At 41.4% G+C, this 57,671-nt stretch carries 48 protein-coding genes and 1 pseudogene (2 of these 49 running past the window's edge); 11 read left to right on the top strand and 38 right to left on the bottom strand.

Annotated elements, in window-relative coordinates; genetic code table 11:
- From D6V41_RS11520 to wecA, 19 genes are all read right to left on the bottom strand, one after another.
- Nucleotides 1–602, bottom strand: partial view of a class I SAM-dependent methyltransferase gene (locus tag D6V41_RS11520; protein ID WP_136251676.1) — the 5' portion only. It extends 220 nt beyond the left edge of the window; 602 of the gene's 822 nt are visible here — the first part of the coding sequence; it begins with the start codon at nucleotides 600–602; its stop codon lies off the left edge, out of view.
- A gap of 159 nt (nucleotides 603–761) precedes the next feature.
- Nucleotides 762–2,366 (bottom strand): heparinase II/III family protein, encoded by a 1,605-nt coding sequence (locus D6V41_RS11525; RefSeq protein WP_136251677.1) that lies wholly within the window; start codon nucleotides 2,364–2,366, stop codon nucleotides 762–764.
- Nucleotides 2,366–4,450, bottom strand: a complete 2,085-nt coding sequence (locus tag D6V41_RS11530) for a glycosyltransferase family 4 protein (RefSeq protein WP_136251678.1) — start codon at nucleotides 4,448–4,450, stop codon at nucleotides 2,366–2,368. The genes D6V41_RS11525 and D6V41_RS11530 overlap by 1 nt, the downstream gene beginning before the upstream one ends.
- A 5-nt stretch (nucleotides 4,451–4,455) precedes the next feature.
- A complete protein-coding gene (locus tag D6V41_RS11535) occupies nucleotides 4,456–7,395 on the bottom strand; it encodes a CgeB family protein (protein ID WP_136251679.1) in 2,940 nt (979 codons plus the stop codon).
- A gap of 71 nt (nucleotides 7,396–7,466) precedes the next feature.
- Nucleotides 7,467–8,693, bottom strand: coding sequence for a UDP-N-acetyl-D-mannosamine dehydrogenase (gene wecC / locus D6V41_RS11540; RefSeq protein ID WP_179952555.1), 1,227 nt, complete (start codon nucleotides 8,691–8,693; stop codon nucleotides 7,467–7,469).
- Nucleotides 8,680–9,813 carry a non-hydrolyzing UDP-N-acetylglucosamine 2-epimerase gene (gene wecB / locus D6V41_RS11545; protein ID WP_136251680.1) on the bottom strand — a complete coding sequence of 378 codons (1,134 nt, stop codon included), beginning with the start codon at nucleotides 9,811–9,813 and terminating at the stop codon, nucleotides 8,680–8,682. Before wecB ends, wecC begins: the two co-directional genes overlap by 14 nt.
- Nucleotides 9,810–10,160: a tetratricopeptide repeat protein gene (locus D6V41_RS11550; RefSeq protein ID WP_136251681.1), complete on the bottom strand. Its 351-nt coding sequence runs from the start codon at nucleotides 10,158–10,160 to the stop codon at nucleotides 9,810–9,812. The genes wecB and D6V41_RS11550 overlap by 4 nt, the downstream gene beginning before the upstream one ends.
- 83 nt (nucleotides 10,161–10,243) lie before the next feature.
- Nucleotides 10,244–12,304 carry a coiled-coil domain-containing protein gene (locus D6V41_RS11555; protein ID WP_136251682.1) on the bottom strand — a complete coding sequence of 687 codons (2,061 nt, stop codon included), beginning with the start codon at nucleotides 12,302–12,304 and terminating at the stop codon, nucleotides 10,244–10,246.
- Between the two features lie 8 nt (nucleotides 12,305–12,312).
- Nucleotides 12,313–13,749: a coiled-coil domain-containing protein gene (locus D6V41_RS11560; RefSeq protein WP_136251683.1), complete on the bottom strand. Its 1,437-nt coding sequence runs from the start codon at nucleotides 13,747–13,749 to the stop codon at nucleotides 12,313–12,315.
- A gap of 282 nt (nucleotides 13,750–14,031) precedes the next feature.
- Nucleotides 14,032–14,925 carry a UTP--glucose-1-phosphate uridylyltransferase GalU gene (gene galU / locus D6V41_RS11565; protein WP_136251684.1) on the bottom strand — a complete coding sequence of 298 codons (894 nt, stop codon included), beginning with the start codon at nucleotides 14,923–14,925 and terminating at the stop codon, nucleotides 14,032–14,034.
- Between the two features lie 2 nt (nucleotides 14,926–14,927).
- Nucleotides 14,928–16,271 carry a UDP-glucose dehydrogenase family protein gene (locus D6V41_RS11570; protein ID WP_136251685.1) on the bottom strand — a complete coding sequence of 448 codons (1,344 nt, stop codon included), beginning with the start codon at nucleotides 16,269–16,271 and terminating at the stop codon, nucleotides 14,928–14,930.
- A 69-nt stretch (nucleotides 16,272–16,340) separates the two neighbouring features.
- Nucleotides 16,341–17,180, bottom strand: coding sequence for a glycosyltransferase family 2 protein (locus D6V41_RS11575; protein WP_241664526.1), 840 nt, complete (start codon nucleotides 17,178–17,180; stop codon nucleotides 16,341–16,343).
- Nucleotides 17,181–17,207: 27 nt separating this feature from the next.
- Nucleotides 17,208–18,095 carry a glycosyltransferase gene (locus D6V41_RS11580; protein ID WP_136251687.1) on the bottom strand — a complete coding sequence of 296 codons (888 nt, stop codon included), beginning with the start codon at nucleotides 18,093–18,095 and terminating at the stop codon, nucleotides 17,208–17,210.
- A gap of 131 nt (nucleotides 18,096–18,226) precedes the next feature.
- Nucleotides 18,227–19,465 (bottom strand): KpsE/RkpR family capsule polysaccharide export protein, encoded by a 1,239-nt coding sequence (locus D6V41_RS11585; RefSeq protein WP_241664527.1) that lies wholly within the window; start codon nucleotides 19,463–19,465, stop codon nucleotides 18,227–18,229.
- Nucleotides 19,462–20,112, bottom strand: coding sequence for an ABC transporter ATP-binding protein (locus D6V41_RS11590; protein WP_136251688.1), 651 nt, complete (start codon nucleotides 20,110–20,112; stop codon nucleotides 19,462–19,464). Before D6V41_RS11590 ends, D6V41_RS11585 begins: the two co-directional genes overlap by 4 nt.
- Nucleotides 20,109–20,900 carry an ABC transporter permease gene (locus tag D6V41_RS11595; RefSeq protein WP_136251689.1) on the bottom strand — a complete coding sequence of 264 codons (792 nt, stop codon included), beginning with the start codon at nucleotides 20,898–20,900 and terminating at the stop codon, nucleotides 20,109–20,111. The genes D6V41_RS11590 and D6V41_RS11595 overlap by 4 nt, the downstream gene beginning before the upstream one ends.
- Nucleotides 20,901–20,920: 20 nt before the next feature.
- Nucleotides 20,921–22,693, bottom strand: a complete 1,773-nt coding sequence (locus tag D6V41_RS11600) for a polysaccharide biosynthesis/export family protein (protein ID WP_241664528.1) — start codon at nucleotides 22,691–22,693, stop codon at nucleotides 20,921–20,923.
- Nucleotides 22,686–23,093: a hypothetical protein gene (locus tag D6V41_RS11605; RefSeq protein WP_136251691.1), complete on the bottom strand. Its 408-nt coding sequence runs from the start codon at nucleotides 23,091–23,093 to the stop codon at nucleotides 22,686–22,688. The genes D6V41_RS11600 and D6V41_RS11605 overlap by 8 nt, the downstream gene beginning before the upstream one ends.
- 20 nt (nucleotides 23,094–23,113) lie before the next feature.
- Nucleotides 23,114–24,178, bottom strand: a complete 1,065-nt coding sequence (gene wecA, locus D6V41_RS11610; protein ID WP_136251692.1) for a UDP-N-acetylglucosamine--undecaprenyl-phosphate N-acetylglucosaminephosphotransferase — start codon at nucleotides 24,176–24,178, stop codon at nucleotides 23,114–23,116.
- Nucleotides 24,179–24,699: 521 nt separating this feature from the next.
- Here wecA and D6V41_RS11615 point away from each other — a divergent pair.
- From D6V41_RS11615 to galE, 3 genes are all read left to right on the top strand, one after another.
- A complete protein-coding gene (locus tag D6V41_RS11615) occupies nucleotides 24,700–26,286 on the top strand; it encodes a peptide MFS transporter (RefSeq protein WP_179952556.1) in 1,587 nt (528 codons plus the stop codon).
- A 225-nt stretch (nucleotides 26,287–26,511) separates the two neighbouring features.
- Complete coding sequence (locus D6V41_RS11620) at nucleotides 26,512–26,859, top strand: DUF6170 family protein (protein ID WP_136251693.1); 348 nt, start codon at nucleotides 26,512–26,514, stop codon at nucleotides 26,857–26,859.
- Entirely contained in the window at nucleotides 26,856–27,887 is a 1,032-nt protein-coding gene (gene galE, locus D6V41_RS11625; protein WP_136251694.1) for a UDP-glucose 4-epimerase GalE, read from the top strand. Before D6V41_RS11620 ends, galE begins: the two co-directional genes overlap by 4 nt.
- Before the next feature lie 30 nt (nucleotides 27,888–27,917).
- Here the strand turns inward: galE and D6V41_RS11630 are convergent, their stop codons facing one another.
- From D6V41_RS11630 to ccmA, 10 genes and pseudogenes are all read right to left on the bottom strand, one after another.
- The gene (locus D6V41_RS11630; protein WP_136251695.1) at nucleotides 27,918–28,724 is read right to left on the bottom strand and encodes an MlaA family lipoprotein; all 807 of its coding nucleotides are present in this window, start codon (nucleotides 28,722–28,724) and stop codon (nucleotides 27,918–27,920) included.
- A 6-nt stretch (nucleotides 28,725–28,730) separates the two neighbouring features.
- Nucleotides 28,731–30,167 (bottom strand): c-type cytochrome biogenesis protein CcmI, encoded by a 1,437-nt coding sequence (gene ccmI / locus D6V41_RS11635; RefSeq protein WP_136251696.1) that lies wholly within the window; start codon nucleotides 30,165–30,167, stop codon nucleotides 28,731–28,733.
- Nucleotides 30,168–30,764 (bottom strand): cytochrome c-type biogenesis protein, encoded by a 597-nt coding sequence (locus tag D6V41_RS11640; RefSeq protein ID WP_241664529.1) that lies wholly within the window; start codon nucleotides 30,762–30,764, stop codon nucleotides 30,168–30,170.
- Complete coding sequence (locus tag D6V41_RS11645) at nucleotides 30,761–31,345, bottom strand: redoxin family protein (RefSeq protein WP_136251697.1); 585 nt, start codon at nucleotides 31,343–31,345, stop codon at nucleotides 30,761–30,763. The genes D6V41_RS11640 and D6V41_RS11645 overlap by 4 nt, the downstream gene beginning before the upstream one ends.
- Nucleotides 31,342–33,414, bottom strand: a complete 2,073-nt coding sequence (locus D6V41_RS11650) for a heme lyase CcmF/NrfE family subunit (RefSeq protein ID WP_136251698.1) — start codon at nucleotides 33,412–33,414, stop codon at nucleotides 31,342–31,344. Before D6V41_RS11650 ends, D6V41_RS11645 begins: the two co-directional genes overlap by 4 nt.
- Nucleotides 33,414–33,920: a cytochrome c maturation protein CcmE gene (gene ccmE, locus D6V41_RS11655; protein ID WP_136251699.1), complete on the bottom strand. Its 507-nt coding sequence runs from the start codon at nucleotides 33,918–33,920 to the stop codon at nucleotides 33,414–33,416. The genes D6V41_RS11650 and ccmE overlap by 1 nt, the downstream gene beginning before the upstream one ends.
- Before the next feature lie 10 nt (nucleotides 33,921–33,930).
- Complete coding sequence (ccmD, locus tag D6V41_RS18375; RefSeq protein ID WP_168711029.1) at nucleotides 33,931–34,185, bottom strand: heme exporter protein CcmD; 255 nt, start codon at nucleotides 34,183–34,185, stop codon at nucleotides 33,931–33,933.
- Between the two features lie 87 nt (nucleotides 34,186–34,272).
- Nucleotides 34,273–35,001: pseudogene (locus D6V41_RS11660) on the bottom strand (heme ABC transporter permease); the annotation flags it as partial.
- The gene (ccmB, locus tag D6V41_RS11665) at nucleotides 35,001–35,669 is read right to left on the bottom strand and encodes a heme exporter protein CcmB (protein ID WP_136251890.1); all 669 of its coding nucleotides are present in this window, start codon (nucleotides 35,667–35,669) and stop codon (nucleotides 35,001–35,003) included. The pseudogene D6V41_RS11660 and the gene ccmB, both read right to left, overlap by 1 nt.
- Nucleotides 35,670–35,671: 2 nt before the next feature.
- Complete coding sequence (gene ccmA / locus D6V41_RS11670) at nucleotides 35,672–36,310, bottom strand: cytochrome c biogenesis heme-transporting ATPase CcmA (protein ID WP_136251701.1); 639 nt, start codon at nucleotides 36,308–36,310, stop codon at nucleotides 35,672–35,674.
- Between the two features lie 219 nt (nucleotides 36,311–36,529).
- On the opposite strand from ccmA, the gene D6V41_RS11675 reads away from it, so the two are divergent.
- Nucleotides 36,530–39,049, top strand: coding sequence for a hypothetical protein (locus D6V41_RS11675; RefSeq protein ID WP_136251702.1), 2,520 nt, complete (start codon nucleotides 36,530–36,532; stop codon nucleotides 39,047–39,049).
- A 12-nt stretch (nucleotides 39,050–39,061) separates the two neighbouring features.
- On the top strand, nucleotides 39,062–39,409 hold the full coding sequence (locus tag D6V41_RS11680) for an EscU/YscU/HrcU family type III secretion system export apparatus switch protein (protein WP_136251703.1): 348 nt from the start codon (nucleotides 39,062–39,064) through the stop codon (nucleotides 39,407–39,409).
- A 70-nt stretch (nucleotides 39,410–39,479) separates the two neighbouring features.
- On the opposite strand, the gene recA is transcribed toward D6V41_RS11680, so the two are convergent.
- Both recA and D6V41_RS11690 read right to left on the bottom strand, forming a co-directional pair.
- A complete protein-coding gene (gene recA, locus D6V41_RS11685; protein WP_136251704.1) occupies nucleotides 39,480–40,511 on the bottom strand; it encodes a recombinase RecA in 1,032 nt (343 codons plus the stop codon).
- Nucleotides 40,512–40,827: 316 nt separating this feature from the next.
- Entirely contained in the window at nucleotides 40,828–41,331 is a 504-nt protein-coding gene (locus tag D6V41_RS11690; protein WP_136251705.1) for a CinA family protein, read from the bottom strand.
- Nucleotides 41,332–41,398: 67 nt separating this feature from the next.
- Here D6V41_RS11690 and mutS point away from each other — a divergent pair, with 67 nt between their 5' ends.
- On the top strand, nucleotides 41,399–44,089 hold the full coding sequence (gene mutS, locus D6V41_RS11695) for a DNA mismatch repair protein MutS (RefSeq protein ID WP_136251891.1): 2,691 nt from the start codon (nucleotides 41,399–41,401) through the stop codon (nucleotides 44,087–44,089).
- 7 nt (nucleotides 44,090–44,096) lie between these two features.
- On the opposite strand, the gene D6V41_RS11700 is transcribed toward mutS, so the two are convergent.
- On the bottom strand, nucleotides 44,097–45,665 hold the full coding sequence (locus tag D6V41_RS11700) for an alpha/beta hydrolase-fold protein (protein WP_136251892.1): 1,569 nt from the start codon (nucleotides 45,663–45,665) through the stop codon (nucleotides 44,097–44,099).
- 288 nt (nucleotides 45,666–45,953) lie between these two features.
- On the opposite strand from D6V41_RS11700, the gene D6V41_RS11705 reads away from it, so the two are divergent.
- The 4 genes from D6V41_RS11705 to D6V41_RS11720 all read left to right on the top strand — a co-directional run bounded on the left by D6V41_RS11705 (nucleotide 45,954) and on the right by D6V41_RS11720 (nucleotide 51,914).
- On the top strand, nucleotides 45,954–47,582 hold the full coding sequence (locus D6V41_RS11705; RefSeq protein WP_136251706.1) for a CTP synthase: 1,629 nt from the start codon (nucleotides 45,954–45,956) through the stop codon (nucleotides 47,580–47,582).
- A 134-nt stretch (nucleotides 47,583–47,716) separates the two neighbouring features.
- On the top strand, nucleotides 47,717–49,009 hold the full coding sequence (gene eno, locus D6V41_RS11710) for a phosphopyruvate hydratase (protein ID WP_136251707.1): 1,293 nt from the start codon (nucleotides 47,717–47,719) through the stop codon (nucleotides 49,007–49,009).
- A 167-nt stretch (nucleotides 49,010–49,176) separates the two neighbouring features.
- Nucleotides 49,177–49,806 carry a hypothetical protein gene (locus tag D6V41_RS11715; RefSeq protein ID WP_136251708.1) on the top strand — a complete coding sequence of 210 codons (630 nt, stop codon included), beginning with the start codon at nucleotides 49,177–49,179 and terminating at the stop codon, nucleotides 49,804–49,806.
- Between the two features lie 362 nt (nucleotides 49,807–50,168).
- On the top strand, nucleotides 50,169–51,914 hold the full coding sequence (locus tag D6V41_RS11720; RefSeq protein ID WP_136251709.1) for an ABC transporter transmembrane domain-containing protein: 1,746 nt from the start codon (nucleotides 50,169–50,171) through the stop codon (nucleotides 51,912–51,914).
- Nucleotides 51,915–52,133: 219 nt separating this feature from the next.
- Here the strand turns inward: D6V41_RS11720 and D6V41_RS11725 are convergent, their stop codons facing one another.
- The 6 genes from D6V41_RS11725 to D6V41_RS11750 all read right to left on the bottom strand — a co-directional run bounded on the left by D6V41_RS11725 (nucleotide 52,134) and on the right by D6V41_RS11750 (nucleotide 57,019).
- Nucleotides 52,134–53,153, bottom strand: coding sequence for an NAD-dependent epimerase (locus D6V41_RS11725; RefSeq protein ID WP_136251710.1), 1,020 nt, complete (start codon nucleotides 53,151–53,153; stop codon nucleotides 52,134–52,136).
- A gap of 40 nt (nucleotides 53,154–53,193) precedes the next feature.
- Entirely contained in the window at nucleotides 53,194–54,354 is a 1,161-nt protein-coding gene (locus D6V41_RS11730; RefSeq protein WP_136251711.1) for a nucleotidyltransferase family protein, read from the bottom strand.
- Nucleotides 54,338–55,219, bottom strand: coding sequence for an HprK-related kinase A (locus tag D6V41_RS11735; RefSeq protein ID WP_136251712.1), 882 nt, complete (start codon nucleotides 55,217–55,219; stop codon nucleotides 54,338–54,340). Before D6V41_RS11735 ends, D6V41_RS11730 begins: the two co-directional genes overlap by 17 nt.
- 5 nt (nucleotides 55,220–55,224) lie before the next feature.
- Entirely contained in the window at nucleotides 55,225–55,464 is a 240-nt protein-coding gene (locus D6V41_RS11740) for a hypothetical protein (RefSeq protein WP_136251713.1), read from the bottom strand.
- 26 nt (nucleotides 55,465–55,490) lie between these two features.
- Nucleotides 55,491–56,114, bottom strand: coding sequence for a hypothetical protein (locus D6V41_RS11745; RefSeq protein WP_421907807.1), 624 nt, complete (start codon nucleotides 56,112–56,114; stop codon nucleotides 55,491–55,493).
- A gap of 113 nt (nucleotides 56,115–56,227) precedes the next feature.
- Nucleotides 56,228–57,019, bottom strand: coding sequence for a S1 family peptidase (locus D6V41_RS11750; protein ID WP_136251715.1), 792 nt, complete (start codon nucleotides 57,017–57,019; stop codon nucleotides 56,228–56,230).
- 633 nt (nucleotides 57,020–57,652) lie between these two features.
- Here D6V41_RS11750 and D6V41_RS11755 point away from each other — a divergent pair.
- Nucleotides 57,653–57,671, top strand: the 5' portion of a protein-coding gene (locus tag D6V41_RS11755; RefSeq protein ID WP_136251716.1) for a PEP-CTERM/exosortase system-associated acyltransferase. The gene runs 908 nt beyond the window's last position; the window shows 19 of its 927 coding nt (coding positions 1–19); the start codon lies at nucleotides 57,653–57,655; its stop codon lies beyond the right edge, outside the window.

Genomic DNA, 57,671 nt, shown 5'->3' on the forward strand with positions numbered 1-57,671 from the left:
GTATGCAATTTATTAATAACAGCAGGTACCGCTGGAAATCGACTGAATTTGCACGTTTTGCCCGGAGGACCATCCACCCAAACTAAATCAACAGAGTCCACTTTTTCTAGGGTTTTTGCATCATACCAGAAAGGAGTTTCGCTTTCGGTGGTGAGGTGATTACCCAACCAAGGCACTAAAGGGGCTATTGTTAGATTTACAAAGCTCTCCAGTTCTTCCTTCTCGAGATTGCTTTGTGTTATTCTGCCAAATTCGTCACTATCATCAAACGAATAAAGTTTGCCACTTCCATTTTGCTTTAAAGCGTCAGCGATCACTACAGTCGATGCACCGCTACCGAACTCAACTATACACTTGGGCTTTGTCTCAATAATATAAGAGTGCAGTCTTAGAAGAACATCGGGAGATGTTGTCCACCCCCTAAGTGGAGGGAGTTGATTCTTTAATGATATTTTTTTTTCTAACCAGAACAGGCTTTCCAATTGCGTATAAATTTGGTTCACCAAATTACGATTTGTTCGTTCCTGCTGTTCAATTCGTTTCAAAAGAGCTTTCTGTAAAGAACCAATATATACTTCTATCGTATCAAAGTGATTAGACATGAAGAAATAGCCTTGTAATTGGATGAGATTATCCATTTAAATATTAGCCAGTTACGCCCATTAAATCCACTCAAATTATGCTTCCGTCGCCAACACTCGTGTTTATCGAGTTCTTTTCCGGTAGATATTATGATAACTGTAAAGAATAGTTGAAAACTTTTACTGTGTCTTAATAAGCCGAACTTCAAAACTAAAATGACTACCTTCACTTGCATCAATTTCCAACGCAGGAGCATTTTCATAAACTCCATATTGCTTGGAAAAGGGCCGCTCCTTTGTTTCAACCTTGATGTTTTCACTGCCAAATGAAATAGCCATTCGCTTTTGACCACCAACACTGATAGTTGCGTTACTATTTTTTAATGAGACATCCGCAAACTGATGAAAGAAGAGGTTTTCCATTAACCCTTTTTCTTTTCCGTCAACAACATCAGTTATCGCAATCGCCCCAGTCTCCAACTGACTTATATCAATTGTGCGTTTTATTTTTCGGCCGTACAAAAAACTTTCCGCAACAATTATATCTTCAGTTACGCTCAATGTCGGAGCGCTTGCTAGTGACTTTCTATTTCTAAGCGCTTTTTCACCAGCGATGTATGGCACATTGTGACATTCGTTGCTTCGAAGCGATATGCGCAACGGATCTCTCTCATTGTGTGAACCAAGGCCACCATCTGACAACAAATCAATATTGTCAAAGCTTAAATAGATATGAAGATCGTCATCGTGTCGGTGATACACTGAGTCAAAACAATTCTTGACCATTAAGTACAAAGGCTTATCTAAAACGTGACCTTTTATAATAACGTAGCCAGACTTTGAATAGTCATAAATAGTTAGTTCGCGAGGAAAGTCATATTTCTCAACAAAATGGCCACCACGAGTATCACCCACTAAAGGCAGTGTTCCGTCTGGAAGAGTCAGTGCTTCTTTAAAAAGTTTAGCTCTCTCTTCCAGTATTATCGCTTTTTCAGATACCTTGTTAGCATACAGCTCACCCAGTTTGTTGAATCGATTTAATCTTCTAAGCATAAAAATGTGATAACCAGGACTATTTTCCTTGTGTACACCTTCTTCTGTGTATGCAAACTCAATTTCTTCGATTAGGCGATTTTCAGATAGTTCGAAAAAAGGCTTCCAAACAGGGTAGCTCGTGTAAAGCCCTATAATGAAAACAGCAGTGGCCTGATCAAATCCATGATTGGTATACTTTGAATAATTCTCATCTTCAGACAACCAAGCAATATGTTTCTTTAGGATATCTTCCATTCGATATGGTAGGTCTATATCTTGAATGAAATCATTAAGCTCATCATCTAGCCACAGACTAAACGTCCAATTAAAAAAATTGGTTAATCGGTAGGAAGTTGCATGGTCATGCCACCTCAACGTCTTGTCATCATCCTCTGGAGTGATTTCAATCCAGTTGACTAAACTGTCTTTGCAAAACTTCGCCGCAAGACGTCGCTCTTCTAGGGAAAGTAGTTTTCTACTTGAAACAAACCAAGTCAAAAACGGCAGTGCTTGTATTTGCCACCACCAATTTCGGTCCTGACCGGTTGTTTTCCAGTCAAAAGTTCGAAAGTCAATGTGTGCATTATCAAAGCTCTTTATTTCAACTATGTTTTCATTCATCGCTAGAAGTAGGCAGTCTTTAGCTTCTTTGTTTCTACCCGAGTTTTCTTTAACAAAAAAGGCAACCTGATCGGTATTAACGTTTTCAAAAACGTTCTTAAGCGAATTATTTTGTTTAGTTCCAGCCATTATCCAATAAGTTCCCTTAACTGACTTACAATGTGCTCGGTAGAAAAGTGTTGCTTTGCGTAGTCCATAACAGCTTTTGACTGCTGAATATCGAATGACGGCGCTTCGAAATCTTTAAGCTTATTCTCTAAGACATATTTCTTAGGATAGACAGTTTCAGCCCCGGCCCATGGTAGAATTATTGGAATGGCACCAGACGCCATGCCTTCCGCCACGGCCTGATGACTGCCTTCGAAATCACTTGTAGATAGAATGTAGCCTATACCTTGAAACCACTCTGGCATATCATCACCATGCCCATCAAATATAACATTGTTTTTCCAAGGGGCTTCTTCTATTCTTTTTTCTTGCTCTTCGTACTTGGTAAATTCATTAACAAAATTTGGCTGTTTCATCCATGGGTAGTCGTGGGGAGTTTTTCCTTTCACACGAAGCCGAAAACGTTTGTCAATCTTCCATAAGCTTTCAAAAATATCTAATGCACGATCGAATCTTTTACGCCATGGAACCATTCCTATAAAACCGAGAGTAAATTCCGCTTCATCATGTTTAAGCCGTGAAAACCGTTTACAATCTACTGTATTAAAAACGAGCTTGCACTTCTCTCTGGGTAGATTGTGCAGTTCAACAAACTCCTCGTATCTATAAGGCGCTATAAATATAAGCTTATCAATATTATCTAAATTTGCTTCTTTCAAATATTGAGGAACTTGATTTTCTTGAAGATGAATGCGAACTACCAGTTTCTGACCGGGACGCTTATTTTGGGAGTACCAACGTACATTTCCCAAACCCCATTCACAAAAAATTATGTCCGCTTGTGAAAGCATCTGTCTACTTTGAGTAGCATCATGTTTTGTATGGCCTTGCCAATGATCTTTTAAAACGAGATAATTATGATCCTTTTCATAAGCACCTATAACATCGCGAAGAAACTTAAAGTCATGTCCTGCAAACAATATTGTTTTTTGCTGATGAGAAAGTAGTTTCTCAAGAATATCGCCATGATTTATTGAATCTGCAAATCGTTCATAAGCCTCATAAGACATCTTTGCAGCGAGTTGATATGTTTCAACATTAGTAAGAGCATCAATTATCTTATCCGTAGCTTCATTGTTATCAGACGCAAACAAAGGATAATCATAGCCAAGTAATTCCTTGTGAACTCGTGTTGGTCTTAATACTACGGGTTTGCCACTACTCATATACTCGAATAGTTTAGTTGAAAGCTCTTGAGATTCATCATTGTCAATTTCAGATGATCTTAGCGCAAAGCCTATATCACTGCGGCGTGACAGCGCGATACTCTCCTGCCTAGAAACAACTCCAAGCCAGTTTATACTAGGATCATTTTCGAAAAAGTCGTGAATTTCTTCCCTTCTTCCTCCTAATTCACCGTGAAATTTGTTACCAGCGATATTTAGTTTGATATACGGTACTTTTTCTTTTAGCCGTTTAAATACATCTACTAAGTCTGGAGTACCCCACTCCTCAGAAAATTTTCCAGTATAACAAATACTATTTGTGTGATTTCTAAATGAAGGGGCTGTCATTATTGGAGGAATGAGAGGCGGAAGGATATAGCACTTTTCCTCTTTTAATCCGAATTGTTCACAATAACTCACACGCATCCTTTCACTTTGTACGATAATAAATGCGCATCGCCTCATAAATTGACCAATACTCTCTTTTTGATTTGCAGTCAATTCATGTCTTTTTTGAAAGGGCTCTAATGTATAGTATACGAGACGTTCATCTAAAGACGTAGAAAGAATGTTTCCCATCTCAATGTTGCCCCTTATAAGTATTCGGTCATATTCATTCTCCTTATCCAATGCTATTATTTCTTCAGCCGCTTTGTCGGGCTTCATTGAGTGCCTAACTCTCTCCAAGCGATTTATATGTTTTAGCTGATCAATTTCTTGATTTAGTGGACCTCCCTGATTAGGCGCCTTTGATAAAAAATCTAACTTAATCTTCGGTTCTTCTGCAAGAAATCTTATGAGTTCAGCAAGCCAAACTGAGGATCCGTCCATAATGTTCAAGTTCACATCTGCATAAACGAGAAGTTTTAAGTGTCTCACTTGATCTACTCACTTTGTTCATATTTGTTTGTATTAAAAAGCGTACTAATGGCTTCATCCTCAAGCATTGTAGGTTTGACGTCTTTTTCAAAATCAATAGACACACAGACACCTTCGAGGGGTTTAGCAAACTCAGTGTTCACTCTAAACACTTCTGAAGGTGCGTTTCGATTCAAATAAGGATAAAGCTCGTTGCTATTTTGTAAATCGACAATCAGTCGTTTATTATGATAAGTTTGCTTTTTAAATAATGTACGTGCTCGTTCTATATCTTCGACCGAGGTGGCGCTTACCATAGCATTCATTATTGGTAAGTGAGACATGACAGTAATTCCAAGTCTATCGCATATTTGAATCAACCTATCTGCGATTGTGTGCCGTCCAAGTGCCTCTCTCGCTCCTGATTCTGCAATTTTTTGATATTCTTTCTCATCCTTCAGCCTATTGATAAATTCAACAATATCATGCTGTTTATCACTTGCGCATACTATACCGCCAAATTGAGTAAGGACACCTTCTGAATAATTACTTATAACAGGAGTTCCAGATGCCAGAGACTCATAAACTCTTCGTGCAAACATGGTTGGGCTGTGTTTAACGGAGTTAAGATTAACGGTGTATTTGTAACCTTTATAAGCTTTCCACATATCTTCAGGTTCTAGGTAACCAACAACTTTAGATTTAAATCGCTCTGGAAATTGGAGATGGGCAACACCACGTTTTAAACATCTATCAAAAATATCGTAATCACATTTTGCAGTCTCAAGCGCTCCAATAATAGTATGAAAGTTATCACAGCGTTCCTTCTTGTCTGAGTAGTATGAGCCTGCAAAAGCCGCCTTTTGCAAACGTGGAATTAAGTTTATTGGATTATGAACTTTAGGTTGGCAAAAGAATGATAACGACTCGGCTTGAATATTATGCTCTTTCGCATAATTAGAAATCATATTTGCATCAGTGGTATAGACATAGTCAAATAGTTTAGCTGTTGGCGCAAACCGAGAATAATGCACTGGATCCTCTTTTGACCAGAAAACTGTTGGAATTCCTTTTTGTCTACAATAATTAAGCACTTGAATTAAAACGCTCATTTGATTAGGACCATTTGATGTATAACCATAAATGAGTCCTCCCCACTGATTTTTATTACCAAACCAGCAGCTTTCAACGAACAGCATGTCGGGCTCTGCCGCCTCAATTTGTGTCTTCCAATCAATAGGTGTAAGTTGCGTAAGTCTAACTTCCATCCTAAAGCACTCTAGCGTAAATTCGTCAAGTATCGCTGCTACCTTTATTTCAGATAGTGGCCTGGCTTCTTTTCTTTCGTCTGATGAAACGGTTGCTTTTAATGCGGTTGTTCCAAGATTAACTAAATCGCTTTTACATGTGAATGCACCCTTCAACCAGACTTTTTTCTTTGTTTGCCATGTTTGAACGGCAAGTTCCAATTTAGCAGCTGCTTTTGGGGGAATTAACTGAGCGACATTATCACCCTCTAAATTAAGATAACAAAACGAACCGATAGTCTTCGATGTCATTAAACCACCGTAAGGTGGAGGGATTATATCGTTTTGACTATCAAAATAAGTCACGCCCGCAACGATCGCTTTAGGATTGTTATCATTTTGCGACTCAAATTCAAAATTTGCAGCAATTGTATGCGAAATGAGTTCATTTACTTCAAACTCAAATTTCCTTGGTGCTTTTGTTAGCAAACTTCTTTTTAAAGCGTCGTTCTTCCTTCGTTTTATTGCTAAGGTTAAATGTTTAACACATATAGATTCATCAGTCATACAATTGAAGTCGCTTAATCCAAATTGGAGATGTGTAGCGCCTTCTGGTAAATTGAATGTATGTAGTTTATTGTTGTTCCCATCGGTATCTGCAATGTACTTAAAATGTGTCTTGAATTGAGAAGAATAGCCAAGTTTGCCCATTGCATGGCATAAATCATTCCCATTTTCGTCCAATACTTTTATTAATAACACCGCCCTTTTACTTTTCACATTCGATAGATTGAAATAATCAACTCGACCGCTTACTGAAACATAGGAAGCGTGTTTAACGTCCAATTGATACCAATGTGGCGTCTTACCTGTTAGAACTACCTTTTCTATCGCAAAAAACTTCTCGAGCTCGCTGTTAGATTGGGGGAGTTCTTTAGTAAAAATAACGTTGTCTGTTGTCTCTAGTTTCAGCACATCATTCAATAACGGCTTTACATTGAATCTAAATGCAGAAACTTGTTTATTGTCTACGGATGCTTGCAAGCCGTGTTTTCGTGCAGAGGAATCAAGATGTAGAATCTTGTCTGCTTCTAAACCTTGATTTACAACATGAAGATGTACTTTCTCATTGAAGACTAGTGTTTTGAAGGAATTTTTAATGATGAAGAGCAAGCTATCATCGAAACCATTAGATATATTGCCGCTCGTTTCTTGTCTAGAGTTTGCATCATTCTGAATACCATTCGACAACGCAAAAACAAAAGGTATATTTGTGAGAACGGTAGCAGCAAAAGCTGACATCCTCACTCTCAAATCATCCCAACACAGCACAAATTGTGGACGAAAAACCTTAAATAATTCTATGAGAATTGTACTTGATTGTGAAAACCAATTCCCTCTATCTGATTCTGTATAGACCAAATTAAAGTATCGCACACCTTCAAGAGTAGCTTCATATTTGGTCAACTTAGCTCTTTGCTTCGCTTTATCTTGTTCCAATTCCTCTATGTTTGGGAGGTAAAGACATAAAACCTCAAAACCTTGCATGACAAATGCTTTAGCAAGTTCGTGATTTTTAACTGCGCTTTCTGTTTTCGAGAAAAGAATGGCATCGTCAATTATAATTGCCATGCGTTTATCGTTAGGCAATTGGCGTATTCGAGGAGAATTTTTAGCGATGAAAGTCTCAAATTGCTTTATCTGACATGTATTTGTCATTTTTTACTTCCAAAGGGGGCATTTTATGGTATTTATTGCGTAAAAGGGGATGACGACATCCCCTGTTTATCTTACTGTTCTTTTTTGAATAGCCCAGTAAAATCAAGTGCCTTACTGCACTTTTTGTGTTGTTTAAACTGTGTATGAGCAACTAAATAAACTAAAATATCTGCTGAATCAGCTTGCTCTTCAGACACTAATCGTAGTCCCTCAAAATTAGTAATATTTGGCTCAACTGCGATAACTTCGTGCATGTTGGCCAACTGTTGAGTAATGAATAGAGCGGGAGACTCTCTCAGATCATCTATATCAGGTTTAAATGCTAGCCCCATACAAGCTATGATGGGTTTTCTACCTTGTTCTTTCTCGAAGTCTTTTGCTTCATTTTTAACTTTTTCAACTACCCATTCGGACTTGTAATCATTAGTTCTTCGAGCTTGCTCGACAATTTTCGCTTTACCATTCGCAGAGTTCACAATAAACCAAGGGTCAACTGATATGCAGTGCCCCCCAACTCCACACCCTGGCTGAAGGATATTTACGCGTGGGTGATGGTTGGCGAGATTAATCAGTTCGTATACATCGATATCCATATCATCAGCGAGCATTGAGAGCTCGTTTGCAAAAGCGATATTTACATCTCTGAAGGCATTTTCAGTTAGTTTAGCCATTTCAGCCGTTTTGGCATTCGTTTCCAAGACCTCACCTTCTACAAAGGTTCGGTAGAATTCAGCAGCAGCTTTAGTTGAATCTTCATTAATTCCACCTACTACACGATCATTCTGAATAAGCTCTCGCATTATTTGTCCTGGTAATACACGTTCAGGGGAATGGGCTACAAATATATCGTTTAAATCTATCCCAAATGTCTTGAGCTCTTGCGCCATCATTTCGGTTGTACCTACTGGCGAAGTTGACTCAAGCAGAACCAGATTGCCGGGTTTGACGAAAGGTGCGATGGCTTTCGTTGCGCTTTTCACATAGTCCAAGTTAGGAATTGGAGAATCTGTTATCTCATTTTTTTGGTCATACCGAAAAGGTGTTGGAACGGCCACTAAAAAAATGTCAGCCTCCTTAGGCTCTAAATGTGCACTTAACATACCACTGTTGACTGCTGAGTGAACAAAGGTGTCTAACTCAGGCTCAACAATATGTATTTTTCCCTCATTAATAGTGTTAACCGCATGCTCATTCACATCTACTCCATGGACTCTGTAGCCACGGTTTGCAAGCAATGCTGCAGTTGGCAAGCCTATATATCCCATGCCTACTACGCATACAATTTTATTTATTTCCATTTAGATTCTCTCTTAACACTTTAATAATTCTTTCGCACGCTTTTCCATCTCCATACGGATTGTGCGCAAAACTCATCTTTTTATATGCCTCATCGCTGACAATCAATTCATTTAAACTGTCAGAAATCTTTGCTACATCAGTACCTACAAGTTTTACCGTTCCAGCACTAACTGCCTCAGGTCGCTCGGTAGTATCTCTCATTACCAAAACCGGCTTTCCAAGAGATGGCGCTTCTTCTTGAATACCACCTGAATCAGTTAAAATGACGTGCGAACGGTTCATTAAATAGACGAACGGTAAGTAATCTTGAGGTTCAATTAAAAATATATTCTCAATGTTCTTCAAAAGGCGGTTTACTGGCTCCTGAACGTTTGGGTTCAAATGGACTGGATAAACGATCTGACAGTTTGGATGCTTTTCTGCGGTTAGTACTAGCGCTTCGCAAATACGGTCAAATCCCCCTCCAAAGCTTTCACGTCGATGCCCCGTTACTAAAATTAACTTCTTCTCCTCCTGCAGAAAATCGAATTTTTTCTTCATGTCTGTATTCAGGGAATTATTTTTCTTTAGTTTATCACTCACGTCTAAAAGTGCGTCGATTACAGTGTTTCCCGTAACTGTAATGCTGTCTGAAGATACCGACTCATTTAGCAAGTTTTGTTTGGAAGTTTGAGTGGGTGCAAAATGAAATGTTGCGATGGCGCCAGTGAGTTTTCTATTGGCTTCTTCAGGCCAAGGCGAATAAATATTTCCGGTTCGCAATCCTGCTTCAACATGCCCCACCGCAATTTGTTGATAGTACGAGGCTAAACTGGTAGCAAAGGTTGTCGCGGTGTCACCATGCACTAAAACTACATCAGGAGAAAATTCTTTTAAGATCGGTTTTATACCTCGCAGTATGTTGCCAGTTACATCCGTAAGGTCTTGACCAGGCGTCATGATATCCAAATCATAATCAGGCTTGATCTCGAATAAACTCAATACTTGGTCTAGCATTTCTCTATGCTGTGCTGTAACACAAACGCGAGCATCAATACTTTTTTCCTGAGCCAACTTTATTGCCAATGGAGCCATTTTGATTGCTTCAGGTCTAGTTCCGAATACAGTTAATACTTTCATTGCTTGATTCTCGGCGTCAATTTTAATTCTTGCACTTCTTTAAAATATTTTTCTAGAAGTTGCTGTGTATTACGCAGTTGTTGCTCTAATAAATTCGTTTTATTGTAGTCGAATAGGGTCGAAGGTGAGGATTTTGGAGACGCAACAAAAGCTTGACCATTGCCAGTGTATTCTAATCTTCTTTTACATAGCCAAATATTGGTTTCAACCAAATGCTGCCCTAACTTCTGGCCTGCACTTTGGTAGTACTCAATCGCTTCTTTATAACGCCCTTCTAAGAACAGGCTATTGGCTTTTTCAAGTAAACATTCATCAGAAGCAATTTTTTGCTCTCTCTGTAAGCTCATATCTATTTTTTTTGCGAAACTTTAAAGGGCGTAAATATACCAGTACTAAAGAACTTACTCAATGCAACCTTGTAACTAAATCGTCACGATTGAACAGTCATCAACATCAAACCGCGCGGCGTATATATGAACTCGCAATCAATGGATAACTCTCTTTTTTCAACCTCTCGCTTCCATTCTTCAACTAATTGAATCTCTTCATTACCACTCGCGTTGTTTAAAAAAACGGTCACTTTAGCATTCGCAAGATAGTCTAAAATTAATAGCAGTGCAGGAAAACGGATTAGGGAAGTTTGTTTATTTATGCTGGGGCCATCTATTATGACCAATAAATCACAGGTTCGTCCGTTTAAAATGCGCTTTACTTCAAGCAATTTTTCAGAGCAATCATAAAACACACTAGATTTTTCTGTGTCTAGAGTATAAGGGGCATTTATCAATGGGGTATGACATAAATCCACATAGTTATCTAAACTGAGGTGCTCTAGCAACTGCGCAGTTTTTTTATACCATTTGCTATCGTGTTCGAAACTGACAATATAGTTTGGCAAGCTGCCCAATAGCTTGGATTCAGAATTGTCAGTATTGACAGAATCGATATGCTCAAGCGCCTTTGAACCATTTTTCATGAGATTTTTTTCAGCAATAGCTCCAGCGGCAACGCAAGTGCTCAGTCCACTACCAAATTCAATAATTACATCATAATTATTGAGCATAACCATAGATGACAATTTTGATAAGTTAGACGGTTCCATCGAATACTCTGAAAAGTTAAGAGGAAGGTGCTTTAAAGCGCTTATCTTTTGTAATTCTGCAGTGCTAGCAATCGCAGCTTTTTGTTCGTAAGCGCATTTTGTTACATGCTTTCCCAATGCATTGGCTATTTCTATGTTATCTTCACCTTGTTTTTTTATAAGGGCAGACAATCGGTCTTCAAGTTGCTGCATTGATTTACTTGTATTAAGTGACTCCTTCAATAAAGCATTTTCATTCTTCAACTGTTCCAACTCTAGTGAAAGGACTTCCGCCTGACGTTTTCGACTGCTGAACCAATCATATACCTCATCGTGTTTTCGACTGTAGTCGTCAAGTTTACGTTTGGTCTCTTCAAGCTCCTTTGAGCATTCAGAAGACTTATTACTTAAATTATCATTTAATACTTTCAATTCTTTTAATTGGAGATTTAAGCTATCTTTTTCTAAAGACGAAGATGCATTTTCTTCTTTCAGTTTTTTATTCAGTTTTTCAATCGCTTCTTGAGTCTTTTGTCGTCTTTCAATATCAGCTACTAATGCGTTGTTGTTGTTTTCCAACAAGACAATTTCGCTTTCTAACTTTTTGAGCAACGATTCCAAAGAAACAAATTTCTCTTCATACTGTGAAATCGTTTTATCCTTCAATTCAATTTCTCTTTCGATTTCATTCAGTCCTTGCAGAGCAGCACTCAGCTTCTCCTGTAAATTTAACGCTCCAGACTCCTTCTCCAGAACATTCAATCTAAGTTTTTCAATCTCCTCTTGTGCCGCTCTTTCTGACTTCTGAAGCTGCGCTATTTTCTGCAGTTCCTGACTGAAAACATAACGCGAAAAGAAAAAGTCAGGGTCATTGCTGTCTTCACTTTCAAGCTTAAAAAAAACTGATTTTAGTAACTCGCTTGCTTGATAATAGGTTCCACCTTGCTCAAACATTTCTATCTTTCCTGCAAAGATATAAATGGATTTAAAAAGAACCAGTTTTTCGGATTTAACTAACTCATTCAGAATATCGAGAAAAATACAAGGTAAGTCGATGACCAATGTATTTTGATTTCCACTCAAACCACATTCTGAAAGAAGTTTAATAATTCCTGTTACATGTATCTCAATAACTTCTTCAATGCATATGTTCGGGTAAACACTTTTAAGCCCTGAGGGCTTTCTTAATGACGAAAACTCTTCATTATTCAGTTTGTAGAAAGAACACGGATTATCATGATCTTTATAAACCGCAGTTTTGAAAAAGTCGATATTGTCGCACTCTGAAAATCGTTCTAAAGTTTTCTTATTAAAATCAATATCTACCAAATACAGATGGTCATATTCTTCAAAATTGAATGCAGGAGTGGTTGCCTCACCCGCACCTAACCATAAGAGCTTTTTTGTCATAGATCACCTTATTGTTTCTTATTATGGGTAATCATGACGGGTGATATCAACCTACCCTCTTGTCGACCACGCCTTATATAATGAATAAGAGGATTTAACTTTGATTCTGCGACATCAGGATACCGTTTTAAATACCAATTCCCGTCAAAATGTTGTGAAGGTCTTCTCCCTTCCTTAGCTCCGTAAATAAGATAATGCTCAGCGGGGTCAATGAGGGATTCCTTAACGTCTTTATAAGTCGCCAAATACCAATCTGCTTCAAAAAGTTCGCTGGTGTAAATCAAGCTTATGTCTTGAATAAGCTGCTTTCGTTTTTTAGCATCTCTATCGACAATATTCGAAAGCTTTTCCATTCGGCTGGATACTTTCCAAATTTTACTTTGTTTAATTGTTCTAAGTTCCGCCAACTCTGCCCTTAATTGATGTTCAATCTTTAGTTTCGCTGCAAGCTTATTTTCTACGTTTTTAATTTCTCTAGCGGCTTTCTTTTCAAGCATGGTGTGAGATGACTTCAATGCACTTATATCACTTAAGCGCTTATCCAGAAGAGTTTCGAACTCTTTTATTTTGTCTGTAAACCGTTTGTTTAGCGATTGAATTTCATCTTCGTGAGCAGATACCATCGCTTTTTTTTCAGCCACTAACATTTTTGTCTTGTTTCGCTCTTTAAATAAGCAAGATTCACAATTTTTGAGCAAATCATTTTGTTTGGCGCCACTAATCCTAAAATTTTCTATCTCTGATTCAACTTTTGATTTCTCTTGCTTAAGTTCATTCAAAGTGTCCACTTTTACTTCTATAGCTTCCTGAACTAAGTGTAATTGCTGTAATAAACGAGCGTTTTCTTCTTTAAATATCTGATTTCCTGTATGCAAATTGATGAGTTCTTCCTCCATGCCTTCGAGTTGAGGAAAAAAAACGCTTTGTTTTTCACTTACCATGAAACAGGATTCTATCTTTCTGAAAATTTTTAATAATTGCGGATTTTGATGGACTAGACTATGGCAAATGATGTCATAAAAATCTTGCTTAATTGATAAGGAATCAAGTGAGATATGCGGAAGCGAATCTGAAACTGACTCATTTGTTGGAGTTTCAGGCTTTTCAAATAAAGTGGACATTGGATAAATTCTTAAATACTTCCTATTTTTTTTATAGAGTGCAAGCAAACTATCTAGAAGTGACTCGACTGTGCTCACCCTCGATGTCAAGGATTCAGAATTTGAAAAGGACTTAAATAAAATATGCAATGGAGGGACGATGAGTGAGACGCTGATACGTTTCGCCAGTAATTTAGCAAGCTCTTCGTTGGACAATACCTTTTTAAGTAGTACAGTTAAATTTTCATCGGTATAGCTTTCAACCTTGTTAACGATTGGAAACTCGGCAACTTTGCATAATTCTTCCCAATGTTGAGAGTTAAAAATGGTACAAATTAATGACATTGGTCTTCCATCTTAAAAACAAGTATTTCCAATTTACATGACAGTAAGAAAAAACAATATGATATCAAAGCTGAGTTAAGAACGCACTTGATACATCGCTATCATGCTGTTAGGAGCGTTACTTTTAATCGGTTAATTTTGATTGACTTTTTGGTACTGACTGAAATGCAGTACCCCCGCATAAACTTTACACAGTAATGGAAAATTTATAAAACCATATGTAATTGAGAAAGTTCTCCTGTTTTCAAGACAGCAGAACATTAGCATTTTCTTAATGCTTCATCACTTAAACATGGACGAGACTTTTTCCGCAAACTCTTTGCCTAAGTCAGGGTGACGTCTTGCATATTCGACATTAGCAAGCATATAGCCTAATTTTGAGCCACAATCATGACTTTTACCTTTCATGTAGTAAGCATCAACCTGCTCAAATTCCATCAGTGAATCAATAGCATCCGTTAGTTGTACCTCATCACCGGCACCTGGAGGCGTTTTAGCTAATATGTCCCAGATTTTTTCAGATAAAACATATCGTCCAACCACTGCGAGGTTAGAAGGGGCCTCATCGCGTGAAGGTTTTTCAACCATCTTGTGCATTTTACCCGATTCACCCGGTTTTAATTCGCGACCTTCAAGATCTACAATGCCAAACTTTGAAATATCTTCGTCTGGTACTGCTTCTACCATTACCTGACTTACGCGAGATGTATTAAAGGTTGCCACCATATCGGCCAGATTATCTTTCCTGGGATTGGCCGAAAAATCATCGATAATTACATCTGGTAGCACCACGGCAAAAGGACTATCCCCAACTAAAGGTAATGCGCAAAGAACCGCATGACCCAGGCCATTTGCTACGCCCTGCCTTACATGCATAATAGTAACATCTTTCGGAATAATTTTTTGTACTTCCTCCAGCAACTGGCGCTTTACACGCTTTTCAAGCGTTGCTTCCAGCTCAAAAGATGTATCAAAATGATTTTCTATGCTGTTTTTACTGGCATGTGTAACAAGTATAATTTCTTTTAAGCCTGCCGCAACGCATTCTTGCACAACGTATTGAATGAGCGGCTTATCAACAACAGGAAGCATTTCCTTTGGAATTGCCTTAGTGGCGGGTAGCATGCGCGTACCTAAACCTGCGACAGGTATAACGGCTTTTTTAACTTGGCTCATAATTATTTTACTCCTTTAACTGATAGTCCACGACCAATACCGTAATAATGCAAGCCATATTCCATAAGTAAACTCGGTTCGTATAAGTTACGCCCATCAAAAATGACATCATCATTAAGCGTCGATTTAATCCAATTGAAGTCGGGCGCTCTGAATACTTGCCACTCTGTGCAAATGACTAAACAGTCGGCGCCATTTAATGCGGATTCTTTCGTCCCTACTAAAGTAAGATCCTTACGGCTACCATAAATGCGTTGAGTTTCTTCCATCGCTTCAGGATCGTATGCCTGCACCTTCGCGCCCTGCTCCCACAACTTTTCCATCAAAACGCGGCTTGAGGCCTCGCGCATATCATCCGTATTAGGTTTAAAAGAAAGCCCCCAAAGCGCAATTGTTTTGCCTGATAACTTGCCAGAATAGTGTTGCATTATGTAGTCGAACAATTTTTCTTTCTGACGGTAGTTTACCGACTCAACGGATTCAAGAATTTCTGCCTTATAGCCAATCGCATTTGCACTACGAATAAGCGCTTGCACATCTTTGGGGAAACAAGAACCACCGTAACCACACCCAGGATAAATAAACTGATAGCCTATTCGGGGGTCGCTTCCTATTCCTCTTCTAACATTTTCTACATCGGCGCCAAAATGCTCTGCTAAATTGGCAATCTCATTCATGAAACTAATTTTGGTAGCTAGCATACAGTTTGCCGCATATTTTGTGAGTTCGGCGCTACGCTCATCCATTACAATAATTTTGTCGTGATTGCGATTAAAAGGAGCATATAATTCTCTTAGCTTTTTCTCTGCTCTCTCGCTTTGTGTACCTAGTATAATTCTGTCTGGACGCATGCAATCATTTACTGCGGCACCTTCCTTTAAAAACTCGGGATTAGAGACAACGTCGAAAGCAACTGTCTTATTCAGGCTGGCTTGTACGTTTAAAATTTTATCTCGCACTTTATCTGCTGTGCCAACGGGTACGGTCGATTTATTGATTACAATTTTAGGGGATTGCATATGCTCAGCGACGCTGGATGCTACTGCCAAAACATACTGTAGATCTGCTGAACCATCTTCATCCGGGGGAGTACCTACCGCGATAAAAATGAGCTCCCCAAAATCAATAGCTTCTTTTGCATCGGTGGTATAACGTAAACGACCTGCGTCGTAGTTCTTTGTGACTAACGGTGTTAAGCCAGGTTCGTAAATTGGAATAATCCCTGCTTTTAGATTATCTACTCGTGCCTGATTTATATCAACGCAGTAAACATCGTGTCCTACTTCTGCAAGCACTGCTGCTTGCACTAATCCTACATAACCGATTCCAAAGACCGTAACTTTCATACTGTTTCCCTTATACCTTATAAATTTTGTGTTAAATCATACATGCAATTTTTAGTGCATTTATGTCGGTTATTTTTTATAACGCCCCGATTTTCCTCTTATCCCGTCAATGATTCCTCTGAACATAAACTTAATTCGCTGCAACGAGTTTTCATGGAGGCAACTATTAGCAAGCATTCGAAGTGGCATCAATGCTAGGTTCCGTACCTTCCAATATAACGGAACGTAGGGTCGCCGTGAAAGCAGCAAAATATTGCGGAATTGATAATATAATCTTATTGGCGAACCAACCTTCATGGTAACACCCACAAATTTTCTTCTAGCATCGCCCAAACGATGTAACATTTCCACTTTTTTGGCAATCGCTACATTTAATGACACACTTTTCGCGCGCCAGCACCACTCATGGTCAACACCGTCTATAAAAAGTGACTCATCCTTGTATCCTACTTTTTCAATATGCTCTAACCATATCAACATGCCCGAAGAAATAATTTGGGTTACGTAAATCAATTCATCAAATTCATAAATCTCACGCTGAATAAGCGGTTTCACAGGTTTATCAGAAAATGAACATATTACTCTCGGTCCAATCGCAATCACCGATTGCCCAGCTCGTTGAGAGGCAACATGCAAAGAAGAAAGTTTAAATACCATATCGTTAGATATATTACTGTCTTGATCTAGCAACAGTGCGTACTCAAACTTTTCGGATTTTAGGCGTTTCAAACCAATATTATGCGCTGCAGCAATACCAATATTTTCTGGATGGTGAAGATACTCAGTAACAGGTCCTATTTTTGATTTTGCGCTCGCAATAAGGCTATTATCAATAACAACAATTTTATCCACTTGCTGAGAAAGCGAATTAATTAAGCGTATTACTTGTGTGATATCGGGATTATACAAAACAACTATTGCGCCAATCACAGGAGCTCACACTTTGTCTTTGCTAGAATAACGGTCAACTTTATAGGCTAGCTTTACGATTTTAGACGGCATCATTCGCAGACCTAAAACCGCAATTGCATAAAACAAGTTTGACGCGTTCATTTTTTGAAGTTTTTTCATTGCATGAATACGCGCAGAAAATTCATTAAAGGATTTTTTTATACCTCTGCGCTTATAAAAGTTTTTTACTCGTCTAAATTGAAGCAGTGTTTCTTGCAAATTGGCGAATTTAAACCCTTCTACCATTAAATCTATCCACAAATAGTAGTCTTGCGTGTTTCTTAAATCATCTCGATATCGAAAACCTTGTTCGAACACGCTCATGCGTATACCTACAGTAGGATGATTAATGGGACATCTTCTGGGAAGTAGCTTTAATATGCTTTCGTGTTTTTCCGGCAATATTCGTCTACCTACAATTCTTCCTTTTTCATTTATTTCGACTAAAGATGTGCCAAGAATACTAATTTCAGGATGCCGTTTAAAAAAAAGAACTTGTTTTGATAAGCGATCGGGTAAGGATTTATCGTCTGAATCCATACGAAAGAAGTATTCAATACTCTTAAAGCGTTGCAGTACCAGGTTAATTGCGCTGTTCATACAAACGCTCAGTCCCGAATTCTCTTCCATTTCAACAAGCATAAAATTATGTGTATGGTCAGCTTTATCTTTCAATAAAGAACGCATCTCGTTGTCTATTGGTCCATCTATAACAACAATTAAGAGAAAATCAGTGTATGTCTGATTTAAAATGGATTCAATCGCTTGTAAAGCCCAAACTGAATTGTCTTTTTCATATAAACTAAGTGCTACAACTGAGCTAACGTCAGCATCATCTTGTACATCCGATACAAGCTCAAATGGTTTACTCAAACCTAATTCACCTCAAAGCGTGTTGTTTTTAGCCTAACACTTTTCACGTAAAGGTGAATGGTATCAAAACTCTACTTTTTTTTATAAGTGTTTTTATTTTCTATGTTCTAACGCAAAGGAAAACGGCACTATTAACGCTTAAGCTCTTTCACTGTTGCCAAGAGTATTTTAGCAATACCGAATAGCATCAAGTTAATCACAACAAACAAACTAACATTGAAAAAGACTTTTGGAAAAGCAGCCTCTTCTGGAAAAGTTGGTGATTCAACAGTGACCAAATATTTTATCTGTCGATAAGCTTCAATTCGTGCTTTTTCAAGTGATACTTGAGATGATGTATAGGCTTGTAAAGCAAGCTCCAAATCAATTCTATAATCACTGAATTGCGCCATAATTTGACTCACACTAAGATCTCGTGCATTTACTGATGAGCCGGATTCGTCCAAGTCCTCTGATGTCAGTCGAGAGCGTTCGTCTAGTAACTGTTGCTCAAGACTCTCCAATTCTGCTGCTGCCTGCAATACCAATGGTGCGTTTTCACTCATACTTGATCGCAAAGAACGAAGCTGCGCACGCTTGCTCGCAATTTGCGATTCTAAGGCATAGGTAATTTGTTGAAAAGCCATACCCTCTGCTTGTGGATCAAGCAAATTGTACTCTCGTTGAAACGCCAAAAGGTTTGCTTTGGCTTTTTTAAGCCTATCGTCAATAAGTGCATATTCATTTTTTACGAATTTAAGCTGCTCCTCCGCTAACATTTGGCTTATGTTATTGATAAAGATTTCTGCGTGACTGACAATTTCTACAGAGATTTTATGTGCCATGTCCGGCTCATATGCCTGAACCGCTACTAAAAGAATATTTGATTGATCGTCAATCTCAACTTTTACACGATTTTTATAATAGGACAAAAAGTCTTCTTGACTTGCATCCTTGCTCAGTCGACTAATCAAATCAAATTCATTATCAGAAAAGTGTTCTCTTAACGATAACTTCTGTTCTAAATGATTCAACATATCATTTGAGTGAATAAACGCTTTCAAAAGCTGTACGTCTGGACTATCTGAACTTACTCCAAATCCAGATAACAAAGCCATAGTTGGATCTAATGTACTTGCAGAATCTGGTGTTTCTACGATTAGTTTAGCCTGACTTTCATACCGTGGAGAAGCAATCAAGGCCTGATAGACAAAAAAGCATAAAAAAGGTAAGAGAACAAAATAGAAAAGCGGTCTTTTTGCTAATATTTTTTTTATTTTTATCGCATATTTATTTGTGTCTGAATGAAGTTTTTTACTCTTTTTTAAGAGTCGCGAGTTCTTATCTTGCTGTTGATTCATTTTCTGAGTGTCTTTCTCATCTTTTGTCATAGTGATTGATACTTCTTGATGCCTTCATCCAAGTCTTCATAATAGTATAATTTGCCTTTTTCTATAATGATGGCACTCTCACAAAAAAGTCTAATTTCACTCATATCATGACTTACCATAATCACCTTAGCCTCTTTACTCTTTTCAACCAGCGCCTGCTTCGCACGCGATCTAAATTTTGTATCTCCTACCGAAGTTACTTCATCAATTAAATACACATCAAAATCGATGTTGATTGAACACGCAAAAGCCAGTCGAGGTCGCATGCCACTGGAATAGCTTTGTACGGGTAAATCAAATTTTGCTCCCAATTCTGAAAATTCCAACACTCTTTCTTCATAAGCTGATAAGTTTGCCACGCCGTTAATTCTGCCAATAAATCGAGTATTTTCACGGCCAGTCATTTTGGGATGGACACCAGCTGCCAATGCCACTGGCCAAGATACACTCAACTCGGTGCTAATCTCACCTTCGTTTGTATATTCACTTGCTGCAATTAGTCTAAACAATGTTGATTTTCCTGAGCCATTTGCTCCCAATATTGCAACATTTCGATCAGTCGGAATATCAAACGAAACATTCTTAAAAATATATTGATTGCCTAAGCGACTTGGATAATATTTAGTTACGTTTCTAAGGCTTATCATCTGCTGACTGCCATTTTCCAAAAAGCGTTATAAACGGCTAGTCCTCCGAATAAGAGTGTAAGTGTTGTAAGAAGCAAAAACTGGAGACTCACGCCCTCGTTTCCATATGAGAATGATGCACCGTATCTTGCTAACTCAATAGCGTGTAAAATGGGGTTCCAATCTAAGAATTTCCAATATTCTTTTGGAATGTCCTGTAGCGAAAAAAAAACAGCAGAAATGAAAAATAACGGCCTTGTTGCAAGTTGACGCACTTTTTTTACTTCACTGATATACATTTCAAGAATCGAAAAAAACAACCCTAATGATGCAGCAAGGACGATGACAGAAAACAAACATAATAAAAATAGCAATGCGTTATCCATCTGTATTTCAATACCCATGTAATACATGAATACACCCACACCGAGTAATGTAAACAGTTTTACCAGCGTTTCAAAAATTAATGCCGCAATTATTGAGCTTATAGGTTGTACTTGTCTGAATGAATACAAGGATTTATTTTTAGATACCGCTTGAACAGTGCCATTCAATATTTGTAAAAAACCCTGTATAAACAGTATACCAACAGCCATAAATGTGAAAGTCGATAATGTATGCGTTTCCTCGCCATTGATTAACCCCCTCAGAAAAGCGAGAGCGATTATAAACAATAAAGGATTGATAACTGCCCAACTTATGCCGAGCTTGTCATTAAAACCCGTCCTGACTTCGCGCATTAGCAGAGCGAAGATTACGTCCTTCCATATTTCCCAATTACTTCTCTTTAATACCGTTGTTGAGGACATATTAAACTGTAAACTATAATTTATTCAGTGAGATCAAGCGCAACATTCGCTGTAATCGCTAACTGATAAAGAATTTGTGTAATATCTTTCACAGACTGCATAATTTTTTCGTCTGTTTTAGGTAACACTAATATTTGATCTCCTGGTTCCAAGATTGTTTTTTGGGAACTTCCAATCCAATAAAAGCCATTCTGAGGGTTTATGGATTCGGTTAAGCCATTGGCTTTTACAATTACAATGCGTTCATCATTGGCACGTTCAGTGAAGCCACCTGCCCACGCGACGTAATCACTTACTTCTGCTTGTGCGTTGTACACTAGTGCCTGCGGTAATAAAACCTCTCCAGAAACCTGTATAAGCTCGCTTCTAATAGGAATAACAATCTCATCACCCTGCTCGAGTCTGATGTTAGCTACTTTACCATCTTCTGCAATTACGACTTTCCCCAAGGGCTCTACTCGTCTTGCCCTCTCAATAAACCGTGATACTAACTCAGCTTCACTTGCCCTGATAGACGCCTCCCCACTGCTAGATGCTGGAGAAGTAAATACACTGCGTTCTAATCTTTGTAGGGATTCTTCTAATAAGACTTTTTGCTGTAAAGCGACACTTTCCCGCTTGAGAAAAACATTTTCAAAATCCGCCTCTTGCGGTTTGATTTCGATGTGATTAAGGAGCTCTAGCAACTTAGTCCCTTTACGCACGGTATAAAACGATGGTCCCTCGTAACTACCAGATAATTGCACGCTAATTACTTCAGGTCGAGTATCATCATTAAAAAGTACCTCATCACCATCCATCAATTCAAAATCAGTGAACTTTTCTATGGGCATATATACCGTAATTGGTCCGTTCGCCCTATTTCCTGATACAGCGACGTGACTTGCGCTATTCAAGGGACGTGATAATTCCATTAAACGGCCGCCAGAAAGTTCGTTAGATAATAATTCAAACATTACTGGATTTCTGGCTTCACCCTCCACGATAACAGTGGATTGTTGCTTACCAACTAAGATCACATCATCATCTTGAAACGAAATCGATGGGAGAAAGCCTTCTGTCAAAAATCGATAAAGATCTATTTGTTGAATAACTTCACCAGCACGCAATACTTCTATATCTCTAAAACTGCCCATAGTCGTGTCAATTCCACCTGCACTAGCTAAATAAAAAAGCAGTGAATCGGCAGAGAATCCTGCATATTGACCAGGTTGATTGACCGGTCCAGAAACATATACGTTAACCGGAGTGGCTGTGAGCAAGTTCACATACATATTTACGTTGTTAGGAAAGACACTTTTAATCTTCGATGTCACTATTTGATTGACTTGATTTGCTGGCGCGCCCTCAAGTTGTACAGGTCCTACATCTTTTATAAAAACATTTCCAGCATTATCAACAGTGAGAATTTCTTCTCGATTGACGGTGCCCCACATCTGCACACTTATCTTATCTCCGGGAGCGACGCGATAAGCACTGTTTAAACCATCAGATCGCGTTGAAAAATTACCGCCTGAAAAAAGGCTCTCGCCGTAAAGTTTGACTTCTGAGGAATCATTTAAAGCGGAGTTATAATTCTGCGCCTGATTCATTGAAAGCTGATTATTCTGACGGCCAGTGTTTCTACCTTCTGTTTGTATAAATTGTGAGACATCTATACGTTGAGACTCAGACGCTTGTCTCGCCTGTTGCAACTGTTCCTCTGTTAGATTCTCTTGCGCAAAAACGAAAGAAAATGAAAAAACCAGTGTTAACAGCGCTAAGGATTTACTTAATTTTAGTCTATTAATCATTCGCATCAGTCCTCTCATAAAAATCTGAAAGTACCTGATCAACTTCAAAAACAACTTGCTCGTCTGGCGTTTTGCAAATAAGTTTTCTGATGCTCTGACCATTGAATACACGACATTCGTTGCCGGCCGCAGAGAAGTAGGACTTTCCGGCAGTAAATGTTGTTCCTGACATCCTGATACCCATATTCTCTTCCAAAGTGAATAGGTTTTCGTCCATTTCCACTATTTGAAATTTTGATGAAATGGCCTTTTCAGAAACTAATGGAACTGTCGCCTCGGGTTGCTTAATTGATGAACAAGCTCCTAGGAACATCAGAGAAAATGCCACTGCCAATTTGTGCGTATGGGTGCGTTTAAAGTGAAAAGCCAAAGGCGATAGAGAAAAAACCGTATATTGCATTTAAAATGTTAAAACCATTGCTATTTCGCTCTCAGTTTTCTTATAAAACTCAGGATAGTCCAAATATTTTGTAAAACAAAGCTATAGACGATCAAGGTAACGATAAACAAAGAGAACATTATATATTCAGCGACATTATATATTTCACCGACTATGCCAACAATCGCGCACAAAAGCCCCAGAGCCAATATAGCTAACAGTGCTTTGTGAGATGAGAGACCGGCACGCATGAAAATATTATGAAGATGCTGACGGTCTGGTCTTAGCATAGACTGACCTTTTCGGGCTCGTCGATACATAATTGCTGCCATGTCCAGAAGGGGTAAGCCTATAATCCAAACAGCAGTAATCGGTCTTATGGCTTGAGTGCTACCTTGCGTATAGTCCACTAGCAACCAAACAATAGTGAGTCCGACAAACATACTACCACTGTCACCCATGAATATCTTATTTCCTTTAAAACCTTTCATACTCAAATTAAAAGCTAAAAAAGGAACAATCGCGGCAACCATCATCATAGGAGTCATAATTAAATGCCCATTATTTGAGGCAACTAATAAAAACACGACAGCTAATAATACAATTAGGCTTATACCACCTGCTAAGCCATCAATTCCATCAATCATATTAAAAGCGTTGACTACACCAACCACGCAAACCATGGTGAAAAAATAACCTGATATGTCGAGTTTTATATCACCAATAGAAAAAATGTCGCCCAGATTCATTATTGAATTTTGCGCAACCCACACCATTATCGATGCTACCAAAAATTGACATATCAACCTGCCCTTGGCACTTAAATCAAACTTGTCGTCCAGCATACCCAGCAGTACGATTAAAAACGAGGCGGTAAAAAATAATCCACTTCGCTCATACCATACATCAAAAAGTAAACTAGCCACCAGCACTGAACTAAAGATTGCCAAACCGCCAGTAAGCGGCACTGTGCCATTGTGATGTTTCCTTGCACTGGGATGATCTACTAAACCTAGTTGATGTGCTAGAGGACTCATAAAAAGCAACATCACTAATGCTAGTGCAAACGTAGTGAGCAGAGGCATTAATTCGAGATATAAAAACATACTAAATACCATTCCTTGGCAAGGTTGATGCAACGTTCAATGCGAGACTTTTCGCAAGGCGCGACGATACAAATGTTGATACCAATGTTTTATAAATGATCTTTAAAATAGATATTGCAATATAAGCAACATTAAAACTACTAATTATCAAAGCGCGTTCCCATATTTTATTATGATTTTTTTAGTAACAGTGTCAATGCGGTTATTTATGCAATAAGTGCTCCAAGCATAATAAAACGTCTTTTTTAAATCCACGCAAGAGTATAGCAATAAGATTATACCTAAAGCTATAAAATAGTATTATTGCTCTAAAATTATGCAAAAGCTTAACATATCCCTTACCTCGTGTGATCATCTCTAAAAATCTGCTATACATTTTTAGTCTTATAGCCTGACGTTCACAAAATAAACAATCTATCGGTCATCTTAAAGAAACTTGCTCGGTTGAGAGTTTTAATTGCATAATGCCTCCGACACTTTTGAAATGCGTCGCTAAATAACAACAATAAGAAGGGAAAATCATGTCGACAGACTCAGCAGCAAAACTGCCCACAGAAAAACAATTCCTCGGCCATCCATTTGGCCTTGTCACCGTCTCGGTCACTGAAATGTGGGAACGCATGAGCTATTATGGCATGCGCGCGCTTTTAGTACTGTTTATGACTGCTTCTATACAAGAAGAAGGCCTAGGTATGACGGTAGCCGCAGCATCTGCAATTTATGGCCTTTACACTGGCGCGGTATACTTTTTTGGTTTACCTGGTGGCTGGTTAGCAGACCGGCTTTTCGGCAGTCAAAAAGCCGTATGGTATGGCGGCATTATCATCATGATAGGCCACATCATTCTTGCTATTCCGTCTGAATACAGCTTTTTTATTGGTTTAATCTTTGTCGTGCTAGGAACAGGCTTACTCAAACCTAATATCAGCGCGATGGTAGGGGCAATGTACACGCCAGACGACCAGCGCCGAGACAGCGCGTACACTATTTATTACATGGGCATAAATTTAGGCTCAATTATCGGCTATTTTGTATGTGGCTGGCTGCAAGTAAACGCAGGCTACCACTATGCATTTGGCGCGGCAGCAGTGGGAATGGGCTTAGGTTTAGTCCTTTATAAAATGACAGGCCGTCACATTGCCGGTATTTTAGAAAAACCAACTCAACCGCTCTCTCCTGTTGCAGCAAAACGCGCTTACATGGGGATCTGGGCGTTTGTCGCTTTTGTCGCTATTGTTGCCGCTTTATTAATGAGCGGTACTATTGGTTTTGATCCCACCTTCGTTGCGCAAAATGTTGCCGTTATCATTGGTTTGGTATTCTTAGGCTATTTCAGTTTTATTTATATAAGCGGCGGTTTAAATGGTGATGAGAAAAAACGCATGCTTGCCTTGTTTCTCATTTGCATTGCGTCAATCTGTTTTTGGGCGGGTTTTGAGCAAGCGGGTTCATCGTTAAATCTTTTTGGTCGTGATTATACCGAGCGTATGATGGGTACCTTTGAAATTCCACCGGCATGGTTTCAGTCAGCCAACTCCATCTTCATTATTATCTTGTCGCCATTTTTTGCTTACATGTGGATGGCACTGGGCAAACGCATGATAGAGCCAAGTTACAGCATTAAATGCGCCCTTGGTTTGATGATTATGGGCTCTGGATTTATCGTTATGTTTTTTGCCGCGCAAATAGCGGCAAGCGGGCTTAAAGTCGCACCACATTGGTTAATCACTACGTATTTCTTGCATACGGTGGGTGAGTTATTGCTAAGCCCGGTTGCCCTTAGCGCCGTCAGTAAATTATCGCCAAAACGCTACGCAGGCCAAATGTTCGGTGTATTTATTTTAACTTACGCTATGGGAAGTATCGTAGCAGGTTTATTCGCCGGCCGCTTTGATCCTGAAGCGGTAGAGCAAATGCCAGATCTTTATTTACAAATTACCTTCTTTGCTATGGCTGTTGGCTTGGTACTGTTAGCTTTTAGCTTTGTTACCGGCAAATGGGAAAAGCTTGCAACTCAACGGCTACGGCGGTCGAATAAGCGTAATCCTGTCGTTTACAACTTAAGGGCGATTTTTATCGCCCTTTTTCGTAGAATCTCGACAGAGTAGATATAATGTATGAGCCGAATTAGAATCGTTATTGAGAAGAGCATTCCTCAAAATAAAGAAGCTTCAAGCTCATTCGTGAGACGCTTGACAAAAACATCCCTGTTTTTTGACAATTTATTTTGAGGAATGCTCTTCTCAATAACGATTCGAAACGGTCCTAACAGTCACAATATGCTATGGTAAATGAAATTAATAACGCCAATTCTTTGATAAAAAAGGAACGATGTGAAGATTTATACCTCCACAAAAAAAATACCGGGTCTTGAGAATTTGCCGCTTACTGAGCGAATGCGCATCATTGAACAAGCGTCGAATAAAATGCCGGTTCCGGAAAAAACCTTATTAAACATTCTCAAGCTTTTGGTCTTAATACCTGTATTTGTATTGGTTTTGCGAGTAGTCGAGAGTTGGTGGTCACTGGCATGGGCAGCGCTCATACTTTTACTCTATCCTTTATTAGTTAAGCCCTTACAATATTCCATGGCAGTCAAGCATTTACCGCCGCAGCCTAAACAAAACGCAGATGCAGATACGCAAAAGGGAACACCCTCAAACAAAAAGGATGATGAATGAATACAGTATTGGTTACAGGAGGCAGTGGATACATAGGCAGTCACACTGTTCTTCAGTTAGTAAACGCCGGCTACGATGTGCTTGTCCTAGACAACTTTTCTAATTCATCGAGAGAAAGTCTGACTCGCGTTGAATCACTCTGCGGCAAAAAAATCCCGCTTATAGAAGGTGACATTCGCGATGAAACTGCGCTAAACGCCTTATTCAAAAACCATGATTTTAGTGCTGTAATTCACTTTGCTGGGTTGAAAGCCGTTGGCGAATCTGTTGAAAAACCCGCTTTGTACTATGAAAATAATGTCTACGGCACCTTAAATCTATGTAAAGTAATGGCGGCTCATAATGTGAAGAACATCGTGTTTAGCTCGTCTGCAACTGTGTACGGCGATCCTGTAGAATTGCCCTTACATGAAGGCCTCCCCACTGGTACGCCAACCAATCCATATGGCATGTCCAAGCTTATGGTCGAACTGATACTAAAAGACTTTTATAAAGCCGATAATGACTGGAATATCGTGCTGCTTCGTTACTTTAATCCGGTTGGCGCACATATTTCTGGCACCATTGGGGAAGATCCAAACGGCATCCCGAATAACCTGATGCCTTTCATAACGCAAGTTGCTACCGGAAAACGCGAGTACTTAAGTGTGTTTGGTGATGATTACAATACACCTGATGGTACAGGTGTGCGTGATTATATCCACGTGGAAGACTTAGCGGATGGACATTTAAAAGCCTTGAAGAAAATAAACGATAAAGCCGGATTATTTGTTTGTAATTTGGGAACAGGTCAAGGTTACAGCGTTCTTGATATGGTCAAAGCATTTGAAGACGCAAGTGGACAAAAAGTCCCCTACAAAATTGCCCCTCGCAGAGCAGGTGATGTTGCATCATGTTATGCAGATCCAACGCTTGCAAAAAACGAGCTTGGCTGGGTAGCGCAAAAAAACCTGCAAGAAATGTGTGAAGACTCATGGCGCTGGCAAAGTCAAAACCCAAATGGTTATAAAGGAATGCAAGGCGAGTAGCGAGTAAAGAGTACAGAGTGGCGAGTAAAACTACTCGCCATCTTCGAACAAAGACTCAAAGTCCTCAAAATCTTCGGCTTCTTCCTGTATCTCTTCTTCGGTGCGCTGGCCAAACTTTCCATCACTTAACTCAAAGGCCGAGCGCTGAAAATAGGCATCTCTTACAAATAAGTATTGGTCAAGGGCGCGCTCCAAATTAGCTTCCTGATCAAGTAAGGTTGCACGTGTTTCCAGTAATCGAACAACCGCTGCGCCTACGGCATATTGATCCGCTAGCACGGTTTCAGGCCAATAAAACCGGTCTACCATCTCTCCGGTAAAATTCCTCACATCGCTTGGACCTAAAATGGGTAACATAATATACGGACCGGTTCCAATGCCTAAATTACCCAGCACTTGATTAAAATCCTCTTCCTGTCGCTCTATACCCATTGATTCGGCGACATCGAACAATCCAAATATGCCGATGGTTGAATTGATGACAAAGCGGCTGAAACTGGCAAAGGAATCTGAAGGCTTACCCTGCAGAAAGTTATTTATCACGTTTGCAGGCTCCTGAATATTTTCCGAGGCATTCAGCAAACCGTTTCTAACCGGCATGGGGGTAATTGCAACATATCCTTGAGTAACAGGTTTGAGTATAAAACGATCTAGCACATCTCGGTTAAAATCCCAGACTACCCGGTTAACAGGCTCAAACGGGTCGCTGACTGTTGTTCTGTCTTCCTGTGCTTGATTGATTCTCGCTTCTTCAAACTGCTCGCGCTGACTACTTGTGCAAGCACTTAAGAGCGTGATCCCTATAAATAAAATACTTGTTCGCCAAGCTTTGCTCATTTTCACTTACAATTCCTTATTAATTAGCAAACGATGCTCACTTAGTTTTCCTTGCTCTATAGCAAGTTGCGAAATTTCGCCCTGTAGCTCACCACTACTTGGCATAACATCCGCATCTGCTGAAATTCGCGCCGTGATCTTAACATTGTTGGCAGAAGAAAGCGTCACCCCTGGCATCATCGCATCTTCATCAGAAAGCATCACTTGAAGCGGAAATTGGGACGAAAAAGCACTTAAGCTTGTCCGATTCACCGCTAGCGGAACACGCGACTGGTTATCTGCGTTCTGAGCGAATACTATTAGATACCCACTGGCGGGCAACTTGGATTGCAAGGATTTATCTAAATCAATATTTAGTACAAGTTGAGTAGGTGCGTCTTCTGACTGAGCAGACAATTGCGAGTCTTTCTCTTCAATCGTGTTTTCTGAAGCCGCGATTTCAGAAGCCAAGCTTTGCGTATTGTTGCCTTGCAAGATTAGATTCTCCGGTACGCCTATGCTTATAAGTTGCGACACTAGAGATTGATAAAAGCTACTTTGAGGCGAGAGTTGATCGCGGATCATCACAAAATTATTGAGCGCAAGTTCGGTATCGCCAAGTTGAGTGGCTACCACAGTAAGCAACAATCGATAATCACGATTATCCGGTTCAAGGTTGACCAAGTAGGTCACTTGCCGCTTCGCGTTTTCAAGGCTATCTTCTGTACCTTGCGCCATTAGCGCCTGTGCGTATTTTTCTCGTAAGCCTAAATTTCGTGGCTCTATATCCAAAGCCTTTTCAAACGCAGCAACAGACTCTTCCATTCTGCCTATCGCCATTTGTACCTGACCAAGTAAGCGCCATCCTTCAATATCTTCGGGAGACTCGCGAAGGCGTTTGCGGATAACCAGGGCAAATTTGGCGTAATCGTTTGGCGTGACTTCAACACCTGCGCCCAAGCCTGCCTGGCCAGTTATTTTTCGCGTGAGCTCAGCAGCATCCTCTTGAGCTGCCAAATATTCCTGTAATCCATCGAGCTGATTCGCATTAAGATATACCCAAACACCTACAACTAGGGCGGGTATTGCCAATAAGCCGAGCATGGGCCAGTTAATCGCACTCTTTTTATTTGCATCTTGGGTTGCTTTTGAAGCATTTTCTGAAGCACTTTCTATAGCATCGAGCGCGTCTTTATGTATACGCACACCTTGTAGTCGTTCCGTTTCTTCAACAAGTGCCAGTTTTAGTTCCTTTACCGCACTGAGCTTGTCTTTTTCGGAGATAAGTCCTTCTTCGACTTCTCGATCTAGCTCGCTAATACGCTGCTTCACCACGTTAGCATTCGTAACGTGTATACGCTTTATTTTGGCTTTATTTTGTTTTGACGTGAGTAACAGTGGTACAAAAATAAACAAAGTCGACAATGCCACTAGCACCGCCGCTATAATAAAAAATTCAGTCACTTATTCTTCCTTTAACAGCTCTTCTGCTCTCGCAAGGCGAGCCTCTACATCGCTATCATCGACTTGTTTACGTCGTTTGATAAACATAAACAGCATGGCAAATGCGAAAAGAATGGGCACCAACCAAAGCCAGACCGTTGCCGCATTTACAGGGGGTTGATAATGAACAAAATCACCATAACGCTGCTTCATCCACGAAATCACTTCTGATTCATCCTTGCCTTCTCGCATTAATTGGTACACTTTTCGACGCATGTCATGTGCTATCGGCGCGTCAGAGTCTGCGATATTTTGATTTTGACATTTAGGACAGCGTAATTCTTCTGTTAATTTTAAAAAAGTTTTACGATCTTTAGGGTCGGTAAACGCATAATTTTCAGCGTAGCCTTCAATGAATGAAGCCGGTTTGTCAACAACCTGAAATTCGGACCCTTGGGCAGTAATATCCGGCGTGTTTTCTTCGGCATTTTCATTTGTCGCTTGCTGAGCAATTGCAGAATCCGCAAAAATTGCAGAAATTGCGAGAAGAGCCCAAAAGGCAAGACAAGAAAGTATGAACCGCATCGCAAACGGCAGATTAGTTCGATATCGCATCATCCTTCCTCCACCTGCCCTTGAAGTTCATCCAACACAGGTTGAAATTTTGCAGCCCACACCCGCGGGTTTACATCCCCTAAATGATGCACTCGAATGACGCCGTTGCGGTCAACCAAAAATGTTTCGGGTGCACCGGTTACGCCTAAATCGAGCGCCGTATCTCGATACACGTCAAAAATATTAAACTCAAAGGGGTTGCCATAGCGCCCTAATGTTTCTCTCACCTCGCTTCGCACGCGATTAATGGTTTTTGTGCCAAAGTCCGGGTCAATATCCTGATCATAATAAAGCCCCACAAACCGAATGCCCTGCTGACTTAACTCGGTCAAATAGGGTAATTCGATAGCGCAGGTTATACACCATACTCCCCAAACATTGATAAGCGTGATTTCACCATCAAAAATGCGATTATCATAAATGATGCTCTCATCCATGAGGTCAGGCAGTTTAAAAGCAGGAAAAGGCTCTGCCAAAACTTCAGACTCGCGCTCTGTAGGATCTGAAAACAGGCCTTTAAACAAAAACACGCTTAAACCTAAAAACAAAATAAATGGAAGTAAAAACCAGCTTAGACGCTTCATGCCCCAGCCTCACTTTCTTTAGCATTAGTTTGAGCAATTGAGTCCCGAGAAGGCTGCACATTCGCATTGCTGCCTCCATTGCCAGCAAACATATCTTTTACTTTGGCAATTTTTTTAATGCGATAGCGCTTATCTAAAATAGAAAACACACCGCCTATACACATTACAAAAGCACCGCCCCATATCCATACTACAAAAGGCTTGTAATATAATCTGACTGCCCACGCTCCATTATCGAGGGGCTCACCAAGCGCCACAAATAAGTCGCGAGTAAGTGTGGTATGAATTCCGGCCTCAGTCATGGTCATGCGCTGCACTGTGTAAAAACGCTTTTCCGGCTCCAGATGCGATACCTTCTCGCCATCTTTATATACATCAAATATACCCTTATCAGATATGTAGTTAGGCCCTCTGACTTCTTTTACACCGGTAAACTCGACCTCATAATCGGCAATCGTCACGCGCTGGCCAGCTTCCATTCTCAGGTCGCGCTCTAGCTCATAATTACTTACCAAAGTAATACCAATTAGGCATATGGCAAAGCCAACATGACCTAAAATCATGCCCCAATGACTGCGGCTGAGTTTTCCTAGCGAAGCCATAAACGACAAGTCGCTTCTGTTTGATGTTTGTGCAAGCACGCGCTGCCTGACTTCAAGCACAGTCCCAATCAAAATCCAAAAACTCATCACCAAACCAAGTGCTCCCATATAGGTTTGTTCATCGTAAGTGGCATTGATGAGCAAGCCCGCGCTCAAGGCTAAAATAAAGGCGAAGATCAGTTGGTTGCGCAATGCCTCAGGTTGCTGACGCTTCCACCGAGACAATGGTCCAATACCTAAAAACAAAACAAATGGCACAATCAGCAAAGTGAACATTTGATTGAAAAACGGCGCGCCAATTGAAATTGTGCCCAAACCAATCTCTTTGTGTACCAGCGGAAATAAGGTTCCCAACAGCACGACAATGGTCGCGGCGACGAGCAATACGTTATTGCCCATGAGCATCATCTCACGAGAGAAAATATCGTAACGCCCAACGCTTTTAAGCTGAGAGGCTCTAAATGCATAAAGCAGTAAAGATGCACCAATAACCACAACCAGTAAGCCAAGAATGAATAATCCTCTGGAAGGATCGCTTGCAAAAGAATGCACCGATACCAATACGCCAGAGCGAACTAAAAAGGTGCCTAATAAACTGAGAGAGAAAGCGGCAATTGCCAATAACACGGTCCAGGATTTGAAGACTTTGCGCTTTTCGGTCACGGCCAGACTATGCATCAATGCTGTACCAACTAACCAAGGCATAAAAGAGGCGTTTTCGACCGGATCCCAAAACCACCAGCCTCCCCAGCCAAGTTCGTAATAGGCCCACCAACTTCCCAAAGCAATCCCCAAAGTCAAAAATGCCCAAGCTGCAATAGTCCATGGTCTGGACCATCGGGCCCAGGTTGAGTCGAGCTGTCCACCAATGAGCGCAGCAATAGCAAATGCGAAAGCCACTGAAAAACCAACATAGCCCATGTAAAGCATGGGCGGATGAATGATCATGCCAAAATCTTGCAACAGCGGATTTAAATCTCGCCCATCAACAGGGAAAAACGGCAGCATGCTATCGAAGGGGTTAGAGGTAATTAGCATAAACAGATAAAACGAAATGCTCACCATGCCTAACACAGATAATACTCGCGCTACCATCGCCTCAGGTATGCCTTTAGAAAAAAGCGCGACGGCCAAGGCCCATACCGCAAAAATCAACACCCAAAGCAAAAACGAACCTTCATGACCGCCCCAAACGGCTGTTATTTTGTAATAGATGGGTAGCTTGGAATTGGAGTTTTGCGCAACATAATTCAAACTGAAATCGTCAGTAATAAAGGCATAAGTCAAGCAGAGATAGGCAATCAGGGTAAACACAAACAATCCCCACGTGAGCGGGCGCGCCATTTGCATTAAGGTCTGATTATTTGTTTGCGCCCCCCACAGCGGATACACCGCCAGCAAAATAGAGAGCACGAGGGCAATTACAAGGGTAAGGTTACCTATTTCTGGTACAAACTCTGCAAACATTAGTAGCTCGCCTCGTTTTGATTCGCATTTTGTAGTTGGCTTGTTTGATTTTGTTCCGGCTTTTTATGATGAATGCCGAGCTTTTCTGCCAGTTCAGGCGGCATATACTCCTCATCGTGCTTGGCAAGCACTTCTTGCGCAACAATTAAGGTGCTTTGCTCAAGAATACCTGTTGCCACAATGCCCTGCCCTTCCCGAAACAAGTCGGGCAAAATACCGCTGTATCTCACTGTGACTTTGGGGCCGGTATCGATGAGGTCAAAACTTACTGCCAAAGTATCGTTATCGCGCTCTACGCTGCCGGGTACCACTAATCCACCGATGCGTATTCGCTGTCCAATTTGCGGCATAACGCCCGTTTTGTCTTTACCATTGTGGATTTCAGATGGTGTGTAAAACACATCAATACTGTCGTTGAGGGTGTAAAGCATGATGCCGACCGCCGCTGATAGCAATATCAAAATACTCGATGCCGCAAAAAGGCGCTGCTTACGTCTTTTATTCATGCTTTACTTCCTAATTCGTTTCTATCGGATTGGTTTTAACATTTCGGGATTGTTTGCGCTTCTCTCTTGCCGCAATAATGCGAGCCGCTCGCGCCTGCTGCTGAGCAACATAATCGCGCACCGCTTTTGACATAAACTTGCTTTGCCACGCAAGCGCAAGCATGGCAAGTAAACTAACTGCATAACTTAACCACACAAAAAAGCCCCTGCCGCCCATGTCAAAAAAGGCTTGGCCAGAGCTGAATTTAAAGCCTGCTTGCCACATTAAATAGACAAGAACCAAGGCCAGTATAAGACCGGCAATTAAGGCATAAGTTCGCCCGGGAATGCGATGCAGTTTATGTCCAGTGTTGTTTAAAAATTCAGACACCCAAGGTCGATGCGCATCTCGCTTGATTAATTCTGTTTTAAGGCGAATGAGCACTACCGCGCCTATAAAACCCACCATGCCAAGAATAGAAATTACAAGCGGTATCGCCATATCAGCCGGCATGGAAGGTTTGTCAATTTTACTGATACTTGCCGGCTGATGAAGCGTATTCCACCACTCGACAGAATACTTGATAATAGGAATATTAATCACGCCGACCATTGCCATGATCGCGGCCGCTTTTCCGCCTTGTTGTTTATCGTCAAACGACACATAAAGCGCGATAACGCCAAGATATAAAAACAGTAAAATCAGTTGCGAAGTAAGCCTTGCATCCCATATCCAGTAAGTTCCCCACGTTGGCTTCCCCCACACTGCACCTGTAAACAGCGAGATGAAAGTAATCACAGCACCAACAGGTGCGATGGCAATCATTGCAGTAAGTGCCGTTCGCCATTGCCACACCACACCAACAAAAGCCGCTACCGCCATGGCAATATACGCAGTCATTGATTGCGTTGAGCTAGGGACATGAATATAAATGATGCGATAAACATCAAATTGTTGATAATCAGTTGGCGCAAACGCAAGGCCCCAAACCATTCCCAAAGGTAAGGCAACGCATGCTAGCACCATAAACCAGGGGAATAATTGATTACAAAGCTCGTAAGCCTTATCGGGTTTTGCATATGCGTTAAACCATTTCCACATCAATTTTGACTCACTCTTAATGAATAGGCTATTGCCGCAGGCGCGGCCGCTAAGGTAAATAAAGCCAATGCCGCCATGATACCAAGTTGAAAGCCATAAGGTAATTGCAAGGAAGCCGAATCTATCGCGGAAGTGGCAAAAATAAGCAACGGAATAAACAAAGGAATAAGCAAAAGCGCCACTAAGACACCACTTCGTTGTAAACCAACGGTTAAAGCCACTCCTATCGCGCCGATTAAGCTAATGACGGGCGTACCTAAAAGTAAGGTAGCAATCAGCGCGACATACATTGGCAGGCTCATGTTTAAAAACAAGGCTAATAAGGGAGACAATACGAGCAAAGGCACAATGTGCACTACCCAGTGAACGGCGACTTTTACAAGAACAATGGCATAAAGTGGTGTTGTGCTTAAGGTATATTGTTCCAGTGTGCCGTCCATGAAGTCATCACGAAACATGCGCTCCATTCCCAATAAAAGCGATAAAATAGCAGCAACCCACACCACCGCGCCGCTTACACGTTGTAAAATTTCAGGGGATGGCCCAATCGCCAGAGGAAAGAGAGTAATTACCATCACAAAAAACATCAGTGGTTGCATTAACTCTGCCCGCTGGCGATAAGCTAAAGCAAAGTCGCGCTTTGCAAATGAAGTGAGAACGCTCAGCATACTCACCAGCGATACTCCAGAGTAAATTCACGCATGGGGTGCTCAAGCTTCAGCGGTTGATGTGATGTCATCAATACGCTACCGCCTTGCTTTAAAAACGCGGTGATTTTGTTTTCAAGTTGCGCGATGATCTGAATATCAAGTGCGGTCATTGGTTCATCCAGTATCCACAGATTACTATGACCTGAGTGCTCCGAGAGCCACAAGCGAGCCAGCGAAACACGACGCTGCTGCCCGGCTGAAAGATGTTTTACCGGCAACATGTCGAGCCCTTCTAAACCTAAAAGCTCAAGTACTGCAATGATTTGCTCATCTTTCACGCGTAATTGATGTTGCTTACACCAAAAACGTAAGTTCTCAACGGGGCTAAGCAGAGCGCTCATGCCAAGCTTATGGCCAAAATAAAGCAGTTTTTGACTGGCATGCGCAATGTCATCATGAACATTGATGCCATTAATGAATACCTCACCGCTTTGCGCTTGACTCAAGCCCACTAAAATTCTCAGCAGGCTTGTTTTCCCTGCCCCGTTTTCGCCCCTGAGCAACACAAGTTCGCCCGGCGCCAGATGCAAAGACACCGATTCAAACAAGATACGATCTTGTTTTTCACAACTTAAGTTCCGGGCAGATAAAACAGACAACAGCTATTCTCGTAAACTAAAAACGCGCAAATACTAGCATAAAAACAAGAGGCTAACCTACGACAAAGCTGATATAAATTCGTCGGAAAATTCGTGTTTAGTCAACTTTTTTGTGTTTTTTTGATTCAGGTCATTTGTAGTCAAACTGAAGAAACCAGACTGTACACAATCTGTGAAGCAAAGCGCTTGAGCTTTACTCGATTGTGCCGATAAAAAAGCATGAGCGAAAATGCGATCCCTTCCATTAAAACCTTAAATAAACTTGCTGATGCTGCGGCGTCTCAGCATTCTATGGTAAATGGTAACCAGAGTTTAAAGGTAGGCTACAGTAAAACGGCCGTAAGTTTTACTGTGTTAAGCGCAAACGCATCACAAGTTGTTCTGCAAGATAACGCAAATAAGCAGCAATACAGCATTCAGCGAAGTGCTTTGAGCTTTGCGAATGCATCAGACGCTGATGCTGGCAGTAATTTAAACCATTATGCAGGTGCAAATTCACCTGCAATCAAGCGAGCCGATCAGCTTGTTCTAATCAGTGCAAATAACAAACATATTCAATTCAGACTGCTATCTGCCAATCATTCATCAAGCGCGAATGCGGGCCAGCCTGCAAGCGACAAGGGAGTTGCAGGCATCCCCGGTGATAATAAGTTAGCCTCAGTACCTACTCATATTTCTTCTCAACAAAATAACGCGCTTATTAAATCATGGCCAGAGCTTAATCTGTCAGTCACCCATGCAGTTCCACTAAAAGTTAGCGCGCAAAGCACATTTAGTGTGACTGATCCAAAACTCACCGCCTTGGCTCAAAATATCAGTGCCAGTGCCGTTGGCAAGGGCAAGCCACTTATCGAATTAACGCTTGTTGGCAAACTTAAAGCGATTCAAAATGGCGGTAACAACATTTCAAATCTTTTAGTTGCTTTAAATCTTAAGCCAAATGCACTTGCAGCAATTGGTAACAAAAATCTGATTTTGCCAATAGACTCTGCAAAATTGGCTGAATTTTCGATAAAGCCTGGAGCTACAGTAAACATTGAACTGGCAGCTCCGTCTTTTTCTTCGTCGTCTGCTTCAACGACTGCTTCATTAAAAAGCCAGGTGATAAAGTCCTTAGATATTCAGTCGTCAGCGCACAATAAAAGCTACGCGCTTAATCAGAGCGAATTACTTGCAGCCAATAAAAACAATCGTTTTTTGTATGAGGCGTTTCAAAATTTAAGTAAACACATGCTTTTTAGCCATCCATTAAAGCATGCTATAGTGCAAAATTTAAGCAGCCAACTTCTAAATGCGCTGCCAAAAGACTTTGCCCAGCAGATCCGCTCAAACATAGATGTAAATCGCTTGAATGATGCTCGTTTACTTATCGCTAACGATAAGCAAGCTAGCGAAGCGCACAACCCAATAGTTAATCTTAGTGTGGTCGAAAAGCCTCTGATTGTGAATATTGATACGCAATCGCTGATGCAAACAAGCAGCTCAAAAAACACGCGAACAGCTCATTCGGCAAATTCACTGGCTAAACTTTCAGCAAACTTGGGACTTTCTCAGGAAACGGTATCGACTCAAGCAAATGACGCATCTCAGCTATACAAAACAGAGAATGTTGTAAGTTCGGGAAAAGGAATGAACATTGAAGGGCGTTCTGTAACGCCTTCTCAATTTTTGGATGCGGTAAAAAACGCACTGAATCATACCCTTTCGCACTCTGAAAAAAGCACAGAGAATGTAAACAACCTGCTCACCGTGATTAAACAAGTTGGTTTACAAAGTGGCAGTGAGGTGCGACAGTTATTGCTACCACTATTCAAGCAGCTAAATAGCTTGAGCTCGTATGAAAGTTTCTTCAATACTTCAACAAACAGCACTGAAATAAAAAACACTGAAAATAGCGCGAACGATAGTACGAAAAATCGCAACGAACTACTCCAATGGAGCGGTGCCAACGCACTGCGTGAATTATTGAGCGCATCCGCGGTAACTCAGTTGTTTCCGCATAGCTTATCTAATGAAGCGTTCACACAAAAAAGTGTGCAAGCTAGCAGCTTAATTGATGGTTTGCTTAACGTGCTAAAGCTTTCGCTAGCCGCCCAGCATGCCAATAAGCTTGGAAGCGGCGCTTTCGCTACGCCAAGCCCTCAGCAACAAGCGGCAATTGCGCAACTTACACCACTTATCGCACAAGCTCTGCAGGGAATGAAAACGCCCTCTGCGCAGGCAGCGCGAAATACGCAAAACCGTGTATTGCAAGATTTTGCACAAGCGGATCCGCGAGGGAGACTTATAAGCGAAATAGGAAAATTGTTAAGCAGTCACAATACACAAAAATTAAGAAGTGCAGAGGCCACATTACAAGGGGCGGAAACCTATTACTATGCGCTGCCTAATCCATTTAGCAAGCAAGCAAATGACATCGAAATCGCAATAAAACGTGAAAATCCCTCAAATGATAAGGATAGCGCTGAAGCAAATAAAACATGGAAGCTTGATATGAAATTAGATATTGGTAAGCGCGGCATAGTATTGGCGAAAACGCAGATTATTGATACGCGGATCGATTTACATCTATACGCGTCAAACGATGCGCTTAAGCATCAAACCGAGAAGTACTTACCCTTTTTACTTGAACGGTTTAAAGCTCACGGTCTTGAAATTGGCAGACACGCCTGTGACCTGGGCAAATTAGACGCATCTATAATCAAAACAGAATTAAACGTAATGCATACTTATGCTTAACGGAGCTGCTACATGACTAAAGCCAAACCATCAGCTAAAGCGGTCGCACTAAAATATGATGCGAATGTGCCTAGCGCTAAGCGACAATCAAATTCTAAAACTAAAGCGGCACCGAGAGTGCTTGCAAAAGGAAGTGGTGATATTGCTCAGGAAATCATCGCACTTGCTGAGCAACACGGTATTTTTATTCATCAAGACGAGCATCTCACTGAGGTATTGACTCAACTTGATTTAGGGCAGGAAATTCCGGAAACACTTTACCATGTGATTGCAGAACTCATTGCTTTCTCATTTGTGATGCAGGGCAAATTTCCGGAAAACTGGAAGAATATGCATCAGCGAATTGATTTCTTATCTTAATAAATACGTCTTTTAAAAAAAGCAGCTTTGCTCACATTCGTAGATGTGAGCAAAAACTTGCTTGCGCACCTTACTCCGTTGTTTCTGCCTTCGGTTCTTCGGGCTTAACTGTCTTTTTAAGCAAGAGTTCAGCGCGAATTTTGTCTTCGATTTCCTTGGCGATTTCAGGGTTTTCTTTTAAGTACTTAACCACGTTTGCTTTGCCCTGACCAATTCTATTGCCGTTATAGCTGTACCAGGCTCCGGCTTTATCAACATATTTTTGCTTAACGCCAATATCGATTAACTCAGCTTCTTTTGAAATACCTTCACCGTACATAATTTGGAATTCTGCCTGTTTAAACGGAGGCGCGACTTTATTTTTAACAACTTTAACGCGTGTCTCATTACCAACAACTTCCTCTCCATCCTTAATAGCGCCAATTCGACGGATATCTAATCGCACAGAAGAATAGAACTTAAGCGCATTACCACCTGTTGTTGTCTCAGGATTACCAAACATTACCCCAATCTTCATACGAATTTGGTTAATGAAAATACAAAGTGTGTTAGAGCGTTTAATATTCGCCGTTAGTTTACGAAGCGCCTGAGACATCAAACGTGCCTGCAAGCCCACATGTGAATCCCCCATGTCGCCTTCAATCTCCGCTTTAGGCGTAAGCGCCGCAACCGAGTCAACAATAACAACGTCTACTGCACTTGAACGCACTAGCATGTCACAAATTTCAAGGGCTTGTTCACCCGTATCAGGCTGAGAAACCAAAAGGTCTTGAATATTAACGCCCAGTTTTTCTGCATAGATAGGATCTAGCGCGTGTTCTGCATCCACGAATGCGCAGGTCTTACCCATTTTTTGCGCTTCAGCAATAACCTGCAACGTTAAAGTGGTTTTACCGGATGACTCCGGGCCATAAATTTCCACAACGCGACCGCAAGGTAATCCGCCTATGCCCAGCGCTATGTCAATACTCAAAGAGCCGGTTGAAATCGCATCTATATCCATCGCCTGGTTGTCGCCCAAACGCATTATAGCGCCCTTACCAAACTGTTTTTCGATTTGACCGAGTGCAGCATTTAAGGCTTGATTTTTGTTATCGTTCACAATAGTAATCCTTGTTGCGTTGTTTTCTGCGTTATATGCACTACCTGAGATTTTAGAACCGAACATCGCAATGGTCACTTAGCAACCTGCAATATGCCAATACGCTTCGGTCTTAAACATCAACATGCAATCATTTATATCGGAAGTATACTGTATAGCTATACAGTTTCAACGCTTTATTTAGAAAATTTTATAACTGTATGAATTTACATGGAAATTAGTTTTTAACTAAGCATTCCATGGCAAAACTCATCTCTAAATTAACCTATTTTGTGTATACAAACAGTGTTGCATACCCATTATTATGCGATACCTTTTATTGGGACGAAACGATACAGTAGATCAGTTTTTCAAGCGCCAGTACAATAGCCTGTTCTCTTACCTGCTGCCGGTCCCCCGAAAAACAGCGGCTGAAGGTTTGCACACCTTGTGGACTTGCAATGCCAAACCATACCAAGCCCACGGGCTTATCTGCACTTCCGCCACTTGGGCCAGCAATGCCACTAATGGCAACGGCGTAATCTGCATTAGCGCGTTCTTGTCCGCCTTGCGCCATTTCAGTTACCACTTCTTGAGATACCGCTCCAAAATGCTTAAGTGTTTCGCTTTTTACTCCCACTAATTGGGATTTGGCTTCATTTGAATAGGTCACCCATGACTGATTTATCCAGGCAGATGAACCGGGCACGTCGGTGATGGCAAACGCCAAGCCTCCACCGGTGCAAGATTCGATAGTACAAACCGTACTATGCGTTGTATTTAATAAACTACCCAAGCGCTCCGCTAGTTCATATTTTTGTTTTAATTGTGCAGTTAGCATACAAGCTTTTTTAATTGGTGACTTTTGCTTTAGAATACGACTTCACTACAAGAAAACAAGAATAATGATGCCTAATTCCTCCACTAGCGATGTAAACACCTCTCAAAAACATACGCCAATGATGGCCCAATATCTCGCTATAAAAGCCGAGCATCCAGATATTCTTTTGTTTTACAGAATGGGCGATTTTTATGAGCTTTTTTTTGATGATGCGAAAAAAGCTGCAAACTTGCTTAATATTTCTCTGACGGCTCGCGGCAAGTCAGGTGGCGAACCAATCCCAATGGCAGGCGTTCCCTATCATGCTGCTGAAAACTATTTAGCAAAACTCGTCAAAATGGGCGAATCCGTCGCAATTTGTGAGCAAATTGGCGACCCGGCTACCAGTAAAGGCCCCGTCGAGCGAAAGGTAGTACGTATTGTAACGCCCGGGACGCTAACTGACGAAGCCTTAATGGACGACAAACAAGACGCGGTTTTAGCGGCCGTAAATCATCATAAAAATGTATTTGGTATAGCATATATTGACTTGGCAAGTGCACGCTTTCATGTGTTGGACTGTGTGGGAGAAGATGCATTTTTAGCTGCACTGGAACGTATCAAAGTAGCAGAGCTTTTGTATTCTGAAGACTTTTCGTTTACGCATTTGCTTGAGCGCTTTAAAGGTAAGCGGAGACGAGCCGTGTGGGAGTTTGATCAACAAACGGCGTTAAATAAACTTAATCAGCAGTTTTCAACGCTTAATTTAGACGGATTTGGTATTGACGAGTCTTTATTGGCAATTGGTTGTGCGGGCTGTGTGTTGCAATATGTGCACGAAACGCAGCGCACGCAGCTTGCTCATATCACCCGCATTACGCACGACAACCATAGCCAAATTTTGTACATGGATGCCGCCACTCAGCGAAATCTTGAGCTAACCCGTAACTTAAGCGGCTCAACAGACAATACCTTGCTTTCGGTTATAGATAATACCGCAACAAATATGGGCTCGCGCCTGTTGCAGCGTTTTTTACATCAGCCCACTCGCGATGTAGAAGAAATTAAAAAACGCCACATTATCATCGATGCGATTCGCCAGTGTAATTACCATGAATTAAACACAATCATCAAAGAGATCGGCGATATAGAACGGATTTTGGCAAGAGTCGCACTACGTTCCGCCCGGCCGCGTGACTTTTCGCGTTTAAGTCATGCCTTAAATCAACTTCCGGCTTTAAAGGCATGGCTATCGAAGCTTAATCTGAATAGCGCTAATGAAAGCAATGACGAGGCAACAAGTAATCAATTAGGCGCTATCGTGGGTGATTATCAATGCAGAATCAGTGAATTTGCTGAAATGGCTCAATTGCTTAACGACGCGATTATAGAAAATCCTCCCGTGGTGCTTCGCGACGGTGGGGTAATTGCACCAGGCTACAACGAACAGCTGGATGAATTGCGCGACTTAGCGCAAGGCGCGACATCTTATCTTGAAGAACTCGAGCAAAGAGAACGCGTTCGCACAGGCATTCAAACGCTCAAAGTAAATTACAATAAGGTGCACGGCTTTTACATTGAAGTGAGTCGAGCCAGCAGCGATTTAGTGCCAGCAGATTATATTAGACGCCAAACACTTAAAAACAACGAACGCTACATTATTCCAGAGCTAAAGGAGCATGAAGATAAGGTTCTTACCAGTCAATCTCGCGCCCTGGCGCTTGAAAAACGACTCTTCGATGAGCTCTTTGATCAGATCATGCCTGAACTTGAAGCGCTAATGCTTTGCGCCAACGCAGTTGCCAAACTGGATGTGCTGGCTAATTTTGCAGAACGGGCCGATACCCTCAATCTCAACAAACCTATTCTATGCGATGAGAGCCTTATTGAATATGATGCTGGCCGTCACCCGGTCGTTGAAAATGTGATGAGTACGCCCTTTATTGCCAACCCACTTTTTGTGTCCAGTAGTACGCAAATGTTGATGATTACCGGGCCAAATATGGGCGGTAAATCAACCTATATGCGCCAAACAGCCTTAATTGTGCTATTGACCTACACAGGTTGTTTTATTCCGGCGAATTCGGCTCGCATTGGCCCCATCGACAGAATATTCACACGTATTGGTGCAGCAGATGATCTCGCTTCTGGCCGTTCCACTTTTATGGTCGAGATGACCGAGACGGCGAACATACTTAACAACGCCACCCAAAACAGTTTGGTGCTAATGGACGAAATTGGACGAGGTACATCGACCTTTGATGGATTATCTTTAGCTTGGGCATGTGCTGAACATTTAGCCAATCATATCCGCTGCTATACCTTGTTTGCCACGCATTATTTTGAGTTGACACAACTCGCGCAACATTATGATTTTATTCAAAATGTGCATCTAAGCGCCATAGAACACAAAGACGATATAAAGTTCATGCACCAGGTGCAGCAAGGAGCCGCAAACAAAAGCTATGGCTTACAAGTTGCGAAACTGGCGGGAGTGCCTAAACAGGTTATACAAGTTGCAAAATTGAAACTGGCTCAGTTGGAAAACGAGGCCATCGTTAGTCAAAATCTTGGGCAAAATCACGTTCATCATCACGCTGAAAATGCAATTAAAGAGCGTGAGAGTCGAGCAGGCGACAACGCTGAGCCCACTCAAATTAATATGAGCTTGGACAGTCCGCACTGGCTGGAGCAAAAACTGAATACTATTGATTTAGATGCACTTTCTCCAAGAGAAGCGCAAGCGCTGCTTTATGAGTGGAAAAAGCAAATTAGATAAACAGGCTTTAGTTATTGGCCTCAAAGCGTTTCATCATTTGCGAAATAGTATGCTTGCGCATTTCAAGTGAATCATAATCACAATGACCTACTCCGCGTTTAAAAATAAATTCGGCATCGTAGGCAGGTTCGCTTTGTGCTTTTAGCATATCCTCAAAAAAATACATGGCATTATTTAAATAAAAATTATCCATATCGCCCATCCAGATATGAAGCTTGCCAGCAAGCTTTGGACCTAAGCTTGGCCAGTTCTTCTCGGTATGCAATCGCAAGTCATATTTTTTCCAGGCCTCGGCTACCGTTTTGTTAATTTTGCCAGTTTCAGGATCCCAAATAGCAAGCGGTAATCCATCCTCTGAACGGGGACTGTAAACTGCGTTCCAGCCGCCCCACTGACCACCTGATGTCACAAAGCTGTTTGTACGCCCCATCGTGTTTTCCATGCTAATTTCACGCTTTATTGAAAAAATCACATCGCCGTCTTTTTCGCGAAAAGACGGACGCTCCTGATTGTGCTCGTTAAAAAAAGCATTGTCGTCTTCATAAATATTGACTAATTGAAAATAGCGAAAGTCAACGCCATCAGCACTGTAAGACCAGGCCCCGTTAAAAAGGTCAGGATAAAAAATTTGTAAAGCTAGGCTTACCCAGCCGCCAGTGGAACAACCGCTTACAAATCTCCCTTTCATATCATCAACAAGATTAAACTGACTTTCTAAATAGGGAAGTAATTCTTGCCAAGTTGCATCACCATATGGGCCATTGTTTGCGGAGTTGATTTGGTAAGGGTCACCAAAAGGCGCTTCACCATCCAGAAAGACGATGACCATTTGTAGGGTGTTTTCGTCTTGCCAGTAGCGCTGAAAGTCTTCATTTTCGTACAATCTTTGCGCCCGAGTATAGCGGGAGCCATACCCCCCTATGTCAAAAAATACCGGGAAGCGCGCTAAAGGCTTATCAAAGTAAGTGCGAGGCAAGATTACCCCTGCTCGTAAATACATGTCCTCATTCCAAAATTTGCTGAGGGTTTCGCTTTTCAATTTAACAAATTTCAGTAAGGGCTGGTCTTTTGGTAATTCATCAGGGGGGATCTGCTCGTTTAACGTTAATTGCAGGGTAAATTCGCTGCCTTCTTTTACGCTTACTTTTTGAATATCGCTAAAATAATTGCCTGGTGAATTGATGCCAGAATCAAGCGTATTAGTGTCGTAAATCGCTTGCACATACCACTCGCCTGCAGGCAAATCTTCTAATCGCTTGTGAGGAAATCCACCTAGCATGTTGCTAGTTAAAATCAGTTGCTCGTTCAGGCTTTTAAGATCAATTGCAAATAAAGGCTCGATGTTCTGAGTTGGCCATGCACTGTAAAATCGCGGCGCTTCCTCGTCAGAGCGCGAAAATACAATGTGTAATCTTCCCGCCTGCTCGAGTACTTGCTTATTCTGCGCTTCAGCCGGCGAGACCTTTATACTTATTGAAGACGGGTTCGATAAATTTTCAGCGCTAACGAGGTTTACACTTTCAAGAAGCGTGAGAGAAAAGCAAATGCTTAAGTAGAGCCCGAAGCATTTGCTCATGGTTTGATAAGCCTTTATGTTCATTTTTTATCTCTGTTTAGAATTTTGATTAAAGCGCGCAAAAACAGCTTGTCTGACTCTAGCACAATAAGTCCTTTGTCTTGAAGTACAAGAAAACGCAGTTTGTAATTTACTCAAGGGTCATCTTCTAGGTATACTATGCATCCAACAAAGGTGAAGTTCTTTTCACTGAATATGTAAATCAATCTCAGCTTGTACATCTTTACTTGTAAAGATGCTTTTTTTATTGATTTGCACATCATTTAAACGCTTAACGCTAGGTTCAACATGACAAACTACATATTCGTCACAGGTGGTGTTGTATCATCACTCGGAAAAGGTATTGCCGCTGCCTCACTCGCCGCCATTTTAGAAGCCCGTGGTTTAAAAGTGACCATGCTCAAACTTGACCCATATATCAATGTTGACCCAGGCACCATGAGTCCTATTCAACATGGCGAAGTTTTTGTTACCGATGATGGTGCTGAAACTGACCTGGATTTAGGCCACTATGAGCGTTTTATACGCACGCGCATGACCCAGCGTAACAATTTTACCACCGGCCGCGTATATGAAGAGGTGCTTAGACGCGAACGTCGCGGAGACTATTTAGGCGCCACTATTCAGGTAATACCGCACATCACCAACGAAATTAAACGCCGCATTATTGCGGGAGCTGAAGGTAATGATGTAGCCATCGTTGAAATTGGCGGTACAGTAGGTGATATCGAGTCGCAACCTTTTATTGAAGCAATTCGTCAGCTTGGCACCGAAATTGGTCGCGAGCGCGCCATGTACATGCACCTCACCTTGGTGCCTTTTTTAGCGGCATCTGGTGAAGTAAAAACCAAACCAACGCAACACAGTGTAAAAGAACTGCGCTCTGTTGGTATTCAGCCAGATATTTTGGTGTGTCGCTCTGAATGCCCGCTTCCCAATAATGAACGACAAAAAATCGCCCTGTTTACCAACGTTAATGAAAAGGCCGTTATCTCTTTACGTGATGCTGACAGCATCTATCGTATCCCCGCTGCATTAAAAGCACAGGGGATGGATGAGCTGGTTGTTAAGCGCTTTGGCTTTGACTGTCCGGAGGCAGATTTAAGCGAGTGGGAACAAGTACTGTACGCCGAGTCTAATCCAACAGGTGAAGTAAACGTGGGTATGGTGGGCAAATATGTTGAGTTACCAGACGCCTATAAGTCGGTAAATGAAGCGCTCAAACATGCAGGACTCAAAAACCGCAAAACCGTCAATATTCATTATATCGATTCTCAAGACATAGAAAGCAAAGGCGTTCAGCTTTTGCAAGAACTTGACGCTATTCTGGTCCCCGGTGGATTTGGCGAGCGCGGTATTGAGGGTAAAATTGCAGCTGCAAAATATGCTCGTGAAAATGACGTGCCTTATTTGGGCATATGCTTAGGCATGCAAATCGCCTACATTGAATTTGCCCGCAACGTTGCAGGAATGGAAAAAGCAAATAGTACAGAGTTTGATCATGACACACCATTTCCGGTCGTCGGTTTGATTACAGAGTGGTTAGATGCTGACGGCAGCACAGAGATCAGAGATGTTTCGACTGATTTAGGTGGTACTATGCGTCTTGGTAGTCAGCTTTGCCATCTTAAAGAAGGCAGTAAAGTGGCAAAAATGTATGGCGCGACTGAAATATATGAACGTCACCGTCATCGTTATGAAGTCAATAATAACTTACGACAACAGATAGAGGATGCAGGATTAACGGTTAGCGGATTATCGACCGACAAGCGCTTGGTAGAAGTCATTGAGCTTGAAAATCATCCGTGGTTTGTAGCCGGACAGTTCCACCCTGAATTTAATTCTACCCCTCGCGACGGGCACCCTTTATTTACAGGTTTTATAGCGGCAGCAGCAGAGCATAATAAAAAGCGTTAAATATACATCTAGATATATAAAACGCATGAGAATCATCGATTAGCATTGCTTGTATTTAACGTTCTAAGGTTTGAGCGAAATACATCAATGCCCCTGAATTCAAACAATATATTGAACAAGAGGAAGAGGAAAGAATGGCCAAGATAAGCCGAATTGTTGGACGCGAAATTTTAGATTCACGCGGAAACCCCACGGTAGAAGCCGATGTATATTTGGAATGCGGAGCAATGGGCCGCGCTGCTGCACCGTCAGGTGCATCAACTGGCTCTCGAGAGGCCTTGGAACTTCGTGATGGCGATAAATCTCGTTACTTGGGTAAAGGCGTACTAAAAGCCGTTGGCGCAATTAACGATAAGATTGCAAACGCCTTGATTGGACAAGAAGCCAACGAACAAGCCAAAATCGATCAAATTATGATTGATTTAGACGGCACCGAGAATAAAGAAAATTTAGGTGCTAACGCCATTTTAGCGGTTTCACTTGCTGTTGCTAAAGCGCAGGCTATCAGCGCGGGCAAGCCGCTTTATGCACATATTGCTGATCTTAACGGTACATCGGGACAATACTCCATGCCCGTGCCAATGATGAATATTATCAATGGTGGCGAGCATGCTGATAATAATGTTGATATTCAAGAGTTTATGGTGCAACCCGTAGGCGCTAAAAGCTTTAAAGAAGCGCTGCGTATGGGGGCTGAAATTTTCCATGCGTTGAAAAAGGTACTATCTGCAAAAGGTCTAAATACTGCAGTGGGTGATGAAGGTGGATTTGCACCTAATCTTACCTCAAATGCTGAAGCTCTGGCCGTTATTGTAGAAGCGGTTGAAAATGCAGGCTATAAAATGAATGAGGACATTACACTTGCGCTCGATTGCGCTGCCTCTGAATTTTATAAAAATGGTAAATACGTACTCGGCGGAGAAGGAAAATCATTTGATTCTGAAGGTTTCAGTGATTACCTGGCCGACCTTACCAAGCAATATCCCATTGTTTCTATTGAAGATGGCCTTGACGAATCCGACTGGGACGGCTGGGCATATCTAACCAAAATTTTGGGCGACAAAGCACAGCTTGTGGGTGATGATTTGTTTGTTACAAATACCAAAATCCTCAAGCGCGGCATCGACAACGGCGTGGGCAACTCCATTTTGATCAAGTTTAATCAAATTGGCTCTCTTACTGAAACCTTAAATGCTATAAAGATGGCAAAAGATGCCGGCTTTACTGCGGTCATTTCTCATCGTTCTGGTGAAACTGAAGATGCAACCATTGCAGATTTAGCCGTAGGTACTGCAGCAGGGCAAATCAAAACCGGCTCTCTCTGCCGCTCTGATCGTGTTGCCAAGTATAATCAGTTGCTTAGAATTGAAGGCGAACTAGGTGATGCGGTTGCATACAAGGGTCGAAGTGAGATAAAAGGCCAATAAAGCACCTTACGCGTTTAAAAACATGTAAAAGCTTAGCCGCTTTGCTTATAATCCCGAGCAAAGCGGCTTTTTACTTTTACGGTTTAAATCCGATTTATCGCCAACATCTATTATCAGTGACTTTTTTATAGCGAAAGAAGGCGTCTCAAGCGGCAAGCGAACACAAAATGGCATTGGAATTTAAAGATCAAACAGATATTTTTCATTTGGCTGCAAAATACCCGAATTTTGCAGAGCTAAGTAATGCCCTTTATGAACGTGAACTGCAAAACCTGGCCAATTCGAATATTTCAGATCCCGCCTTGCTCAAACGAAAGATCAAAGGCTTAAGCCATCATGTGAAAAACGCAGCAATGCATTTACTCGAAGGCAATGCGCCTATAGATGTAGATGTACACAACGGCTCCTGGCAAGCAAAACAGGCAGGCAAATGCCCTATTGCCACGCAATCGACTGACAAAACAATCAAATGGTTTAGCGAAAATGCTCGATACGGCGCAGTAGTCGCGGTCTACGTCGAGCATCTCGGCGAGGAACATATTGAGCTTGACAGCATCGACATGATGGCTTCAGACAGATTACATCTAAACAAATTTGGCTGGTTTTCTAAAACCGGCGAATATTTTGAAATTGTCCCCAAGCAAACTCGCTATTTACTGCTCAAACCAAGCAAAGCGATTTTTGTTGCTGCCTGTTCAGGCCACAGATGGATGCCAAAAGGCAAAGCTATGCCTCGCGCGCTTAGTTTACGTGAACTTTTGCTTTCTACCGATATCGATTGGAAAACATTTAAATAACCCCATATTGAATGTGTTACAGCATCACGTATACCAGAGTAATTCTTAGCAAAATGCGAGAGGGCCTTTGCTCAAACACAATAGGGAAGATGAACAAAGCTATCCATCAAAATAAAGTGTCGAAAAACATGGATGTTTTTCGTCAAGCGCCTCATGGACGAGCTTGCAGCGTCTTTATTTTGATGGATAGCTTTGTTTGTCTTTAATTCATTGTTCGGGCAAAGGCCTTCTCGCATTTTGCTAAAGACTTTCTCTGGCAACGTCGGTTAATATCAACACAGGGAGCAAAAAGCATCAACTCTTCAAGGTCAAATGAAAAGAAAAAGCGAAGCAAGACTAAAAACAAATATAGCTCCTCGCATATTTTGCAATGGCTTTTTACACATTTAAAGCCCTATAAATGGCAAGTCATAGGCGCCTTAAGCGCTTTGGGAGTAAGTTCCCTAACCTGGCTTTTGCTCGGCCAGGGCATCAAGTATGTTATTGATCAAGGATTTGTTGCCGGAAATGAAGCTATCCTGACTCAGGCTATGTGGGTAGTGTTTGCCGTGGTCTTTATCGGAAGCATTGCCACGTACGTGCGATTTTATTTGATGGTATGGTTAGGCGAAAGAGTTAGCGCCGATATCCGAAAATCCTTGTTCAATCACCTGGTGCTTTTATCTCCCGGTTTTTACGCGCAATCGCGAACAGGAGAAATCATCTCCCGCTTTACCAGCGATACAACATTACTTCAAACGGTTGTGGGTACAGGCGTGTCAATGGCACTGCGTTCAAGTGTTATGTTTATAGGAGCATTGATTTTGATGGGTTTTACCAGCCTCAAGCTTACGCTATTTGTTTTTGTGGCAGTGCCGTTCATACTCGCACCTATAAGATTGCTTGGCGCGCGCGTGAGGCGATACTCAAAACAAAGCCAGGATAAAGTGGCGGATATTGGCGGCATTGTGGATGAAAGCCTTCACGAAATACATATATTGCAAGCTTTTAATCACGAAGAGCGTTCTAAATTGCAGTTTGCAGAGAAGATAGACGCGGTGATGCAAGCGGCAAGTAAACGTATACACTACAGAGCTTTACTCATTTCAGCGGTTATGTTGATCAGTTTAAGCGCAATTTTCTTTGTCGGATATTTAGGCGCAATGGCGGTAATTGAGGGAAGTATCAGTCACGGACAGTTAGTGGCATTTGTGTTTTATGCCGTATTGGCTGGCGGTGCGATTGCCACGATAAGTGAGGTGATTGGAGAGCTACAAAAAGCCGCCGGTGCAAGCGAGCGCATACTGGACTTACTTTCTCAAAAATCAGATATTTTGGATATCTCAAGTGACAATGCGCCCCACACATCATCACAAGTTGTAGAAAGCGCAGAACAAAGTAAACAGAACCCTATCGTGTCAGTTGAGAAAATCGAATTTGCCTACGACAGCGCCCCTGTTATCAAAGGCTTAAGTTTTAAGGTATATGCGGGAGAAAAGGTCGCTATTGTTGGTCATAGTGGCGCTGGAAAATCCACACTCTTCGACTTATTGATGCGCTTTTATGATGTTCAAAAAGGCAGCATTCACATTAACGGGGAAGCGCATTCATCTCTACCCTTAAGGGTTTTGCGCGAACATTTTGCCTTGGTATCACAAGACCCTGTCATATTTGCAACTGATGTGTTTGAAAACATCGCCTTTGCCAATCCGCATGCATCCATGCTTGAGGTCGAGCAGGCCGCTAAAATGGCTCATGCTCATGAATTTATCGAGCAGCTCCCCCAAGCATATCAAACGAACCTTGGTGAACGAGGCGTAAAGCTTTCTGGCGGACAAAAACAGCGCATTGCAATAGCGCGCGCTATTCTGGCAAACCGACCCATTTTGTTACTCGATGAAGCTACAAGCGCCTTGGATGCAGCCAGTGAAAAACTGGTAAAACAAGCTATTGATGAATTGATGCAGGAAAAAACAACTTTAATTATCGCGCATCGCCTTTCTACAGTGCTAAATGCCGATAAAATTATCGTGCTTGAAAGCGGACAATGCATTGCGCAAGGCACGCATAAAGAACTTTACAACTCAAATGCGACCTACAAACAGTTTGTGGATTTGCAATTATCTTAAAGATAAGTCGCACCCAGGCAACATCGCTTTTTCGCACTCAGCGATAGCCGGACAGGGGACAGGATAGCAATGGCGCTTTTCGCCATCCATGGCCGCTCGACCAAAGGCATCCATGCCTTTGGACGCATTGCTATCCTGTCCCCTGTCCGACTATTACTTCCGTGCTCAAAGCGATGTTACCTGAGTGCGACTTTCGAATGAGGCATTTTCTCAGGCGTTTTAAGCTTCTTTATAAAATGCTTGATACCAGGAAACGAACTTATTAATGCCATCTTCCAAGCTTGTGCTTGGTCTATATCCAACGTCTTTCGCCAAAGACTCAACGTCAGCGTAGGTGGCCTCAACATCCCCTGGCTGCATGGGTAGCATGTTTTTCTCGGCTGTTTTACCAAGCGCTTTTTCAATAGTCTCAATAAAGGTTAATAAATGAACGGGCGTTTGCGCGCCGATATTATATACCCGCCATGGTGCTTTACTGCTGCTCGGATCTGGCGCTTTTCCATCCCAGTCAGGGTTTGGCTGTGCGGTATGCATGGTGGATTGAATTACTCCCTCCACAATGTCATCGATGTAGGTGAAGTCCCGTCTATGATTGCCATAATTATAAACATCGATTGCCTTACCTTCGCTGATTGCTTTGGTAAATTTAAAAGGCGCCATGTCAGGTCGGCCCCACGGCCCATACACAGTAAAGAAGCGAAGGCCGGTAGTAGGAAGGCCATAAAGATGACTATAGGTATGGGCCATTAACTCATTGGCCTTTTTGCTTGCCGCGTAGAGAGAAACGGGATGATCGACGTTATCATCCGTAGAGAATGGCATTTTCTCATTGGCACCGTATACAGAGCTGCTTGACGCATAGCATAAATGCTCAACCTGATTGTGTCGGCACCCTTCCAGAATATTCATAAAACCAAGAATATTGGCATCAATGTAGGCATGCGGATTTTCTATTGAATAACGCACCCCAGCCTGCGCAGCCAAATGAATGACCTTATCAAAGCTTTCTTCTTTGAACAGCGATTCCATGGCATCTCTATCGGCAATATCCATTTTAATAAATCGAAATAAATGCGCCTTCGTTTGACCGGCAATCCAGTCGAGTCGTGCGTCCTTTAAGTTTGTATCATAGTAATCATTAATATTGTCGATACCCACAACTTCAAGGTCTTGTTCAATCAACTTAACCGCCGTGTGAGCACCAATAAAACCAGCTGCGCCTGTCACTAGAACTTTCACGTATATTCCTCTTATCCTGTTTGTTGAAACGAAAAACCTGCTAAGGCGTTTTGGCTTTTCCGCTTTTTCCCTGCGCCTGCCCACCCTGCAAGGCTGGCATCTCGTCTTTTGGCGTAAAAATATGCTCACCGAATACCGATTCAAGTATACCGCGACACGACTTCACTGTCAGATGATAAATAAGAATATGAAGTGGCATTTTTAAAAAGTGCCCCCTCATCATCGCCAATGTATGTTTTAAGGGAGTATGTGATTGTTCTATAAGGTCGTGCTGCGGGAGCAACACTGAAGAAAATATCCAATCATTTACAGACTGTTTAATATTCGTTTGTGATTGTGCCAAAGCCAGCGCTTTTGCAGGAAGGGGCAAGCAAAGCAATTGATGAACATAACGTAACGCAAGCGCGAGTTCTTTCTTAAAGCCGATTTCACTGGCAATGTAAATTGCTTGTTCAAAAAAATCATCCGGCTGATTCTCCATCATTAAATACAAATCAGTAAGATCTCTAAAACTTGCGCGATAGTCCTCATTGCGGAATAGATGAATCGCTGCATGAACCAGTTGAGCAGGCGCGTTCAATACAAAAATATTTGGCGCAATTTCTTCTTTATATTGAGTCAGTAATTGAATATTGGGGGAAGCTTTAGATATAACGGGTACAATGTTGTGGTGCACATCAATTACAGTTCCCGTTTGACCATGCGCCATAGGCGGGATTTCATGCGCCCACTTACGATAGTAGTTGTCATCATAGTCATTGACCGCCTGACTTATCCAACCGGCAATGGCCAAACGCTGCTCACAGTTTGTCAGGTCACCTTTAGGCACAAGCAAGTCAATGTCGCTGTATATGCGCCCCTCGCCAATAGATGCACCGCACATGGTATATGCTGTACCTTTCAAAAATATGACATATTCAGCACTGGATTTAAGCGTTTTTATGAGATTTTCCACCTCTGTAAATACTTGCTCTTTTTGACGGAGCGCCACTTGCATCGCATTATTGAGATGCCGCTGCGCTCTTTCATCAAGCTTCTCAAGTACTCCAGCTTGCTCAAAGCGATAACAATATCGACCTAGTACCCGTTGCTCCCGTAAAACAATGATTGCCTTAGACAAACGAGATGGCGAGTAATCCAAAACACTTTCTGGCCTTAAAAACAGCGTTACAAGATCGCTTACACTAAGACGAGCGTTCAATGATGTCCTCCCGTAAAAAAGCTTCGACCTCTTCTAAATCGCTGTAATGTATTTCAAAACTCTGAATAGTTTCAATCAACTGCGTAAGTGTTGTAAAACTGGAGTTTCCTAGCACTCTAAAGTTGAAGGTGTTCTGAGCCAGTTGCATAAATGCATCGGCCATATCTAGCTGATAAATTGCCAGTTCAGCATTCGGCCGATACTGCGGAAAAACAACACCAACAATTTTAGCCGGCACCTGATTTTGCTTAAAAGCGCTAGAGTTTGGCGCCATGTGAATTACATCGCCTTTATGCGTATCTCTTGCAATGCTTGAAAACTTCGCCCCGCTAAACCAGTTTTTTGCCAGTTGTATGGATTGATTTTTCAAACAAATTGGACGAACAAAAGGAATAACCTGATTGGTTTGCGGCAATATCATGGCCATCTCATCTGAAAGCAAGCGCCATCCATTGTTAGCCAGAAACGCGGTTAAGGTACTTTTACCCGACCCCGGTGGGGCCGGAAATAATATTGCTTTCCCGTCTTTTTCCAAAACTCCGCTATGCACAATACAATACTGAAGTTCATGAGATGCAATGGTCCAGTTCATTCCCCACTCGAGCATGGCAAACGCTTGGTTTAGCCTTAAGGGCTTAAAAGGCTCCCTGCTATCACAAAAAAAGCGTGCTTGAGGTTTGTAAAAATGTCTGACACCGCTGCTTTTAACAATTGACAGGTAATAATCAACGAATTGCTCATCATCGACGCGTTCTTTAAAGCGTTCTCCATACATAAGCCTGGCGTTTTCAAGCACCAATTCAATGTCAGTTTGGATTTGAAAAACAAAGGGAGATAAAAATAATTGAAAAGACCGCTTTTTCACTGTTCTCAACTACTACGTGCAGGCGATGGACTGGCTTCGATTATTCCCTTTTCACTCAAATCATTCAACACGTGATGTAACTCTGCATGCTCGGCACAGGCTTTACCGCTATCAAGCAATAACGATTCAAACTGAGTTAATGTTATTCGAAGTGTGATGATTTCTGTTGTAAATGGGTTATAGATGCTGAGACCGCTTTGATCAGAAAAGGGATGCAGTTGCATCCCTTTTTTTAATGTAAACATCAACTAAAGGCTCTAAAAATTGAGAGCTAAATCGAGAGACGGCTGACCGTTCCGTAACTGTGGAGGTCCGATAACTCCCTAGCAACATCGTGTGGAGATGCAGATGCCAGCGCGTACATTTTCGACTTAAACTGTTCAATATCTCTAAATGTTGGTCTTGCCTGGCCGTGCATTCCCCTATCACTTACTACTGGAAAAATGATGTTATGACCGTCGTGATACATTGCATTCAACACCGCCGAAACAAGGAGCACATTTATATTCGCAGGGCCGCCATGAATGTAATTTCCATCCCGGTCCTTCCTAAACATCAATTTAAGCTTCGGATTTTTATTCGTACCGATAGTTTTCGAACCGAACATATCTTTAAAAGTTATGTTGTGCCACGAAGTGTCGCTGCTTGTGTGTAACCATTGGTCTGGGTGACGCAAAACCAATGAAGTACCACCCGCAAAATCAGAGCCATGACCAGATGCCACAATTGAATTGGTTAATCCGTTAGTTGCCCAAACCGACTTGGCTGGGATAGATGCGATAAGTGCACCAGCGGCAGTTTTACGCAAGAATTTACGGCGTCCTTCGATTGCCTGCGCGGTAGAAGACTTATCTACTTGCGTTTCTTGAGATTTATTTTGTTCCATTAGTACCACCAAATATTTTAACTAACAACAGCGAATGCAATCTTCACACCACAATGTAAGATTATGATTTTATTATAAAACTCAAAACGAGCATGACAACAGTGATAAAAATACTGACAGCATCATAACTCAAGCCCGTTGTCTTTGGCTAGTTTTCTTAAATGCCTGACCGGTATTGCATAACTAATGCCGCTTGGATTTGAAATAGCAGCTTCTTTACCAGAGCTTACAAACACTTTGTTTATTACAGCAATCACTTCGCCTGTTTCGCGATCAAACACCGGACTTCCACTATTACCAGGGTAAGCAGTCGCATCCAATTGATAAATAAGAAATGGCTTTTTCAGGCGTTTAAGCATTTCCATGGTTAATTCATTGGCATTACGGGCAGGATTAACGTCTGGCGCAATCGCTGCGACAATTCCTTGATGAGTTGCAGGGAACAGCCCTAATAGTGCGCCGAGTGGGAAGCCTGTGAAAAAGATATCGCTACCTTCATCAACATAGGCATCTGATGCCAATTTAAGCGCGGGCAAAGCTTGCTCACTTTTCAAAAGCGCTAAGTCATGGACCGGATCAAATGCCAATAACTCAAGTTTCGCTACTTTATATTGCTCACCCTTACCTACCATCGCTACATAATTTTGAACAATATCAAGTTTCAATTCTTTAGAGACCACATGATAATTGGTCACCACATAATGGCCATCACCAACGACAAATCCGGTTCCCATTAAGGTCGGATTTTTGTTTTCAAGGGGCGTGTAAAGACCTATACCAACGATACCTGGTTGCACTTCTTTTAATAATTGCGATAGTTTTGGGTATGCATTCGAGATGCTTGTTATCGCTAACAAAGCAATCATTGCACTAATGCTACTAACTAAACGTGATATTTTAAAATCAATCTTCATCAAACATAGTATCCATTCTTAAGGTATGAAAATAGGTGATGTGACTCCCTGTGCGACCAACAAGCACCACCTCATGGTACGTACAGCCTAATATTTAATCAAGTTTTATAATATCAAAAGAATACTCGAGCAAATTAAAAAAGTTGCAAATTTCACACGCATAAATGAAAACATTTAATTTGTTTAAAATGATTTCAACTCCGATATTGCCTTGTTTTGTTCACCAAAAGAAAAATTAAACATCGAAAAGACATGATTTAAATCAACTAACCTGAAATTTTCGTATTTTTTTCCATACTAAATTGCCGAGTCTTTAGGCATTTTTGAGCATTGAAACTTAAAATAAATAGCTGATTTTACTCTATCTTTACAGTTTCAATTTCAAGATTCAGCACTTTAATTTATACTTAGGTAGTGTATTTACACTGAAAAAAAGCACTTTACTTTCATATACTTCGATGTAGTATCGTAGAGAATTGAGAAGATAAACCTGTTGCTTTTCGGCAACAGTCCCATAGTGATATTGTCACATTTCAAACTTCCCATTCAAAATTATACCTTTTAAACCGTTCCCATACGCTAAATGGATTTGCCCTGGGTATACTAAAATTCCGAGATAGCCGGAGACGTACCATGTTATTAGAAACATCTT

Origin of the sequence: Ningiella ruwaisensis (genome assembly GCF_004798935.1) — a bacterium.
GTDB classification, from domain to species: Bacteria; Pseudomonadota; Gammaproteobacteria; order Enterobacterales; family Alteromonadaceae; genus Glaciecola; species Glaciecola ruwaisensis.

What these genes read in the sequence shown, in the direction of transcription:
- eno (WP_136251707.1), top strand. Translation starts at nt 47,717, where the DNA reads ATGGCCAAGATAAGCCGAATTGTTGGACGCGAAATTTTAGATTCACGC.
- mutS (WP_136251891.1), top strand. Translation starts at nt 41,399, where the DNA reads ATGCCTAATTCCTCCACTAGCGATGTAAACACCTCTCAAAAACATACG.
- wecB (WP_136251680.1), bottom strand. Translation starts at nt 9,813, where the DNA reads ATGAAAGTATTAACTGTATTCGGAACTAGACCTGAAGCAATCAAAATG.
- D6V41_RS11615 (WP_179952556.1), top strand. Translation starts at nt 24,700, where the DNA reads ATGTCGACAGACTCAGCAGCAAAACTGCCCACAGAAAAACAATTCCTC.
- D6V41_RS11705 (WP_136251706.1), top strand. Translation starts at nt 45,954, where the DNA reads ATGACAAACTACATATTCGTCACAGGTGGTGTTGTATCATCACTCGGA.
- D6V41_RS11525 (WP_136251677.1), bottom strand. Translation starts at nt 2,366, where the DNA reads ATGGCTGGAACTAAACAAAATAATTCGCTTAAGAACGTTTTTGAAAAC.
- D6V41_RS11600 (WP_241664528.1), bottom strand. Translation starts at nt 22,693, where the DNA reads ATGATTAATAGACTAAAATTAAGTAAATCCTTAGCGCTGTTAACACTG.
- D6V41_RS11550 (WP_136251681.1), bottom strand. Translation starts at nt 10,160, where the DNA reads ATGAGCTTACAGAGAGAGCAAAAAATTGCTTCTGATGAATGTTTACTT.
- D6V41_RS11700 (WP_136251892.1), bottom strand. Translation starts at nt 45,665, where the DNA reads ATGAGCAAATGCTTCGGGCTCTACTTAAGCATTTGCTTTTCTCTCACG.
- D6V41_RS11680 (WP_136251703.1), top strand. Translation starts at nt 39,062, where the DNA reads ATGACTAAAGCCAAACCATCAGCTAAAGCGGTCGCACTAAAATATGAT.
- ccmB (WP_136251890.1), bottom strand. Translation starts at nt 35,669, where the DNA reads ATGCTGAGCGTTCTCACTTCATTTGCAAAGCGCGACTTTGCTTTAGCT.
- galE (WP_136251694.1), top strand. Translation starts at nt 26,856, where the DNA reads ATGAATACAGTATTGGTTACAGGAGGCAGTGGATACATAGGCAGTCAC.
- D6V41_RS11715 (WP_136251708.1), top strand. Translation starts at nt 49,177, where the DNA reads ATGGCATTGGAATTTAAAGATCAAACAGATATTTTTCATTTGGCTGCA.
- D6V41_RS11650 (WP_136251698.1), bottom strand. Translation starts at nt 33,414, where the DNA reads ATGTTTGCAGAGTTTGTACCAGAAATAGGTAACCTTACCCTTGTAATT.
- D6V41_RS11630 (WP_136251695.1), bottom strand. Translation starts at nt 28,724, where the DNA reads ATGAGCAAAGCTTGGCGAACAAGTATTTTATTTATAGGGATCACGCTC.
- D6V41_RS11595 (WP_136251689.1), bottom strand. Translation starts at nt 20,900, where the DNA reads ATGTCCTCAACAACGGTATTAAAGAGAAGTAATTGGGAAATATGGAAG.
- D6V41_RS11590 (WP_136251688.1), bottom strand. Translation starts at nt 20,112, where the DNA reads ATGATAAGCCTTAGAAACGTAACTAAATATTATCCAAGTCGCTTAGGC.
- galU (WP_136251684.1), bottom strand. Translation starts at nt 14,925, where the DNA reads ATGAGCCAAGTTAAAAAAGCCGTTATACCTGTCGCAGGTTTAGGTACG.
- D6V41_RS11675 (WP_136251702.1), top strand. Translation starts at nt 36,530, where the DNA reads ATGAGCGAAAATGCGATCCCTTCCATTAAAACCTTAAATAAACTTGCT.
- D6V41_RS11555 (WP_136251682.1), bottom strand. Translation starts at nt 12,304, where the DNA reads ATGACAAAAAAGCTCTTATGGTTAGGTGCGGGTGAGGCAACCACTCCT.
- D6V41_RS11570 (WP_136251685.1), bottom strand. Translation starts at nt 16,271, where the DNA reads ATGAAAGTTACGGTCTTTGGAATCGGTTATGTAGGATTAGTGCAAGCA.
- D6V41_RS11750 (WP_136251715.1), bottom strand. Translation starts at nt 57,019, where the DNA reads ATGAAGATTGATTTTAAAATATCACGTTTAGTTAGTAGCATTAGTGCA.
- D6V41_RS11535 (WP_136251679.1), bottom strand. Translation starts at nt 7,395, where the DNA reads ATGACAAATACATGTCAGATAAAGCAATTTGAGACTTTCATCGCTAAA.
- D6V41_RS11585 (WP_241664527.1), bottom strand. Translation starts at nt 19,465, where the DNA reads ATGACAAAAGATGAGAAAGACACTCAGAAAATGAATCAACAGCAAGAT.
- D6V41_RS11690 (WP_136251705.1), bottom strand. Translation starts at nt 41,331, where the DNA reads ATGCTAACTGCACAATTAAAACAAAAATATGAACTAGCGGAGCGCTTG.
- ccmD (WP_168711029.1), bottom strand. Translation starts at nt 34,185, where the DNA reads ATGTGGCAAGCAGGCTTTAAATTCAGCTCTGGCCAAGCCTTTTTTGAC.
- D6V41_RS11560 (WP_136251683.1), bottom strand. Translation starts at nt 13,749, where the DNA reads ATGTCATTAATTTGTACCATTTTTAACTCTCAACATTGGGAAGAATTA.
- ccmE (WP_136251699.1), bottom strand. Translation starts at nt 33,920, where the DNA reads ATGAATAAAAGACGTAAGCAGCGCCTTTTTGCGGCATCGAGTATTTTG.
- D6V41_RS11645 (WP_136251697.1), bottom strand. Translation starts at nt 31,345, where the DNA reads ATGAAGCGTCTAAGCTGGTTTTTACTTCCATTTATTTTGTTTTTAGGT.
- D6V41_RS11605 (WP_136251691.1), bottom strand. Translation starts at nt 23,093, where the DNA reads ATGCAATATACGGTTTTTTCTCTATCGCCTTTGGCTTTTCACTTTAAA.
- wecA (WP_136251692.1), bottom strand. Translation starts at nt 24,178, where the DNA reads ATGTTTTTATATCTCGAATTAATGCCTCTGCTCACTACGTTTGCACTA.
- wecC (WP_179952555.1), bottom strand. Translation starts at nt 8,693, where the DNA reads ATGGAAATAAATAAAATTGTATGCGTAGTAGGCATGGGATATATAGGC.
- D6V41_RS11740 (WP_136251713.1), bottom strand. Translation starts at nt 55,464, where the DNA reads ATGTTTACATTAAAAAAAGGGATGCAACTGCATCCCTTTTCTGATCAA.
- D6V41_RS11640 (WP_241664529.1), bottom strand. Translation starts at nt 30,764, where the DNA reads ATGATGCGATATCGAACTAATCTGCCGTTTGCGATGCGGTTCATACTT.